Source organism: Algoriphagus boseongensis (genome assembly GCF_004362805.1).
Lineage (GTDB): Bacteria > Bacteroidota > Bacteroidia > Cytophagales > Cyclobacteriaceae > Algoriphagus > Algoriphagus boseongensis.
In genome coordinates this window covers 518,108-575,778 of record NZ_SNYF01000005.1, presented here as the reverse complement: position 1 = coordinate 575,778, position 57,671 = coordinate 518,108, and the positions used below count along the sequence as shown (strand labels likewise).

Below are 57,671 nucleotides of genomic sequence, written 5' to 3'. Positions count from 1 at the left end.
AGGTTTTGGTCGGAAGCAATACAGAAAAGGTCGTTCGTACCGCAAACTGTCCAGTAATCACGATTAAGGCTGAAACTGATATTACCAAAATGAAAAAGGTGGTATTCGCTTCAGATTTTAGAGATACAGATAATGAAGTAGCTTCCAGATTTAAGAGAATTCAAGAGCTTTTCAATGCTGAATTCTATTTTGTGATCGTTAATACTCCAGGGAACTTTGAAACCACCAGAGAAGCAATTGCGAGAATTAAAGCGTATGTTCAAAAGCACAAATTCCAAAATGTAAAGGCTGAGATCTACAATTCTCTTTCCGAAGAGTCAGGAATCTTGGAATTTGCAGATGACATAGATGCGGACCTTATTGCAATGACCACTCACGGGAGGACCGGGTTAATTCATTTGATCACGGGCAGTATTGCTGAGGATGTGGTCAATCATTCTAAAAGACCGGTATGGACTTTTAAGAGATAAAATTCTAAAATGAGTAAAAAAAATAACGACTGGAAAAAGCGCGACTGCGTGGTGTATTCTACTAGTAATGATTTTGAATACAATTACGACGCTGACGATACCCAAGAAACCCTCCCCCCTTCCCAGCAAAAGCTCAAAGTCATGCTGGACAAAAAGGCAAGAGCTGGAAAGCAAGTCACTTTGATCGAAGGTTTTGTTGGAAATGAAGAAGACTTAAAAGAGCTCGGCAAACTCCTAAAGACCAAATGTGGCGTTGGAGGATCTGCAAAGGACGGTGAAATCTTAATCCAAGGAGACCATCGGGACAAAGTTCTCCAAGTATTACTCCAAGCAGGGTACGGAGCCAAAAAATCTGGCGGATAAATTCAAGAAAAAAAGCAAGGCTAAATGACCTTGCTTTTTTTATATCCCTACTTTTCTCCTTCTATTTCGTGAACTAATTCTTCATACCAAGCTTCTCCGTATTTCCTTACCAAGGCATCTTTTAAAAATCGATATAAAGGAACCTGAAGACTTTTTCCTAACTGGCATGCAGGATCACAAATATGCCATCGGTCGTAATTCAAAGCATCAAATTGATCGTATTTAGTAACCCGGATTGGATAAAGGTGGCAGGATATCGGTTTTTTAAAATTGATTTTTCCATCCAGATACGCTTGCTCAATCCCACATTTCAAAATGCCTCTTTCATCATAAAGGGCATACGCACATTCTCGGTTCTCCCCTATAGTTGGGGTGCCCTTATCCCCATCTTTATCGATTACCCAGGTGCCAGATTGCTCAATTACCTTTCTTCCCTCCTCAGTAATGTAATCTTTTACAATGGGATAAATCTCTTCAAGGATTTTGGTTTCATTTTCTTCCAATGGCGCCCCAGCATCTCCTTCAACGCAACAAGCTCCTTTACAAGCTTCTAAATCACAAACGAAGAAATGGTCCTTGATATCTTCAGACAAAACCGCATTTCCTACCAAAATCATAACAGCTTCAATTTTGGGTAAAGGTAAAGAATTCTTTTCTTGACAGGTTTAAGGCTAGGTGGAATAGGGACAAAAAAGAACCGCCCCTTTCGGAGCGGCTCAACCCAGCACTATGAAGAAAGGCAATTTTTTTACCTTTTGAATAGAAAACAGGGAAGGAGAGAATATGTTTCTAAATGGTTGATTTTTTTTTGATTTTTTTTCAGAAAAGGGATTTAAGACTTTTTTAAAAAACTGAATTATGAAAATTACCGTACTTTGCATCGTGCAAGTCGGCTTGTCGCCTCAGTTCGATTTTATCGGATTGGGGAGGAAAGTCCGGGCAACAAAGAGCGCCATACTTCCTAACGGGAAGGGTATTTACCGGTGACGGAAAATATACAGACAGTGCCACAGAAAATAAACCACCGTAGGCTTGTCTTACGGAAAGGGTGAAAAGGTGGGGTAAGAGCCCACCGCCCCGACAGTGATGAAGGGGGCACGGCAAACCTTATGGGTTGAAAGATCAAATAGGCCCCGGGCAAAGAGCTGCTCGTTCGATTTTCGCTTCGGCGAAATTCCGGGGTGGGTAGATCGATAGAGTTCTGGTGTGAATCAGAATCGAGATAAATGGCAAGCCTTTCCTGAATTTCAGGAAAGACAGAACCCGGCTTATAGACTTGCACTTTTTTACTTATTTTACGCTATGCCAAAAATTCTGATAATTGACGACGAACGGTTTATCCGTGCCTCCTTGAAGGAGATTTTAGAATACGAAAAATTTGAAGTTTCCGAAGCTCAGGATGGAGAAGAGGGTCTTCAAAAAATCAAAGAGGAAGATTTTGATGTAGTCCTTTGCGATGTAAAAATGCCTAAAATGGACGGAATTGAGGTTTTGGATCAGGCTAAAGCCCTTGAAAAATCTCCTCAGTTCATTATGATTTCGGCACATGGAAGCATTGAGACTGCGGTTGAGGCAACCAAAAAAGGAGCGTTCGATTTTATCCCAAAACCTCCTGACTTGAATCGTCTTTTGTTGACTGTTCGAAATGCCTTGGAAAAGAAAAATCTGGTAACTGAGACCAAGGTTTTGAAAAAGAAGCTTTCCAAAAAATTGGATATGGTCGGAGAGTCGCCTGCCATAGCCAGAGTAAAGGATACGATCGAAAAAGTGGCACCTACCGATGCAAGAGTTCTGATTACTGGACCGAATGGAACTGGTAAAGAATTAGTAGCGCATTGGATTCATCAAAAAAGCAATAGATCCTCGGCTCCTTTTGTAGCTGTAAACTGTGCGGCCATCCCTTCCGAATTGATTGAATCGGAACTATTTGGTCATGAAAAGGGGGCATTTACTTCAGCGCATAAACAGCGCGCTGGTAAATTTGAACAAGCACAAGAAGGGACACTTTTCCTAGATGAGATTGGAGATATGTCTCTTTCTGCTCAATCAAAGGTTTTACGTGCACTTCAGGAAAACCTGATCAACCGAGTCGGAAGCGACAAAGACATCAAAGTGGATGTAAGAGTTCTAGCCGCCACTAATAAAGACTTAAAGAAAGAAATTGAGGCCGGAAGATTTAGAGAAGACCTTTATCACAGGCTTAGTGTCATTTTGATTCAGGTACCAGCCTTAAAAGAAAGAAAAGAGGATATACCGCTTTTAGTAGAAAAATTCCTGGAAGATATCGCTCAGGAAAATGGTGATGTGAAGAAAGGCATAACCAAAGATGCTCTTGAAAAATTGCAGGAATTCCCTTGGACAGGAAATATCAGAGAATTAAGAAACGTCGTAGAACGGCTCGTAATACTAGGCGAATCAAAAATCAGTTTGGAGGATGTAAAAAAATATGCTGACTATTGAGGTCAGCATATTTTTTAGCCATTGCTTTTTGCCGAAACAGGTGCTTTGGCGTATGCCGGGCAAGGCTTGCTAGAAGCACAAGCTCCTAATGCTAAAATTCCGATGACTAGTGCTATTGAGGCAATTCTTTTCATAAATTAAATTTTTAAGCTGATCAAATATGTCTAATAATTTTTAAGATAGCAATTACTGCACCAACAAGTTACAACCCCTGATCTCGGAATTATCAAATCTCCCAAGGACTTCCAAAAGTCCATTTTCATCAATCCTTCCCAAATCCTGTGTTTCTATAAACGAACAAGTTTGAAAATTAGCCAAGTCGATCACATTAATTCCACCATTTGATCGATTTGACCAACTCAAAGGATCATTCACATCTCGAAGGAATATTCTCATACTGGGAGGCAAAGTAAATTTACCATCTCCCCTTGAATAGGCTTGCGAGGTTAATTCAGTCATTCCATACTCAGAATGAATTTTTTCTACTTTAAAAAAGGCGGTCAAGATATCATGAACTTCCTCTCGGATCATTTCTTTTCTTCTCCCCTTCATTCCTCCTGTTTCCATGACAATTAAATTTTCCATTCGGGAGAATTCTTTTCCGGATTCTGCTAAATCCAGTAAGGCAAAAGTGACTCCTAATAAGATCACCTTTCTAGAATCACTTTTCAGCAGAGATAGGCATTCCAATAATTCATCTTGGTTGTACAGATAAAATCCGGAAAATGAGGAATCTGATTTTTCGATAAAAAACTTTGCCATCGAGACCAAACTACTTCCAGGCCTCTCCAAATATGCAGGTAAAAGAGCCAGAACGTGATAATCCTGAATATTCCCATAAACGCTTTGGAAAATTCTCAAAGCATGCTCCAGATACCATTGTTCTGACCAATAATAATGCTTGCTGGTTGTCATCCCTGTTGTTCCACTACTCGAAAAATATCCTTCAAAATCCTCTTGATTCCCACAGATTACCTCATGGTCTTTGAAAAAACGAATGGGTAAAAAAGGAATTTTTTCCAGACTTTTTACACTTGAAGGATCTATGCCTCTCGCAGAGATATAGCTTTTATAGACTGGATTAGATGCAGCTTGATAATGAAAAATATCCAAAGCCAGTTTTTCAAATTCCTCGGAATCGACGGTTTTGATTCTTTCTGAAAAACTTTTGGCATTTTGCATCGTTTTATATTTTGCGTTTTACCGAGGAAAAAACTTACCTTAATTTTCGGAAGTAAATTTACCTTTAGCTCATGCGATTAAAAAACTATTCGGGATTAATCTTGGTCATAGCAACTGCTTGGACTTCCTGTATTAGCCCACCGGAGAACTTCCCAAGTACTCCAGAAATCACTTTTTCAGAAATTGAGTATGTACCCACATCGGCTCAAGATTCTTTGATTATCAGCGTGAAATTTAAAGATGCGGAAGGAGATTTAGGTTTGTCTTCTACAGATATCAATCCTCCCTACAATCCACTTACTTACAAAAGAGATGTGATTGGAAATCTAATAACCTATTCCAAAAGACCGCCAGAGGCTCCAAATTACAATCCTATTGACTGGGTCATTGACCCGATCATTAATAATACAATCATTAAAGACACGGTTTGGGTGGAACAAAATGAGAATCAGTACAATATTTTCGTACGATTCTACATCAAAAGAAATGGAAGATTTACTGAGTTCAGATGGCAAAACCCTCCTTTCTATACCACTTTTAATGGCCGCTTCCCGAGAGTTTTAAATTCTGAAGAAGGACAACCTGTGGAAGGAACCATAAAATATAGAATGCTTTCCTCTGGTTGGGAGTCAATTTTTAGAAATGACACGATACGGGTCGATGTGGAAATTCAAGACAGGGCTTTGAATAGAAGTAATGAGGTAGCTAGTCCAGAGGTAACCTTGAGGCAGATCACCAGAAAATAAATTAAAAGAGGCAGTGAAATTTCACTGCCTCTTTTAATTTATAGAGAAGGATACTTACTTGGGTTTGCTTCGTGCATCATTTGGTAGGCCTTTTCCACCACATCCTCTACACTAGGCTTGGAGAAATAGTCTCCATCAGATGAATAGGCTGGTCTATGTGCTTGCGCAGCAAGAGTCTGTGGATCAGAATCCAAAAATCTGAATATTCCTTGGTTATCCATAGCCTGCTGAAGCATGTAGGCAGAAGCCCCTCCAGGGACATCCTCATCAGCGAATATCACTCGATTTGTTTTCTTAATGGACTCTCCAATGACTCCAAAAGAATCAAATGGAAGAAGTGTCTGAACATCAATTACCTCAGCAGAAATTCCTAATTCCTCAAGTTCATGCGCAGCTTCCATTACGATTCTACACATACTTCCATAAGTCACTAAAGTCAAATCACTTCCTTCTCTCAGGATTTCTGGTTTTCCAAGTGGAACAGTATACTCACCTATGTTATGAGGAAGTCTTTCTTTCAATCGGTAACCATTCAAGCACTCAATCACAATTGCAGGTTCATCAGATTCTAAAAGAGTCTTGTACATACCCGCAGCTTGAGTCATATCTCTCGGAACGCATACCATCATTCCTCTCAAACTGGAAAGTATCATTCCCATTGGAGAACCTGCATGCCAAACTCCTTCCAATCTGTGACCTCTAGTCCGTACAATCAAAGGCGCTTTTTGACCACCCTTTGTTCTGTAGTTCAGAGAAGCTAGATCATCAGAAAGCATTTGAAGTCCATACAATAGATAATCCAAATATTGAATCTCTGCTACAGGTCTAAGTCCTCTCAATGCAGTGCCTATCCCTTGGCCAATAATTGTACACTCACGAATTCCGGTATCTGTAACTCTCCATTCACCATGCTTAGCCTGAAGACCGGCAAAAGCCTGATTCACGTCGCCAATTTTTCCTACATCCTCGCCAAAGGCAAAGAATCTTGGATCATTACTCAGTGTGTAATCAAAAAATGACTGCAAAACTTCTCTTCCATCTACCAAAGGAGACTTGTCGTCCACTTTTGCTGAAACTTCTTTTACTTTCAGGGCAGACCAATCGGATTCACTATACAGTTGACTGCTATATCGATCATGGTTTTTATCCTTTTGGGATTCATACCATGCTTTCAACTCAGACTTTACTGCATCAGAATCATTTCTCAATAGCATCAAAGCCTTTCTTACTGAACTGATCACATCCTTTCGAATAGGATTGATACTCTTAGAAAGATCCTCAGCCAAAGGGAGCAAATGAGTTTTTTCGACACTTGCCTCAGCTGCAGCTTTGATTAAGCTAACTGCTTGTTGTAATTCAGATTTGATTTCTCCGGAAAATTCAGCCCAAGCAGCATCTTTCTGCTTTTTAACATCAATCTTCTCTTCGGCGTCAATTTTATCTAGCTCTTCAGCAGTGGCAATACCATTGGAAATAATGTATTCTCTAAACTTCTGAATACAATCCCAATCCTTTTCCCACTGAAGTCTTTCTGCTGATTTATATCGCTCATGAGATCCTGAAGTAGAATGACCTTGAGGCTGGGTCATTTCATCCACATGAATCAAAACGGGAACATGCTCATTTCTGGCAATTTTCCCAGCATAATTGAATGCATTTACCAAGGCCTCGTAATCCCAGCCTTTGACTTTGATTATTTCAAATCCCTTTTCAGCCTCTGTTCTCTGAAATCCCATCAAAACTTCAGAAATACTCCCTTTAGTCGTATGGAATTCCTGAGGGACGGAAATACCAAATCCATCATCCCAAACTGAAATTACCATAGGTACCTGGAGTACACCTGCAGCATTAATGGACTCGAAAAACATCCCCTCTGAAGTGGATGCATTACCAATAGTACCCCAAGCGACTTCATTTCCATGGTTTGAAAACTTAGACAATTCGCTTAGATCTGGATTTTCCCTAAAAAGCTTGGATGCATAGGCCAATCCAAGAAGCTTTGGCATCTGGGCAGCAGTCGGAGAAATATCCCCTGCTGAATTATACATTTTGGTAAGATCTTTCCAAGTACCATCCTCATTGATGGAACGGGTTGCAAAGTGACCATTCATGAGACGACCTGCACTTGCAGGTTCAGCTTCTACATTGGTATGAGCATACAGCTGAGCAAAATATTGCTGAACTGTCAGCTCGCCAATGGCCATCATGAATGTCTGATCACGATAATATCCTGATCTAAAATCACCAAGTTGGAAGGCTTTGGCCATAGCAATCTGGGCAAGCTCTTTTCCGTCTCCGAAGATTCCGAATTTGGCTTTTCCCATGAATACTTCTTTCCTTCCCATCAGAGAAGCATGTCGGCTTTTGACAGCAATTCTGAAATCTCTCAACACATCTTCTCTTTGGATAGAAGTAGTGGCACCTTCTTTTTCCTGTGATTTCAATGGCATAAAGGGTAATTTACTTTAAAGTTACTTTGGGTCGTAGTATGGGGTTTGTTCAAAAATAACCAAAAACCTTTGATGTACAAATTTCATTTTTGATTCATATCAGTCAATAATTCTGATGAATTTGATTTAATTCAGTTTTTAAAAAATTTAATTTCTATAAATTAGATTTTTACAAATATTTATACCGCAAATTGATTTAATCACCTTCGCAATTATTTTAATTTTTTCAGAAAAAATTTTTCAAAATTTTAAATTTTAAAACTTGAAATTTTAAAATTTTCTAGACGATTTAGATTTTAAAAAAAATAATATTTTGATTTTAAACTTTATACCAAATCAATACCAAATACTATTTTTATTTTTGATTAAAAACAATCATCTCCTTTTATCTTTGCGAAGAATATTAAAAAACCCAAACAAAAAGAGCCATGATAATAGGTGTTCCTAAGGAAATCAAGAACAATGAAAATCGGGTAGCCTTGACCCCTGCGGGTGCAAAAGAACTGGTCAAAAGAGGTCACTCCGTATATGTACAGAAATCTGCTGGAGAAGGAAGCGGATTCTCTGATGCTGAGTATGAAGCAGCTGGTGCCCAGATTCTACCGACCATTGAAGCAACTTACGAGATTGCAGAAATGATCATGAAGGTGAAAGAACCAATTGAGCCTGAATACAAGCTCATTAAAGAAAATCAGCTGTTGTTCACCTATTTCCATTTTGCTTCTTATGAGCCTTTAACCAAAGCTATGGTAGAAAGCAAGGCGGTTTGTTTGGCTTATGAAACCGTAGAAAAAGCAGATAGAAGCTTACCACTCCTAGTTCCAATGTCTGAAGTAGCTGGAAGAATGGCTATTCAAAAAGGTGCTAATTACCTAGAGAAGCCTTTGGGCGGAAGAGGAATTTTGCTAGGTGGAGTACCGGGTGTATTGCCTGCTAAGGTTTTGATCCTTGGTGGTGGTATCGTGGGAACACAAGCTGCTTGGATGGCTGCAGGTTTAGGAGCGGACGTGACTATCATGGACGTGTCTCTTGCCAGAATGAGATACTTAGCTGATGTAATGCCAGCAAACGTAAAGACCATGATGTCTAATGAATATAATATCCGTGAAATGATCAAGCATGCTGACCTTATCGTAGGTGCAGTATTGATTCCTGGAGCAAAAGCTCCTCACTTGATCACCAGAGATATGTTGAAGGACATGAAAAAAGGCACTGTGTTGGTAGACGTGGCTGTGGATCAGGGAGGTTGTATCGAAACATGTAAGCCAACTACTCACGAGAATCCTACATTTATCATTGATGATGTAGTTCACTACTGTGTGGCCAACATGCCAGGTGCTGTTCCTTATACTTCTACTCTTGCCCTGACCAATGCTACTTTACCATATGCCATTCAATTGGCTGACAAGGGTTGGAAAAAGGCAGCTCAGGAAAACCCTGACCTTGTTCCAGGCTTGAATGTGATAAACGGAGAAATTGTATACAAAGCTGTAGCAGACGCATTCAATATGCCTTATGCGATGGTAGAAAAATACCTTGCTTAAACACGAGGACTGAAAAATTAAAAATCCCGCCAGGACCTAAGTTTTGGCGGGATTTTTATTTAGTCGTTTTTCTGAATTTCTTCTCCAAATATCTCCTTTACAACCCATCCTTTACCCCACTCTTCCATTTCCTTTTCAGTCCAGAGTTCAGGAAAGAAGATCACTTTTTGGAAACGCGGGGGAAGATACTTTTGCCAGTTAGTACCACCAGTCGCAGCAATGTCTGTTGGATCCCGGTGCAGATATCGAACAGCCGATTTGTAATGGGCCAAAGGCCAAAAAACATTAGCCTTTAGGTCAAATTGCTTCATGAGATCAATCAATTCCCGAGACGGATTTTCGATATCTATAAATTTTTGCCAAAGGTTTTTTCTTCTGTACCCTTCAATTAATTCCTTGAGCTTTTTACCATACTTCTTTTCAAAAGTCTTTAAAGTCAGGGTTTTTTCCCCGCTTGCCAATTCGATTGCCCCTTGCTGCCAGTATAAGTTTTCAAACAAATCATCTGCTGGACTATGATAATCGAATTCGGACCTTCTGCTGAGCGTTACCAAATTGAATGCGTCGGTAGCCATCAGTTCAATTTCTCGAAACTGGGCACTTTGAAATCCTGAAGACGGCAAAAGCGACATCCTAAATTTCAAAAACTGCTCCTTCTCCATTCCTTTCCACATCATTGCAAAGGAACTGATCAGGTGGTCAAAATACATCAGGATTCTTTCCAGCCTTGTCTTAAAAAACTCCTCGCTCAAAGGATCTTCTTCTGAAATCTGTTCCATTTCAGAGATGATCAATTTGAAATAGAGTTCAGTAATCTGATGATAGATTATAAATATTTTTTCGTCTTTGAAGCTTGTTTTGGGCTGCTGCAAGGAAAGCAAAACATCCAAATTGATGTATTCCCAATAAGTCAAATAGTCTGCATATAGTAACCCTTCCAGATAAGAAAGCATGTCTTGGCCTGAAGCTTTGAATTTTTCTTGCAGTTGGTGGATCCTATCTAAAATCTTTGGATCAAATTGAGATTCGTGCATGGGGATTTTTTAGTCAAAAAGGTAGTTTTTTAAGAGGCTTTCTCCTTAATTTCGAGGCAAGGTCGATACTAGTTCGACAAAATTGAATATTCTGACTATAAAACCAAAATTAGCATGGAAGCTGTATCAATCCAGAAATCTCTAAAGCAGGACACTTTTGAAGGAGTGGATTTTCTGGAAATAGACGATCTGCTCACCGAAGAACAAAAACTCATCCGCAGTTCAATTCGGGATTTTGTCAAAAAAGAAATTTCTCCATACATCGAAGACTGGGCTCAGAAAGCCTACTTTCCTTACGATATCGTTAAAAAATTTGGCGATGTGGGAGCTTTTGGACCTCAAATCCCCGAGCAATACGGAGGAGGAGGACTTGACTACATTTCCTATGGTCTGATCATGCAAGAAATTGAGCGAGGAGACTCAGGGATGCGATCTACAGCTTCTGTGCAAGGCTCTTTGGTTATGTATCCGATCTATAAGTTTGGCTCTGAGGAACAAAGAAATAAATACCTTCCCAAACTTGCCAGCGGGGAAATGCTTGGCTGCTTCGGATTGACTGAACCAGACCATGGATCCAATCCAAGCGGGATGGTCACCAATTTTAAAGATATGGGAGACCACTATCTTTTAAATGGGGCTAAAATGTGGATATCCAATTCACCCAAAGCAGATATCGCAGTGGTCTGGGCCAAAAACGAGGAAGGCAGAATTCATGGATTAATTGTGGAAAGAGGAATGGAAGGATTTACCACTCCCGAGACTCACAATAAATGGTCGTTAAGGGCTTCCTGTACCGGTGAATTGGTTTTCGACAACGTAAAAGTTCCAAAGGAAAATCTTTTACCTGGAAAGTCTGGGTTAGGTGCTCCTTTGATGTGTTTGGACTCCGCTAGATTTGGAATTGCCTGGGGAGCTATTGGCGCTGCAATGGACTGCTATGAGTCTGCAAGAAAATATTCCTTGGAAAGAATTCAGTTTGGCAAACCTATTGGAGGCTTTCAATTAGTCCAGAAAAAATTAGCTGAAATGCTTACTGAAATCACGAAAGCTCAGCTTTTAGCATGGAAAGTAGGAAAGATGATGAATGAAGGAAAAGCCAAGACAGTTCATATTTCCATGGCTAAAAGAAACAACGTGGACATGGCACTGAACATCGCAAGAGAGGCTAGACAAATTCATGGGGGGATGGGAATCACAGGAGAATATCCGATCATGAGACATATGATGAATTTGGAATCTGTCATCACCTATGAAGGCACCCACGATATTCACCTACTCATTTTGGGTAATGAAATTACCGGAATCCAAGCCTTTAAATAAAAAAGTAAAGCCTCTGAAATTCAGAGGCTTTTTTCATGAAACACCTTTAATACTTTTTCGGATTTTCCATCATAGCTCGAACATCTTCCGGATCTGTTTTGTCTTTTCCAGTCAATAAATAAATGATCATACCAGCATCAGAAGGATCGAATTCACCCCCTTTTTGAGCAGCCTCCAATCTTGAATACAACCAATCCCAATCTCCTTTCTTGAATGGCTTTTTATCCTTTGAAGGGGAATTTTTGAGCCAATCGTACTTACTGACATTGGCCTTTAATCCATCATAGCCTTCTCCCCCATTTTGATCTGCAATATGGTCTAGCTGAAGTCCATGCTTTTCAAATTGCTCTTTTATTTTCTCCCAAGTCCAACCAGTGTGCTTTTCCCAATCATAGGGTTTGTCTGCATGCTCATCATTCCAGGTAGAATGAGAAATCAATCGGACATATTTCAACTTGGTAGAATCCGCTTCATTTAAGGCAGTTCCAACTATTTCCATTGGCCCGGCAGCAATGATGGTCAGCGGATCTTTTGCTGAGCTCGAATTGATTTGAGTGGTCAATTCAATAATCGCAAAATTTTGTGCAGTAACAGCTTCAATAAATTTTGTCTTTTTAAAGCCAAACAGTTTTGCACCAATAAATGCACTTTCCCGCATTTGGGCAGCGGCTCCGGGCTTCTCCTTATCTGAGCCCCAAATATGATCACTGAAGGTATAAACTACCAGTTTGTCCTGAAGCCCATTTGCAGCCAAAAGGGCCAAAGTCAAGGGGGTAGCCGCCCAGTCATCTTCATCGTGCTCATTTCCATCTGAACTGATCGCAATCCTTCCTGTATAGAAAGGAATGGACTGAGCAAAGGAAGTGTTTAAGGCAAAAAGGAAAAGGAAAATGAAAACGAATACTAAATAGGATTTCTTCTGAAGCATAATCATGATTTATAAAACAACTAGCTTTCCGACAAAGGAAGATTGATTTGAGCCGACAACCCAAATAATATAAGTCCCTTTAGGCAAGCTAGAAATTGACAATTGGGCTGTTTTTGAATCAGTTTGCAGAATTTGAATGGAGTTTTCAAGGCTTTTTCCATCCAAATCATAAACCTTAATTTCAAATTGTCCAGCCCCTAATTTATCAACAGGTAGTTCAACATAGGCAAATGCACTGGCTGGATTAGGATAAATCTTTAAATTTTCAGGATTTTTAACCCAATTACCTCCCAATCCAGCAATAGTCATGGTCACAGAAGGAAGTTTGGCTTTGCAGCCAGCAGGGCTAGTAAGTTCGACAGTATATTCACCCATCATGGTTAAGGCCAATGTCCTATTGGTAGCATTTTCAATTTTTTCCCCATTTCTGAACCATTGGTAAGTAAAATTGCCTTCTGGAGCGATTAGGACATTACCCTCTGTTTTGATTTCACCGGTAGGTATTGGATTTACTTTGACTTCAATTGAATTCGATTCGGAAAGGCATCCTCCCTGATATCGAATTACTGCATGATAAACTCCTGATTCGGACACCTCCAAAGTTTTACCGGTTTGACCTTGAATTTCCACACCATTTCTTCTCCATCTAACTACCTCAAAACTTGAGGAAGAGCTTAATTCAAGTATCGACTTATTCCCAGCACAAAACTCCTTGGTTCCTGTAATTTGGACTAAGGAAGGCTCCAATCGCTTGACCAAAATCTTAGAAACTGATTCAGTAACATTTCCTGATTGATCTTCTGCACGGATTCCAATGGAAATCTCCTTGCCGATATCCTCACAGGTAAGTTGGGTTTTGCTTAGCGTGACAGATTTAAGAGAACAGTTATCTCGGAGAACCTCTGTCACCATTTCAGGTGTGATGGTCAAATTCCCCTTAGTCACATCAAGATTCAATTCCAAGTTTTTAGGAGCCACAGTTGGCTTAATGGTATCCTTTACCAAAACGCTGACTTTTCTTTCCCAAGATTGACCTGTAGTATTTTTGATCAAAAGAGTAACTTCATTAATTCCCAAATCAGAACAGGTAAATTGGGACTTACTCAACTCAAAAGTTAAGCTTGTATTGGGCAGTGGCCAGTTCTCAAACAAGTCAGCTACCTCCAGAACAGCTTTGCCATCAGCGTTAAGTTCCTTAATTACTTCTTGTTTTACAGGTGGGAAAGGGAATTCGGAATAAACTAATTCCAAGGCCTTGGAAGTTACCATACACCCATTTTTCAACTGAAGAACTGCTGCATATCTACCCGGCTCAGTAACCAAAATTGAAGTTCCTTTTTCACCGGGTAAAAGAGCCATATCTTTTCTCCATTCCAACACATCAAAATCCAACTCTTCTCCTAATCTCAATTCAACAGAATTCCTTTCAAACAAAGGACCTTTAGCTGTCAGAGAGACCTTTTTGGACTCAACAATTTTCAATACAGCTGCGGTAGGATAAGTAGTAGTATTTCCAGATGCGTCTTTTAGGATCAAATTCAAATCAACATAATAGGTAAATCGCTCTGAATCGATATCAGCACAGGTCACACTAGTTTTACTAAGGCTGACCGAAACAACCCCTGATCCACAATTATCTTGAGGAACACTTGCTAAGAAATCTTGAGGATTGAAGACTAGTTCACCCTTAGAAAGGTCAAACTCATAACCGGCTTCCTTAATTTCAGCAGAAGGGGCTAGTTTGTCCTGCACTTTTATTTTCACCCAGAATTCAGCTGTTTGGGAATTTGAAGGATTGTATTGATTTAGAGGGCTTTTATAAGTCACTTTGACCGATTGGTCACCAAGTTCACTGCAAGAAAATTCTGTTTTACTCAAAGACCAATCAGCAGCATCCACAGGTACTAAGAAAATATCTTCTAAACCTAAATTTGCTTTGCCAGAAGCATTTAAATTGAGTTCCACTAACTCTTTATGGCTCGGGGCATTGAATTCAAAATTGAGAACACGGGAGTCGACTTCGCATCCGGTATCTAATCGAAGTTTGGCATAATAGGCTCCAGGGCTTGAAATTGGTAACTCTTTACCTTTCTGGTTTGGAATCAATTGTCCATTTCTATACCACCCTAGCACTTCATAGGTCAATTCATCTCCTAAGCGAAGTACGGAGCCTGAGGGATCCAAAGGCTTTTGGGAAGAAATCGAGACTTTTTTGGATTCGATTATATTACCGATCTCCACAAACACTTGCTTCACTCGCTTATTCCCTGATTGATCAGCAACAGTTATCGTGACCGGCCAGCGGGGATAAGAACCTTGATTTTCAGCTACAAGAGCACAATTGATCTCAGGACCATCAAGCGAAATATTGAAAAATGTTGAACAATTATCAGACAAATCCACAAGATCAAAATCTTGGATTCCGTAATTTATTTTTCCTATGGTTGGATCAAATATAAAGACCGCATTTACCGCATCAAACGTAGGAGCAATGGTGTCCAAAACCTGCAATGAAATTGTATCCTTAAACACTGTCGCACTTTGTACTCGAGTGGTCGTCACTACTAAATCCCTGATCCCCAACTGCTGACAATTCACTTCTGGACCGATGGAATAGGAATAGGTGAAGTCATTTGTGGGAGGATCCTTTGACACTGCTTCAGCAGTTATTATCCCTTTTCCTGATCCGTCCAGATAAATTTTCACAGTATCCTTCAGAGCCGGCGGATTAATTGGACTTGAAAATTTAATTTGAAAAGTACCCAAGGTAGATTCGGTATGTACTGGAGCATAAGGCATATTCCCTTTAGGAGCTAATGACTTAGTTCGGTTCATCGGAAAACCGATCGAACCACTTTGGTAGGTACCTTTAACTTTGGATTCTTCTTCAAATGGGTTCTGAATATCGATTAATTCATAAGTAGAACCTGGTGAGATCGAGTAGGATGAAAAATCGACAGCCACATTATCCAAACCTCCGGAATTTAGGATCGTGACGTAAAATTTCTTCGAATCGTAATTGTTTTTTCTTACCCAAATTTTGGATGAAGAAGGTGCCAAAGTAGCCAATGTACTTCCAGCATCAAATCCTGAATTTGTCTTCCAATCCGTGAAATTCAAGCCAGTAAATCCCAAATTATCCGAATTTAGCAGATAATACAAGTTGGAATTCCAAGTAGTATTAGGCAAGGATTGAGGTAGTGTAAGGAATTGAAAAAACTTTCCATGCACATTATAAAAGGTGTTTTCTGTAAATCTGAAGGTCTCCAATGGTTGGATTTCAACCTGATTTCCACCCCCATAAAGTGTATTATTATAAAACTGAAAATCTTGATTTGGTTGATAGTTTCTTCCCAGTGTTACATTGCTCACTTGATCTTTGGTAAGTCGGCCATTCTGGAGATCAGAATAGAAAACATTATCATAGGCCCTGATGGAAAAACTCAAATTATTCTCAGACCCCACGGTAAAATTATGAGGAGGCCTGAAGAGCAAACCATTAAAATCAGCAATCGCACCAGTATTAAAAGATGTATTTTCAAAAACCAAAACTCCACCATTAGGAGGATTAGTGGTAAAAATATTTATCCCCTGAGAAGCATTTTGAAAAACGAAATTATTTCGAATAATTTTTGGAAAATCAGGCTCATCATGTTGAATATACATTCCATGTCCAGTTCCTCTAGTAGAACTTTGGCTGCCATTATTAAATATAACACAACCATAGACCTCCAAATTTAGAGCAGGTCTCCAAAGTTCTAGGCCACCACCTGGAATATCATAAATCCAGCAATTGATCAGTTTTACATTGGGACCAAAAACCACAATTCCTGATTCATAAGGAACGGACTGTCCTAAGTCTTCTCTTTTATTTAAAGAGGAAGAAGTAACATGAATCCCTATAATCCAAACATTAGAGGCGTTGACTATTATACCGGTTCCAGAAGTCCTATTTTTACCGGCATCAATAATCGCTTTACCTTCGCTCTTTGGCAATATGTAAATTGGCTTTGCTGCGGTCCCACTTTTATCCAAAACAAAATTCCCTTCATAAACTCCGTCCAATAAATAAAGAGTATCCCCAGGGACTAAGGGAGAGGATGATGAGAAGGCTTTACTCAAACTTAAAGGAGTGGATTCAGAAAGTCCGTTTGCAGAATCTGAACCATTTGGAGCGGCATATTTTTTACCTGCCAAGGCATTACTGAATGTCAGGCAAATGACCAAAAAAGACAAAATTGGCAACCAAAGTTTAGTTTTATAAGACCAATTCATTTTTAGAATTTCAAATAGTTAAGAAAAATACAGTGTCTATTCTATCCTACTCTTCAGCACAATCAACTGAACAGGATTAACGGGATCATTACTAAAGATATAAATATTTCTTTGGTCAATTCCTTTTCTACCTACAGGATCAAAGGTTAACATTAGTTCTATGCTCTCTCCAGGTGCCAAACTTTGCTTAGGGGCTTCAATTTTCAGGCATTCACAGTTCCCCTGAATCTTACGTATTTCCAAGGTAGACCGACCTGGATTTGATAAAGTCACTTTTCGATGAACAAGAGAATTGGGACTGATTTCTTTCAGGTCAACTTCCTTTTGACTAATTAACAATTGAGGCAATTGATTGAGTTCAGATTTTTGAACTGGAGGAAAATATTCAAAAAGGTCCGCAATAATTTCCAAGTTAATCTCACTTCCAGAAACACTCTCCCATTTTAAAGGAAGAGCATCTTCATAGAAACCCAAATCGCCTTTTCTAGCATTGCTTTCGTACTGGATTTTGAGCAAACCTCTTTCCTGAGGTCGAATCATTTGTTGGACCTGCTCAATCTGGATATAAGAAGGAGTTTCTGCTTGGAAATCATTTTTTTCCAGGACCTCTGTTCCAAAATTGAAAAATTCAACAAACTTGATTTTAGGCTCATTGTCAAAAACTTCCCCCATGTTGATTTTTCTCAACCGAAACCCAAGGCTACCCATCCGTGCTGGATATGCTCGCTCAGGATTTGAAGGATAGGGAATTGATACACCGTCTAAATACAGGGAATCCTGAACTCCCTGAAGGTTTCCTTTAACGACAATGAGTTTGGTGAAAAAACCCGAGGAGGACGTTGGATCAAATGAGACTTTGATTTTTCCACTTTGACCTGCGACCATGGTATCCTTGGGATACTCCACGGTAGTGCACCCGCATTCTGTCCAAATATCCTCTATAAAGAATAGGGAATCCTGGGTATAGGTAAATTCAAATTCAACTTCAGGTGATCCTTGTTCTTCAAGCAAAGTTCCCAAGTCAATTCTATTTACTTTCCAAATCAGCTTAGGTACAGGTTTATTCTGCCCATTTGAAATCAATGGAAACAACAAGCCAATCCAAATCAAAAAAAGAAATCTAGTGCTAGGGTTCATACTTACAAATAACAACTATTTTTCCCCTTAATTATAGCTTCAAATCCTTAATTTGCGCCAAAATTAAAGAAATGGCAAGAGTACTTACAGGAATTCAAAGCTCAGGGAGACCGCATTTGGGAAATATTTTGGGAGCTATTGTACCTGCTATCCAACTCATTAAGCAGAATAATCAGGACGAATCTTTCATATTCATTGCTGACTTCCACTCCCTTACCTCTACTAAAGATGGAGAGTTAAGAAAGCAAAACACTTTGGCTGTTGCTGCAGCTTGGTTGGCTTTTGGATTAGATATCGAAAAGACCATCTTCTATCGACAGTCCAGAATCCCTGAAGTAACGGAGTTGAATTGGTACCTCAACTGCTTTGCCCCTTATCCTATGCTCGCCAATGCCCATAGTTTTAAGGATAAATCGTCAAGGCTATCAGAAGTCAATGCCGGGATTTTTATTTATCCAGTACTTATGGCATCTGATATTTTGTTGTATTCTGCCGATTTGGTACCGGTTGGTAAGGATCAATTACAACACCTCGAAATTACCCGTGATATTGCAAGCGCCTTCAATAGAATAATGGAAGAGGACATCCTTACCATGCCTGAAGCAAGGATAAGTGAGGAAGTCATGATTATTCCAGGAATTGATGGACAAAAGATGAGCAAGTCTTATCAGAATATCATCGATATTTTCCTGCCCGAAAAAGAACTCAAAAAAAATGTAAATGCAATCATTACAGATAGCACTCCTCTCGAGGAACCAAAAGACCCAGATACCTGTATCGTCTTTAAAATTTACAGCCTGCTAGCAAGTGAGGATCAAACAGCCTCCATGAGAGAAAAGTATTTAGCTGGTAATTATGGATATGGGCATGCTAAAAAAGAGCTTCTAGAGCTAATCCTCACTAAATATTCTAAGGAAAGAGAAACGTTCACTTATTTCATGAACAATCCAGAAGAAATAGAAAAACGCCTTGAGGCAGGGGAAGAAAAGGCAAGATTAATTGCATTCAAGTTACTGAATCAAGTGAGGGAAAAACTAGGATTCAGGTAAAACAAAAGCCCGACTAATCGGGCTTTTTGTATTCTAGTTTAGTTAAAATCCTTTTCGGATCGTATCCGCAATTTCCGCCAGTTCCTCAGAACTCAATTTTAGTTTAGGTCTTGTAAAGTTGATATCATCCATGGTCTTTAGCGGCACCAAATGGATATGAACATGCGGCACTTCTAATCCAATCACGGCCACTCCAATTCGAGTACATTTGATGGTCTGATCCATTGCCTTGGCCACTTTTTGGGCAAAAAGATGAAGGTCAGCCAAATCTTTGGAATCCATGTCGAAAATGTAATTCACTTCTTTCTTAGGAACGACCAAGACATGTCCTTTTACTAAAGGCATTATGTCCAAAAAAGCGATGTTCTTTTCATCCTCTGCTATAATTTGAGCAGGAATTTCTCTGTTGATGATTTTGGTGAAAATACTTGCCATGATTTAGAAATTAAAAAATCCCGAGGATAAGTCGGGATTCGATGATTTTTAATAAGTGATTTCCAAGATTTCAAATTGAAGTTTACCTGCTGGAGCATTGATTTCAGCAATTTCTCCGACTGTCTTTCCAACAAGTCCTTTTCCGAAAGGTGATCCCAAAGATATCTTTCCAGCCTTCAAATCAGCCTCTTCTTCAGAAACCAAGGTGTAGCTGACGGTCATTCCGTTTTTGATATTTTTGATCTTCACGGTACTCAAAATACCGGCTTTGGAAGTATCCATTTTGGAATTGTCCAAGACACGGGCATTACCTACCACTTCCTCCAATTTGGCAATTTTCAATTCCAAAAGTCCTTGAGCATCTTTCGCTGCATCGTATTCTGCATTTTCGCTCAAATCACCTTTATCCCTCGCCTCAGCAATCTGACGGGCAATATCAGTTCGTCCTTTTGTTTTAAGTTCCTGAAGTTCATCCTTCAGTCTCTTCAGTCCTTCTTCGGTATAGTATTGTACTTTTGACATAGTATTACAGCTTTTCAAAAGGCTCAAAAAACAAAGTAACGGTCACTTGTTTGAGACCGTTACTTTGGTTTTGCCTTTATGTATGGGACAAAGATAGGAAAGCTTTTCTACAAAGCAAACCCGGTAAATCGCAGGCTAAGCCCCCATTTTCAGGTTTTTTAGGAAAATTCCTTCTTGATTTTTCCTACCAAAACCTCATTGATTTTGACATAAGACTCGAAAGTCCAGCCAGCTACATGAGGTGAAAAAATCACATTTTCTCTTTTGGCCAACTTTTCAAATTCTTCCTTTTGAGCCACAGTAAATTTTTGGAATTTTTCGTTTTCCAAGACATCCAAAACTGCTCCTCGAAGAATTCCCTGATCAAAGGCTTGATTTAATGCTGCAAAAGAGATCACCTCTCCCCTAGCGGTATTAATTAGCCAAAATGGTTTGGCGAAGCTTTTCAATTCCTCAAAAGTGAAAAAGTCACGGGTCTCAGGAGTCAAAGGAACATGAATACTTAAAATATCAGCTTCCTCTTTAAGCTTTTTCCAGCTTACTTCTTGGACTGATTCATTTCCAAAACCTGTCTTATACTTATCAAAGGCTAAAATTTTAACCCCAAAGCCAGCAAGTCTTTTGGCAAAGGATTTCCCCATATTCCCATAACCCATGATCCCCACAGTCTTTCCCATCAATTCATGGCCACGGTTTCCTTCCCTGTCCCAAATCCCTTTTCTGACTTCCTGGTCGGCTTTAATCACATGATTAAATAAAGCCAGAAGGCCGCCCAAAGCATGTTCAGCCACGGCATCCCGGTTTCCCTTTGCCGCATGAAAAAGTTTTACTCCTCTTTTCTCCAAATAATTAAGATCGATTTGGTCTAGACCTGCTCCTGCCCTGCCAATGAATTTTAGGTTTTCCGCCTTTTCCAAAAGCTCCCGGTCCATTGGGGTTTTAGATCGAATAATCAGTCCTTCAAACTCGGAAACTTGCTGGAGGATTTCTTCTCGTGTGATTTTTGGAGAGTAGGTTACTTCATGCCCCTCTTTTTCCAGCATGGAAATAATACTGAGGTGCATTTCATCAATAATCAGAATTTTCATCTTAAAGCTTCAGTAGTAGCATCGCAATGCCGAAATAAACGGCTAAGCCCAAAAGATCGTTCGTGGTAGTAATAAAAGGTCCTGATGCGATGGCGGGATTGATTCCAAATCTATTCAAGACCAATGGTGTCACAGTTCCCATAAATGAAGCCAAAAGCACCACGCAGAACAAAGCAAATCCGATTGTAACCCCAAAAATAGGTTCGAAGCCATATACAAATACCACTACCAAAAACACAAAGGCAGCTAAAACCAGCCCATTTAGGACAGCGACAAAAAGTCCTTTTACAAATCTCTGAAATGGTGTGTCGTCGAATGCAGATTTGGAAGCCAGAGACTGAACAATCAATGAAGAGGCCTGAATACCGACATTCCCTCCAGTCGCAGCAACAAGAGGTATAAAAGAGGCCAAAGCCAAATATTTGCTCAGCCCATCTTCAAAAAGACCGATGATTTTTGCGCCCATCAAGCCACCCAAAACTCCTATTAAAAGCCAAGGCAAGCGGGCTTTGGAAATGGTGAAGACCGAATCCGATTCCTCGATATCCGCAGAAACCCCCGTCATCGCCTGGATATCCTCATCGGCTTCTTCTTGCACTACGTCCAAGATATCATCCACCGTTATTCGCCCTACTAATTTATTTTTTGCGTTTACGACTGGAACAGATTCCAAGTCATACTTTCTCATTACAGCCGCTACTTCCTCCTGGTCCATGTGTACAGGAACAGAGATTACTTCCTCATCAAAAATATCTTCTATTCTAGTATCAGAGGACGCCAAAATGATCTTTTTCAAAGAGACTCTCCCCAACAATTGCTGTTTGTTATTCACCACATAGATGGAGAAGATTTTTTCTACATTTTCTGCTTGGCGACGAATTTCGTTGATGGTCTGGATCACATTCCAGTTTTTATTAGCCCGGATAAATTCCTTGGCCATGATACCACCCGCTGTATCCTCTTCATAGCGAAGAAGTTCTAGAATCTGCTCAAGTTTGACCCTGTCCTGGATTTCGGAGATGATTTCCTCTCGCTCTTTTTCCTGGAAAAAACTCAGAATATCAGCTCCATCATCCGAATCCATCAATTCGATCCAGGAGGCTATTTCAGGCGTTTCAAGTTCTTTAAGAACTTTCCCAAGGCTGACCTCATCTAATTCAATTAAGATATCGGCGGAAAGCTGTTTATCAAGAAGGCGAAGCACATAGATGGACTCCTGCATGCTGAGCTCATCCAAAATTGCAGCAATATCAGCCACATTGACTCCATCCAAGGACTCCTGGATAAAGTCAATTTTTTCCTCTTCAATCCCCAAACGGAGACTTTCCAAGTACTCTTTCGATAGCTCAAACTGCTTAATGGGCTCCACGTCCTTTTTCTATTTCTTGGGTCAAAAAAACAAAATCTGCTACATCCAATTGCTCGGCGCGCTTGTCCAAGATCGGATTAGTTTTGAATTCCTCTGAAAGATTAAATGATTTCAGAGAATTTCTGAGAGTTTTTCGTCGGTTGCCAAAACCTCCTTTGACTACTTGGAAAAACAATTTTTCGTTGCAATCTAACTTTTCGGTTTGATTTCTGGTCAACCGAATCACTCCCGAATGAACTTTCGGAGGTGGATTAAATACTCCTGGAGGCACTGTAAACAGATATTCTATATCATAATACGCCTGCAAAAAGACAGACAAGATTCCATAATCCTTATTGCCTTTTGGAGAAGCTATTCGCTTCGCCACTTCTTTTTGAAGCATGCAAACAACTTCGGTCACTCGATGCTTTTCTTCCAAAACTTTGAAGAAAATTTGGGAAGAAATATTGTAGGGGAAATTTCCCGCAATGGCATATTTATCAGGAAAGATTGCTTTCAAATCATATTTCAAATAATCCCCCTCAATGATTTTTTCTTTTAGCTGAGGATATTTTTGATTTAAGTAGACAATACTCTCATGATCAATTTCGATCAAGTACAGGTCCAGAGGATTATTTAACAGGAAATCAGTCAAAACACCCATTCCCGGACCGATTTCCAAAACCTTGGAGACTCCCCCATGACCTTTTACCGCCTGAGCGATTCGCTCCGCGATACTTAGATCAGTTAAAAAATGCTGACCTAAATGCTTTTTGGGTTTGACTTTTTCCATCCTCAGGCTCTGATAAATTTTTATAAATTGCAGGCCTAAAAATAAGGGAATATTCCAAAACGCCCTGTGAAAATATCACAGTTGGCCCAAAGGCAGCAGCAACGCATGAGCACAAAAAAACAAAAACCAATCCTGGGGATAAGCATAGGAGATATAAATGGAATCGGAGTAGAAGTGACCATGAAAGCCTTGGCAGATGCTAGAGTGTATAAATCCTTTACTCCGCTGATCTACGGTCACGGTAAAGCAGTTTCTGTTTATCGCAAACTGATGAATATGGAAGAATTTAATTTCACTCAAATCAGAAGTTTGGATGAAATTCAGCATCGGAAAATTAATGTGATCAATGTAGTGGAGGAATGCCCGGAAATTATTCCAGGAGTGGAGACTCAGGAAGCTGGCAAGCTTGCATTGGATGCATTGAAAGCTGCTGTTGAGGATTTAAAAGCAGGAAAAATTCAAGGTTTAGTAACTGCCCCTGTTAACAAAAATAATATCAATTCCGAAGAGCTTCCATTCGTAGGACATACGGAGTTCATCACTCAATCAGTAGGTGCTTCAGATAGCCTGATGATGATGGTAAGTGAAAACTTCCGAGTAGGATTGATTACCGGTCACTTGCCTATTTCAGATGTTTCAAAAACCATAACAAAAGAAAGAATCCTTCAAAAGGCCAATATTTTTTTAAAAAGCCTAATGGAGGACTTTGGAATTGCCAAGCCTAAATTGGCCATTTTAGGACTAAACCCTCATGCAGGAGAAGACGGATTGCTAGGAAAGGAAGAAGAAGAAATTATAAAGCCTGCAATTCGTGAATTGAAAGATCAAAACAAGTTGGTATTTGGGCCTTATCCGGCTGATGGATTTTTCGGAATGATGCATCAAAACAAATTTGATGGAGTTTTGGCCATGTACCACGATCAAGGCTTAATTCCATTCAAGTCAATTGCTTTCAGTTCAGGGGTGAATTTTACAGCTGGGTTGCCGGTAATTAGGACTTCGCCAGATCATGGAACAGCCTACAATATTGCTGGAAAAAACCTCGCTGACGAGGGGTCTATGAGGGCTGCCTTGCTCCTCGCTTCCGATATAATAAATCAACATCAGGAAGAAGAAGTAGAGGCATAATTGCAAAAACATTAAAAACTAGGGCAAGAACCAAATTTTATTTCACGTTCTGTTTTAGCTATTTTAAATAATTACCTACATTTGCGGTCTTAAATCAGGAGGAGGAATCGTGAAATTCTGGAAAACCTTTGATATTGAAGTCATTAAGTTCAGAGAAGGACAACATGAAATTGACTTCGAAATTGGGGATTCATTTTTCCAGCATTTCGAAGACAACGAGATCCTGGAAAAGGGAAATTTGACCACAAGGGTCATTATGGATAAAGGAGTCAACGTCATCGAATTGACTTTTCATATTCAAGGTACTGTACAACTCACCTGCGATAGAAGCTTGGAAGTTTTTGATCATCCGCTCGATATCACCGAAAAGATGATTTATAAATATGGATCCGAAGAGCAGGAAATCGACGAGAACGTCTACATGATCACGAGGGATACCCCTTCTATTAATGTAGCTCAGTTGATTTACGAGTACATCTTGCTGGCCCTTCCGGCAAAAAAAATCCATCCGGATTACAGAAATGAATTGGATGATGAGGATTTTGATGGGGAAGGCGGCTTTGTCTATTTTGATGAAGATCAGGAAGAATTTGAAGAAGAAGAAGACGTCAAAGAAGAAGAGGAAACTCCAAAACCTATTGATCCCAGATGGGAACAGTTATTAAAATTAAAAAACAAGGAACAATCATAAACCACTCATAAAATGGCACATCCTAAACGCAAAATTTCGAAAACCAGAAGAGATAAGAGAAGAACTCATTATAAACTGGAAGCTCCAGGATTGGCGAAATGCCCAACTACTGGTGAAATGCATTTGCCTCACAGAGCTTTCTGGCTTGATGGCAAATTGTACTACAAAGGACAAGTAATCATCGAAAAAGAAATCACAGCTTAATATATTTTAAGCTTAGAACAGAAAGATCCACTCCCAAAAAGAGTGGATTTTTTTATGGCTAAAAACTCAAGTTCACTGAATTCCAATCAATTACCTTTATCCCATGAGTTTAGCTTTGGTGGTCAGGGGGCATTATGCTATTTTTGAAATTCTTTAGAAAAATCTAAAGTCCCATCAACCCCCTACATCAGTGACTCAGTCACTAGGATGAATAAAACCAAGCTATGGAGCAAATCAGAGCCATGATTACCGGTATTGAAGGGTATGTACCCGAATATCGGCTAACCAACAAAGAACTTGAGACCCTTGTCGACACCAATGACGAATGGATCACCTCAAGAACCGGAATCAAAGAAAGAAGAATCCTCAAAGGTGAAAATCAGGGAACTTCAGTAATGGCTGCAGAGGCAGTTAAAGGATTATTGAAAAAAACCGGAACTGACCCTCTGGATATCGAGGTAATCATTTGTGCCACTGTTACTCCAGACATGCCTTTTCCTGCTACTGCTAATATTGTTGCAGATTTGGTTGGGGCAAAAAAGTCTTTCTCTTTCGATATCGGAGCTGCATGTTCAGGTTTTTTATATGCCTTGCATCTAGGAGCTCAGTTTATCCAAGCTGGCACCTACAAGAAAGTAGTTGTGATTGGAGCTGATAAAATGTCCTCCATCGTCGATTACCAAGATCGTACCACCTGTATCTTATTTGGAGATGCAGCAGGAGCTGTTTTACTCGAGCCAACTACTGAGAAAATAGGAATCATGGATGCCATTCTTAAGTCGGATGGTGCAGGTGCACCTTATTTGCATATGAAAGCGGGAGGTAGCCGAAAACCTGCTTCTGTTGAAACTGTACAGGCTAGAGAGCATTTTGCTTATCAGGAAGGATCTACTGTTTTCAAGTTTGCGGTAACCAACATGGCCGATGTTAGCGCTGAAGTCATGGAAAGAAACGGACTTAAAGGAGACGACATTGCTTGGTTAGTTCCTCACCAAGCAAATAAGAGAATCATCGACGCCACTGCCAATAGAATGGGAGTTGGTCCGGAAAAGGTAATGATGAACATAGAGCGGTATGGGAATACCACGGCGGCAACTATTCCTCTTTGCCTTTGGGAATATGAAAATCAACTTCAAAAAGGAGACAATCTTGTTTTGGCTGCTTTTGGAGGTGGATTTACTTGGGGAGCCATTTATTTGAAATGGGCCTATAATCCGAAATAATTAAACCGAAAATAAATTATGGCAAGTACTGCAGATTTTAAAAATGGATTGTGTCTTGAAATGAACAATGACATATTTTCCATTGTCGAATTTCAGCACGTAAAACCAGGAAAAGGTGCAGCCTTTGTGAGAACCAAACTCAAGAGTTTGAAGTCTGGCAAAACTTTGGACAAAACATTTTCCGCAGGAGAAAAAGTCACTACCGCGAGAGTAGAGAAAAGACCTCATCAATTCCTTTACAAGGACGATTTAGGGCATCATTTCATGGATACCGAGACTTTTGAACAAATCTCTCTTGAAGAGCATTTGATCGAAAGGCCAAATCTTCTGAAAGATGGTCAGATGGTTGATATTCTTGTTCATGCAGAAACTGAAACTCCTCTTTCTGTTGAGCTTCCTCCATTCGTGGAATTAATGATCACCTATACCGAGCCTGGAATTAAAGGAGATACAGCAACCAATGCATTGAAGCCTGCTATTGTAGAAACGGGAGCAACCGTTATGGTGCCTCTTTTTGTAGATCAAGACATCATGATCAAGGTGGATACCCGAGATGGGTCGTACTCCGAACGCGTAAAATAAATTGTAATTGGCTGTGTGATTTCTGTAAATTACACAGCTTTATTGTTTTTAACCCAACACTCATGTCCAAAGACATCGAACCAAAAAAGAACCCTATGAAAGCTAAAGAGATTCAGGAATTGATCGACTACATTTCCAACTCCGGCCTTGCAGAGGTAAAAATCAAGACCGAGGAATTCGAACTTTCCATAAAAAAATATGCAGATTCAGCTCCTGTAGCTCAGGCTCCAGTAGTAGTCTCTGCTCCTGCTCCGGCACCTGCTCCTACTCCAGTTGCAGCTCCTGCTCCTGCTCCAGTAGCAGCTCCTGCAGCTACTCCATCCAACTTAGTAGAGATCAAATCTCCAATGATCGGAACATTCTATTTGACTCCTAATCCGGATTCCGCTCCATTCGTGTCTGAGGGGTCTTCGATTAAAGCTGGTCAAACAGTATGCATTATTGAGGCGATGAAATTATTCAACGAAATCGAATCTGAGATTTCAGGTAAGATCGTTAAGATACTAGTCTCCAATGCAACTCCAGTTGAATATGATCAGCCTTTGTTCTTGGTTGATCCAGCAGGTTGATTTTTTCACTAAAGCGACAAAAAGGTGTTTAAAAAGATATTAATAGCCAACCGCGGAGAAATAGCACTTCGGGTGATCCGAACCTGTAAGGAAATGGGGATCAAAACCGTTGCAGTCTATTCCACGGCAGACAAAGACAGCTTGCATGTCCGTTTTGCGGACGAGGCAGTTTGTATCGGTCCTGCGCCAAGTAGAGAATCTTATCTAAATATCCCTAGAATCATCGCAGCAGCTGAGATCACAAACGCTGATGCCATTCATCCGGGCTATGGATTCCTTTCCGAAAATGCCGAATTCTCAAGAATATGTGAGGAATACGGGATCAAATTTATCGGAGCTTCTCCTGACATGATTGCCAAAATGGGTGACAAAGCAACCGCTAAGGCAACCATGAAAGCAGCTGGAGTACCGACAATTCCAGGATCTGAAGGTCTTCTTGACTCCATTGAGCAAGGACTTAAGCTTGCAAACCAGATGGGCTACCCGGTCATTCTCAAAGCTACTGCCGGTGGTGGTGGCCGAGGAATGAGAATCGTCAAGGAAGATAAGGATTTCAAAAAAGCATGGGATGATGCAAAAATGGAATCTGGAGCTGCTTTCGGCAATGATGGGCTTTATTTGGAAAAATTCGTTGAGGAACCGAGACACATCGAAATTCAAATTGTAGGCGACAAAACTGGAAAAGCTTGTCATCTTTCTGAACGTGATTGTTCCATTCAAAGAAGACATCAGAAGCTTGTGGAAGAAACTCCTTCTCCATTCATTACAGAAGAATTAAGAGAAGCAATGGGTAAGGCGGCGATCAAAGGTGCTGAAGCCATTGGATACGAAGGAGCCGGAACCATCGAGTTTTTGGTGGATAAGAACCGTAATTTCTACTTCATGGAAATGAATACCCGAATTCAGGTAGAGCATCCCATCACTGAAGAAGTAACTGACTTCGATTTGATCAAAGAACAGATCAAAGTAGCTGCCGGGGAAACCATTTCAGGAAGAAATTACTATCCAAAGCTTTATGCGATGGAGTGTAGAATCAATGCAGAAGATCCAGCAAACGGCTTCCGTCCAAGTCCAGGAAAAATTCACAACCTACATATCCCGGGTGGAAGAGGCGTTCGTGTGGATTCCCATGTTTACGCGGGTTATGTAATTCCACCTAACTATGACTCTATGATTGCTAAGCTGATTGTCAGCGGTCAATCCAGAGAGGAAGTCATCGTGAGAATGAAAAGAGCCTTGGAGGAATTTGTAATAGATGGCATCAAGACAACTATTCCATTCCACATTGCTTTGTTGGAAAACGAGCAATTTAAGGCTGGTGATTTCACAACCAAGTTTCTAGAAACCTTTGATTTCTCAGTAATTAAGGGATAATCAAAATAGTTTTATAAACTACCCAAAAGCCACTCAAATGAGTGGCTTTTTCTTTTTTATGTCTATCTAGAAATTCTTGATCAATATTCAGAAAAAAATGAACCCTCCATTTTTTAAAAATTTTCCATAAATTTTAAGAACATATCTCCAACTCATGTGACCATTTCCAAGAATTCCTTTCTGACTTTTTCTTCATTTCTACTTCTGCTTTTGGGAGCTTGTAGAAATGAGTCTTCCGCTCCAATCGGATTGGCAGATGGAGATCAGATAAGCTACAACTTTCATATCCGCCCCATCCTATCAGACAAATGCTTCGCCTGCCATGGTCCGGATGCAAATAAACGGGAGGCTGACTTAAGGCTAGATACTGAAGAGGGTGCTTTTGCTGCGTTAAAAGAGAGTCCCGGAAAGTTTGCTTTGGTTTCTGGAAGACCAAATGAGTCTGAAGTTTATCACAGAATCACTTCAGAAGATCCGGGGGAACTTATGCCTCCTCCAGAATCAAACCTATCCCTTACCGCCCAGGAAATTGAATTAATCAAACGCTGGATTGAGCAGGGAGCAAAATATGAACCGCATTGGGCTTTTATGAAAATTGAAAAGCCTTCTCTTCCTGAAACTGATTGGGGAACCAACGAAATCGACCGATTCATATTTTCAAAAATGAGTCAAAAAGGCTTGGAACCAAATAAGGAAGCAGACTCCTATTCCCTGATAAAAAGAGCATGTCTGGATTTGACAGGTCTTCCTCCAAGTCCCGAAATATTAGAAGCCTATGCAGGTTTTCCGGAAGGCCATTCCTATGAGGATCTCATCGATGAACTTCTCAACCAACCGGCTTATGGTGAAAAAATGGCTATTCTTTGGTTGGATATTTCCAGATATTCAGATAGCTACGGCTATCAGGACGACAATATCCGAACCCAATGGCCCTATCGGGATTGGCTGATTCATGCATTCAACAAAAACATGCCCTATGATCAGTTTCTAACTTGGCAATTGGCGGGAGACCTATTACCCAATCCCACCAAAGAGCAGATTTTGGCTACAGCTTTTAACAGAAATCACAAATACACAGAAGAGGGAGGAGTTATTCCTGAGGAATATCGAATTGAATATGTCTTAGACAAAACCAATACATTCAGCAAAGGGATTTTGGGAATTACCATGGAATGTGCCCAATGCCATGACCACAAATACGACCCCATCTCACAAAAGGAGTATTATGAGCTTTTTGCCTTTTTCAATAATTCAAAAGAAAAAGGATTTGAGGGTGACGTGAGTCAATCCAAACCTGCAAAATCTCCAATCCTCTGGGTGGAAAGAGAAGATTTGGATGGAATTTTAAGTTTTATCAATCATCAGGATACTTCCCGTTTGAGCATTTCTGTGATGGGAGAATTGGAAGGCGAGGAAAAGCGAACCACCTTTATCCTCGACCGGGGAGTCTATGATGCCCCAACAATTCCAGTGGAAGTTTCTACACCAAAGTCTATTTTAGAATTCCCTGAAAATTTTGAAAAAAACCGTTTGGGATTAGCAAAATGGGCTACCGAAAAGGAAAACCCTTTGACCTCAAGAGTTTTTGTGAATTTGGTTTGGCAGGAAATCTTCGGAAGAGGAATTGTCAAATCTGCCGGCGATTTTGGGATGCAGGGAGATCTTCCTACGCATCCCGAATTATTGAATTGGTTGGCAGCTGATTTCATGGAGAACGGATGGGACATCAAGCGCCTTCATAAGCAAATAATGCTCTCTTCAACCTATAGACAATCTGCAAGTCTGAGTAAAAAACACTTGGAAATTGATCCAGACAATTATTACCTGGCCAGAGCCCCGAGGCTTAGACTTCCAGCTGAGAATATTCAAGATTTGGTTTTGGCAAGTAGCGGACTTCTGGTTCGGGAGATTGGTGGGCCAAGCATCAAACCATACCAGCCCTCTGGCTTATGGGAAGCTGCAACTTCCGGAAGAGGTGTGCTGGCAACCTACGTTCAAGACAAGGGAGAAAAACTCTACAGACGAGGAATCTATAATTTCATCAAACTCACAGTCCCTCCTCCAAAAGCCATCATTTTCGACTCCAGTAATCGGGATCGATGCGAGATCACCCGTAACCGTACAAATACTCCACTTCAGGCTTTGGTGATGCTAAATGACCCCATGGTATTGGAAGCTTCTAGAGTTTTGTCCACTAAACTTTCGGAGAAATACAAAGACCATGAATCTGCAATTGAAGAGGCCTTCAAGCGGATCGTTTGTAGAGAAATGAAATCTTCTGAGAGAAGTCTCATTTTGGATTATTATGAAAGTGAATTGGAGGAATTCCAAGCCAACCCGGAAAAATCAAAGCAGATTTTGGATGTGGGTGAATACCCCATGAACCCAGAAGCCATAACCCCGGAAAATGCGGCTTTGATGCAAGTGATTGTGAGCTTGTATAATCTGGAAGAAACTATTACCAAAAGCTAACCATGGAAAAAGAAATTTTAGAAAATGGTCTAAATCATAATCGTAGAAAATTCCTTTCCCGATTGAGCTTGGGTATTGGCAGTGCTGCTTTGGGATCACTTTTGATTCCTGATTTATTTACCGGTAAAAAGGAAGCGGAGGATTCACTCATGCGGGCTCTCCCCCATTTTGCACCGAAGGCCAAAAGAATTATTTACCTATTTCAAAATGGAGCTCCTTCCCAGCTGGAGACATTTGATTACAAGCCTCTTTTACAAAAAAACTTTGGAGAAGAACTTCCCGAATCTATCCGAATGGGCCAACGCCTAACCGGCATGACAGCAGGACAAAAATCCTTCCCTCTAGTAGGCTCCTATTTTGAATTTAACCAATACGGACAAAGCAGAGCCTGGATTTCCTCCCTTTTTCCTCATTTGGCATCAGTGGTGGATGATTTATGTATTGTCAAATCCATGCATACCGAGGCAATCAATCACGATCCCGCTTTAACCTTCTTTCAAACAGGGGCTCAGGTTGGGAATCGTCCAAGTATGGGGTCTTGGCTAAGCTATGGTTTGGGAAGTGAAAACGAAAACTTGCCAGCTTTCTGTGTTTTGCTCAGTAGAGGAAAAGGAAATGGGCAAGGAGTTTATTCCAAACTTTGGTCCAATGGCTTTTTAGATGCCAAGCATCAGGGAGTACAGTTTTCAAATTCCGAAGATCCGGTGCTTTATCTATCCGATCCTCATGGAATGTCCAGAGATCAAAGAAGAAAAATGCTGGACCAAATCGCAGCCATGAATGATTTGAGCTATCAGGAATTCAATGATCCTCAAATAACCGCAAAAGTCCAGCAATACGAGATGGCTTTTCGGATGCAGACGGCTGTCCCAGAAATCACCGATGTGACCAAAGAATCGGATAGCATTATCAAACTATACGGGCCAGATTGTCTGGTTCCCGGGACATATGCTGCGAATTGTCTTTTGGCAAGAAAACTATCTGAAAACGGAGTTCGATTTGTCCAACTGTATCACCAAGGCTGGGATGCGCATGACAATCTCCCAAATCAGATGATTGGTCAGGCTAAGGACGTAGATCAAGCCTCAGCAGCATTGATTACAGACTTGAAGCAAAGAGGATTGTTGGATGAGACATTGGTGATTTGGGGAGGAGAATTTGGCAGAACCAATTATTGCCAGGGAAAAATAGCTCCTGAAAATTACGGGCGAGACCATCACCCAAGAGCCTTCTCCATTTTTATGGCTGGAGGCGGAGTGAAGTCTGGAATAGTATATGGGGAAACAGACGATTTCGGATACAACATCGTGGAGAATCCAGTCCATGTCCATGATTTTCAAGCAACAGTGCTTCATCTAATGGGAATCGACCATGAAAAGCTCACCTATAAACATTTGGGCCGTCGCTATCGACTAACCGATGTTCACGGCAATGTAGTCAAAGACCTTATCGCTTGATTGCATGGATTCCAAATCAAGAATTTTCTTCTGGCTTGAAAACTTGCTTTTCTTTTGGATTGGACTAATTGTCATCCTACTCATTGGTGGAAAAAGCCTTTCTATTCCTACCTGGATTCAAGTGATAGGAAGAACACATCCATTGATTTTACATTTCCCAATTGTTTTACTTTTACTAGCTATTGCTATTGTTTGGATACCAAATTCTGACTGGGGAAAAACAGGAAAACCAATTTTGGTTTTAGGGGCAAATTTGGCTGGTTTTACGGTTGTTGCCGGCCTGATATTAGCCACAGAAGATTATGAGGGAACTTCCTTTTCCTGGCACAAATGGCTGGGAATAGCCACTTTTTTCCTTTCAACTGGAATTTACTTTTTACTAAAAAAACAGACACAATCCCTAAAAATCGGCTCGACAGTTCTTGCTGTAGTTTTAGTATTAACTGGCCATTTTGGAGCTAATCTAACCCATGGAGACAACTTTTTATTCGAACCTGTTCTATCTAAAGAAGCTCAGTTAGTCGCTTTCGGGGATGCTGAGGTCTTCCGAGATTTGGTTCAGCCAATCATGGAAGCGAAGTGTATTTCTTGCCATAAAGAAGGGAAAATGAAGGGGGAATTACGCTTGGATAAAATTGAAGGCATCAAAAAAGGAGGAGAAACAGGTCCATTCTTTTTGGCTGGTGACACCGAAAATTCTCTTTTTCTTCAAAAAATCCATTTACCGCTAGAGGATGAAGACCACATGCCTCCAAAGAACAAAGCCCAGTTGACGGATGAGGAAATAGAAATTCTTCGGCTTTGGGTAGCTTCAGGTGGTTCTTTTGACCAAAAAGTAGCCGATCTGAATCAGGATGAGCCTTTATTTCAATTGGCTTCCAATCGGTTTACTTCAGAAAAAACCTATTCTTTTTCTCCTGCCAGCGAGGATGACATCGAGGAACTGAATAACTTTTTTAGAAAAGTAAAACCGATTTACCCGGGATCTCCGGCTTTGGAGGCAGCCTATTTTGGGGCTTCTACTTTTGATCCCAATTCCTTGTCAGAATTGAAGTCAGTAAAGAAACAAATTGTTAGATTGAATCTTAACCGAATGCCTTTGCAGGAAGTAGATCTGGGTTTTCTTCAAGACTTTACACATCTGGAAGAGCTTCAGTTAAATTTCACAGGCATATCATCTTCGCAGCTTAAAAGCATTGAAAACATAAACTCCTTGCAATCTTTGGCGATTTCTGGAAATAGCCTTGGAAGTGAGAGTTTGGAAAGCTTAAAGAAACTCAGCTCGCTCAGAAAACTTTTCTTTTGGGAATCCAACCTTACCGAAGATGAACAAAAATCCTTGCAGGATGCGCTTCCCAACACCAAAATCGATTTTGGTTTTGATGGAAAAGGAATCATTCTACAGCTCAATCCTCCAAAAATCGAGACTGAGAAAATCATGTTTGATGATTCAGTGGAAGTTATCCTCTCCCATCCCATTCAATCCGTTCAAATTCGCTACTCTCTGGATGAATCAGAGCCAGACAGTATCTCGAGTTTGATTTATTCCAAACCCGTTTTTATTAAAGGAACTTCGACTATCCGAGCTAAGGCTTTTGCCAATGATTGGATAAGAAGCGAGGAAACAAAAACCACTGTTTTCAGAAAGGGAATTCAGCCAAAATCATTTATGCTAGCCATTGAGCCTAATCCAAAATATAAAGGAATTGGCGCAGAAACCTTATTCGACGGGGTAAAAGGAAAAGCCAACCACACCTCAGGGGAATGGTTGGGTTTCACTGATTCAGCTTTAGAAGTTGAGATTTCTTTGAAAGAAGGTCAGCATCCAAAATCAATTCAGGCCAGTTTGCTGCTCAATGAAGGTGCCTACATTTTCCCTCCTGAATCGGCTGAATTATGGGTAGCGGAAAATTCTAAATGGAAAAAAATCGAGGTCCCCAAACCCAAAGAATCCTTAAAAGCAGAAGGGGCTAGATATGGTTTTTTGAATTTCCTTTTACCAGAAGAAGATTTTGATCAGATCAAAATCAAACTCAAGCCTATATCTAAACTTCCCAAGTGGCATCCCGGTGCCGGAGCAAAAGGCTGGGTATTTGTGGACGAATTATTTATCTATTAAATCCTTTTTCCATGAATTTGGAGCCCTATAAACTCTACCAAGAATCTATTTTCACTAAGCTGAAACAAGCTTTTGAACAGGAAAACCAGATTCAACTTGCGGCAAAATGGATTGCTGAAAGCCTTAAAAATGAGGGATGGATTTATACCAGTGGCACGGGACATTCCCATATGCTGGCGGAAGAAATTTTTTACAGAGCGGGAGGTTTTGCCAAAGTGATTCCGATTTTGGATCCTCCATTGATGCTTCATGAAAGCGCTTCCTTAAGCACAGAGATTGAAAGAAAAGAAGGATATGGGGAGGATTTGATCAAGAATTTCCCCCTGTCCTCAAAGGATATATTTATTATTTCTTCAAATTCTGGAAGAAACGCAGTCCCCATAGAAATGGCAAATTTTGCTAAGTCAAAAGGCGCAAAAGTTATTGTCATCACCAATTTAGCACACAGCCATTCTGTGGAATCAAGGCATTCCTCAGGCCTAAAGCTCTACCAATTGGGAGATGTAGTCTTGGATAATTTTGGTGAAATCGGAGATGCTTCGGTCAGTATTTCAGGGAAAAAAGTCGGAGCTACTTCCACCGTGATCGGGGTAGCACTACTCCAAGCCATCCTAGTTCAAGCAGCCGGATTATTGATTAAGGAAGGAATTGATGCGGAAATTTTCCATAGTTCCAATGGCAATGAAGGCGAGGAAATTAACGAAAGGCTAATTTCTAAATACAAGAATCAAATCAAAGGACTTTAGTCAGCTAGCTTCCATTCTTTAGGTTGTCGGTATTTCACACCTCCAAATTGGAAATCAAGCCTTGGTAATTCCCTTTTTAGTAAAAGATTCACAAACACGTTCCATTCCTGATTTCTTGCCTGCTCCATTTCAGAGATCGAATTAAGATTGGACCATTCTGGATCACCATTCCAGGCTCTTTCCACATAGCCAAACATTTTAGGAAAAAGGTAATACTCCATCATTTCCGGGCCTTTTACCGTCTCTGTCCAGAGTTGTCCCGATACTCCAATGATATTCTTTTTGCCTTTTTCAGTCAGTTCTGTAAAGTTGGCCTTGGCTTTTTCCCAATCCCAAGCTGCTCCATCGAGGGTTTGGTCATGAGAAAGATAGAGCTTCATCGGAACAGCCTTCCAAGTTTGGTAGGTATCAGCTACGCCGCTCCAAGTGTGCCCTCTTTCCTCGGGATCCCAAGAATAGGCAAGGTCAAAATAAAAATTGGAGCTAGGACTGATAACTACAGGATACCCGGCATTGGCGAGTCGATAGGCCATATCTTCCCCTCCCCAGCCAGCCACGGCATTCCAAGCATGAAGTCTCCAGTTCCTATCCGAAAATTTGGGATTTGGCAGCACTTGATTTCCTTGATGAGATTGGCCTATTTCTTCCCATCCAGCCATTTCCAAACCTTTTTTAGCGAGTATACCATCAATTCTTTCTCTGAAATAATCCACTAATTCCCCCTGCTTGATTTGAGGATTTTTAGCAAGAAACTCCTGACAAATAGGCGATCCAGTCCAAACTCCTCGTGGAACTTCATCCCCTCCTGAGTGGATGGTTTTCAATTCAACCCCAGCTGACTGATACATTTTTTGGATTTCTGAAACCACCTTTTCATAAAAGGCATAGGTAGACTCCTGACAAACACAAATGGTGTTTCCTCTGAAATTCTGCGCGGAAAGGTAAATCGAAGTATCCTCCGGATCCGCCAATCGATACTCCAAAGCATCTTTAGAATTACCCGAGGCCATGAATTTCTGGTAGCGCTTTTCCATTGCTAAAATCGCTGCACGGGAATGGGCAGGAACTCCGATCTCTGGAATCACCTCAATATTCAGAGACTTAGCATAGCTTATGATTTCCTTGAAATCCTCCATGGTATAAAACCCCGAACCAGTTGAGCTTTGGTCAGGATTAGCTCCTGAAGCATAATATGGCCATAAAAACTCAGCTTCATCAGGGGAAAACCCTCTTCTGGAACCGAATTCGGTAAGTTCAGGAAGTCCTGGAATCTCAATTCTCCAGCCTTCATCATTGGCAAGATTGAAATGGAAGACATTAAGTTTGTAAAAAGCCATCAAATCCAAAATCTTGAGAATTTCTTTCTTGGATTGAAAATTTCTGGCGACATCCAGAAAAAACCCACGGTAAGCAAAAGTCGGTTTATCTGAAATCTCAACTTGCGGTAAATTCAATTCTTGACTTTCTCCTTGCCAAAAATCCGGAGTCATCATGGCTAGAAAAGACTGAACTCCATAAAATGCTCCAACTGGATCAGAAGCAAGGATTTCTACTACCCTTCCTGAAAGTTTCATTTGGTATTCCTCCTTGGAAAAACCATCGCGCTTTTGAATGCGGATAGTAACGGGAGTCTCTTCTCTATTCACTTTGGGTTTATATCCCTTTTTGATAGAATTCAGCAAAAAGGTAGAAGCCTCCACAAATTCAGGAGATCCCACTACACCCAACCCAGCATTTTTTACCCGAACGACTTCTCCGGTATACTTCCACTTTTTGGGGATTGGCAAAAAGGGTGGGATTTGAGAATCGGGGATATTTAAAATTGGGTTTTCATTCTCCTCGGCAAGAAAATTCAATTGAGTCTCTTTAGCCATTTCTCCCAATTCCTCTACTGTTAGCTTCTGCCTTTGGTAATCAGAAATCTCGATGACCTGCCCATCTTGTAGTTCAAGAATTAATCCTTCGGGAGCGTAAGAGTTTTTCAGAAATGGCCCTGAACTCCGATAGGTCAAAACAATACTTTCTCCCGGTAAAATGGGAGAAGATTTTTCCTTGCCTTTAATCCTGAAAAAGTCGCCCTGAAGATGCTCCAGAACCATTTCCTCGGAATTTAGGCGGGTATTTACTGAGATGAAAATGGTATTGAAATACAATTTCCAGCCAGATTCAATGACCGAATTAGATGAATTGGAAAGAATAATTTGAGCTTTGTGAAATCCATTTTCGCCGAATTTATTTTCAAGCAATTCCCATTGAGCCTTGATTTGTGAAAAAGAAAAAACAGGCCAAAAGGCCATTATTAGCAAAGAAATTACCCTTTTCATTTTATGATTTTTCTTAGTGGTCATTCACCGAAATTTAAGGCTATTATACAACCCAAATAAGGGAAGTCCCATTTTTTGCCACGGAATAGTACTTTTAATACCCTAAAATTTCCTAGCTTAATACATCCTAGGTAAAACTCACCTTTGGTTAATTTTGAGAGGTATGAATCAGGAGCTTCTTCGCAAGCAAGCAGTTGTATTTTTTTCAGACATCGTTGGTTACACCCGACTAATGGGTAAAGACGAAGATTCTGCCTTTCAATTGATGAAAGAAAACCTAAATGTTCACCAAGAAGTATTTGCCAAATACAAGGGACAGGTAGTCAAAGAACTTGGGGATGGAATTTTAGGCGTGTTTGAAAATGCAGAATCCGCCCTTTCCGCTTCACTAGAAATTCAAAAATCCTGCATAGGACATGGCAAGTTTCAATTGCGAATCGGTCTTCATTGTGGTGATATAATCTTTGATCATGGAGATGTTTTTGGAGATGCGGTGAATCAAAGTTCCAGAATTCAAAGTGTGGGTATACCTGGTTGCATTTTGATTTCAGACTCACTTCATCAACAAATCCAAACCAATCCAAAATACTCCACAGTAAAATTGGGAGGATTTGAATTGAAAAACGTGGAGCATAAAGTTGAGCTTCATGCATTGACCAATCCTCCACTTAGTATCCCCAAGCGGGCAGAAATTCTTCAAAACATCAAGTATCAGGAAAGAAATCCTTGGATGAGATGGGCTGTTGGTGCTCTTTTTCTGATTCTTATAGCAGCCTTGATTTGGAGCAATTTTTATCAAGGACCGACTTGGGGGAAGGAAAAATCCGTGGCTGTTCTGCCTTTCGAAAACCTGAGTAATCTTTCTGAAAATGATTATTTCAGCGAAGGACTAACCGGCGATATTATCTTCCAGCTTTCGGAAATTGACTCCATAAAAGTTATCCCATTTGAGCAAGTGGATGACTTAAAAGATGAAAACCTACCCTTAGATTCGCTAGGAAAACTATTCGGTGTCACCACAATCCTGAAGGGAAGCGTTGATTTTATTGGATCAAAAATCCAAATCAACGTCAGGCTCCTAGACATTTCCACCTCTCAAAATATTTGGTCGGAAACCTTTACCAGAGAGAGCAGCGGAATTGTGGCTTTGCAAAACAACATTGCCAAAGAAATTGCGAGAGCATTAAATGCCAACCTGAGTGCCCAGGAGCAATTCCAAATCGAAAAAACCCAAACCACCAGCGCAGAAGCCTATGATCTGTATCTACAAGGCAAAAATTATTACTTCAAATATAGCCTAGATGATAATCAAAAAGCGATTAAACTTTTCAAAAAAGCAATTTCAATTGACCCAAATTATGCCTTGGCTTATACAGGTTTAGCCGACTGTTATTCCCAAATGCCTGTTTATGGCTATAGTATGACATGGCTTGATTCCAGCATGGAAGCTAGTGATAATGCCTTAGCCATAGAGCCTACACTTGCTGAAGCCTATACGTCTAAAGGCATCAATTACTACTACAAAGGGAAGAATGAATACGCCCAGATTTCCTTTGAAAAGGCCCTGGCTTATAAGCCGAATCTCAGCCGTGCGATAGGTAATCTAGCGACCATCTATTTTTCCAAAGGAGACTTGGTCAATTCACTTCGCCTACAAATCAAATCCTCTTCCCTAAATCCTAGAGCCTTTATTCCCTACCAAATCTCTGGTTGGATCTGTAGAATTTTGGGAAGAAATGAAGATTCAGAGTACTATATCAATCAAGCATTAGAGCATCAGGTCAACGCAATTAATTACGAACAACTCGGCTATACATTTATCTCAGAAGGAAAGACCTCTGAAGCCGCACAATTGATTCCATTGATATTAAATGATGGAGACTCCAATGCCTTTGGAATCGCAGGTTTGCTTTCTCTTTACTTACAGGATTTAGATTCTGCGAAAGCTTACTTTGAAAAATCCATTGAATTGACTGAGGACTATGCCAATGATCCCTATTACGTGATTCCCATCAATCTTGCCTATATCTTGAATTTGAAAGGAGAAAGAGAATGGTCAAATCAATTATTGGATCAGAGTATAGAGCTCCGAATGGATTACCTAATTGAGGGAGATGAGGACTTTAATCTTGCTCTTGATCTGGCTATTGCAAAAGCAATTCGAGGAGAATTCAAGGAAGTAAACAAATTCTTGAATTTGGCCTTTGAAAGGGGTTGGAGAGAACTTTTTATAGTTTCTCAGCATCCTGCTTTCGCAGAATTTAGACAAACCAAAGAGTATGCTACAATCGTTTCCAAAATCGAAAAGGAAATAGCCAACCTAAATCAGCAATTGGGCTCTACCTCTTTGCAAAGAGAACGATAAACCCTTTAAAATGCTCTGATTGATTTTTGAGAAATTCAGAGGAAACTCTGGATCAAGCTTTAATCTAGAATTAGAATTTTGCAATGGGGTATTTCACTCCCTCGCCTCCTCTTAAAACAGAATCAATTCCAGTAGGCACCCTTCCCAAAGAATAAATAATTCCAGACATCATTGCTGCGGAATAAGAAGTCCCAGATGCCAGTCCATAGGCACCTTTGTCAGTTCCACTTCCAATTAAATTGGTTGGGAAGGTGGAGAAAATTTGCTCTCCTGGTGCAACCCAAATAGGTTTTGACAGCCCAGCAATTTGGATAGTTCCATAATTAGAGAAGCTAGAGTAAACTACGGTAGCACCATTACAAAACATAGTTATGGAACCCACACTAATCATAAAATCTCCATCTGCGAGGCAGGATGGGAAATTACTGGAATTCAAATCAGTTTCATTTCCTGCAGAAAAAACAACAAATACGCCTTTTGCTGCTAAATCCTTTATTTTCTTTCCTATTTGTCCCCAATTACAAGTATTCCTCGCCATTCCTAAACTGATATTAACCACATCATTAGGCTGAGCTTTTCCTAGGATATAATCTAGACCTTGAGTGAATTGATGCAAATTGGAATTTCCGTCTTTGTCCAAAATCTGAACTGAAACCATTCTCGCTCCAGGGACAATTCCATTGATTCCTATGTCTTCAGGATCTCCACCAGGTAGTTGATTATAAGCTTTTGCACCAATAATCCCCGCAATCATTGTTCCGTGCCCATTAAGGTCTACTCCTGAATTACCCCCGGTAAAACTTTTACCTTCATTGCTGAGGACCATTCCCTTTAGGTCCTGATGCGTGGAATCAATTCCCGTATCCAAAATCCAGACAGTTCTATCAGCAGGAGGAGTTCCTTGAATTCCTCCCCCTATCCATAGAACAAAGTCACTGGCATAGCTACTTGAATCATACCGCCAATCCGCCTGCATCATGGGTTTTCTGCCTTGAAGAATTGGATCTCCTTGCATCATGGGTTTACGCCCTTGAAGTTCCATGGGAAGATTAGGATAGTTTTCAAGAACTCCACTGTTAGGCTTCCCTGTCTCTTTCTTGATTTTATCTAATTGCTTTTTGTTTACCTTTTGGGCGAAAAACCAAGGGACTTTATCCAGGTAAATATTACTCTCATCTATGTCTAGATCATCTAAATTTTTCTTTGCAAAGTCCTTAATTCTTTCCTTTTCCTTTTTGATTTTATCAGAATCAGCTAATGGTTCCCTAATGGAAAATTGAGTGGAATCTAAAAAGACTAAAACCCCAGATTCAAAGTCTTTGTCTTCCGGAGATAAGAATTGTTCTTCTTTACAGGAAATGAAGCAGGTTCCAAATAGGAAGGCAAATAGAATAATAAAATACTTTTTCATAAAAATTAGAGAGTTTATTAAAGAATAAAGAAATAATACGCTCATTAAATTATCATATAATTATTTAGTAATGAAATATTTATAAAACTTTCTGTTTATGAAATAGGCAAATCCATTTAAATAAATCTCCTTTAAATTCTGATTATGAAAATTCAAATTAGCATAGTAGAATTATAGAAGTTTAAAGAATCATCAACCACCCACCCAATTAACCCATGTCAATAGACCACCAATCAAAGATCCTAAACAATAGGTATCTCGCACTGGACGTTCTCCGGGGAATGACCATTGCCTTTATGATCATTGTAAATACTCCTGGAAGCTGGAGCAATTTGTATGGCCCACTGGCCCATGCGGATTGGCATGGCTTCACCCCTACCGATTTGGTCTTCCCAACTTTCCTCTTTGTAGTGGGGAATGCCATGAGCTTTGCTTTGAAAAAAATGCAAGAAATGAAGGCCTCTGAATTTTATAAAAAGGTCTTCAAAAGAGCATTTCTTATCTTTTTGATCGGATGGTTGTTAAATGCCTTTCCATTTTTTGATTACAACGAAGCTGGTGAAATAGTCTTCATTGATTTGAGTGAAGTTAGATTTTTTGGGGTTTTGCAAAGGATCGCTTTATCCTATCTATTAGCTGCTTTGATTTTATTCTGGGGAGGAGAAAGATTAGGTTGGATATATAGCGGAGCGGCGCTTCTTGGTTACTGGGTCATTGCCTATATTTTCGGAGATTCCGGGGATCCTTACAGCTTGACTGGAAATGCTCAAATCAAGTTGGATATCGCCTTGATCGGTGAAAAGAGAATGTATATGGGAGAAGGAATTCCATTTGATCCGGAAGGACTTCTGAGCACCCTGACTTCCACAGTCAATGTAATTGCAGGGTATTTTGTCGGAAAACTAATTCAGAAAAAAGGAAACACTATTAACACTGTCAAAACCTTATTGATTGCAGGCGTGGTATTGATTGCCTTAAGTTATGCTTGGGATATAGTCTTCCCTATCAATAAGAAAATCTGGACAAGCTCTTATGTTCTTCTGACTGTGGGATGGGGAGTCATTTTGATTTCAGCTTTGATCTACCTGGTTGAAATTCAGAAATTGACCAAATGGACCTATTTTTTCCAGGCTTTTGGCCGCAATCCTTTAATCCTCTATGTACTCTCAGGAGTGGTTATTTCTATTTTCTCGATGATCCCAGTTGGGGAAACATCACTTCAGGGATTCATTTATCAAAATTTCTATACCAGTTGGCTGGGACCAAAAAATGCTTCCTTTCTATTCGCCATTAGCTACATGCTACTGATTTGGGTCATTGGATATTGGATGGATAAAAAGAAAATTTACATCAAGGTTTAAGAAATACAGCTCAGATTATGAGGCTTTTAAAGTAAAATGGTAAATTAAATTACTGTTTTACTTTAAAAGCTTTTTTTATGATTTTAAAAATTGGAGTATACAATGTGGAATGGATGCGAGATCTTTTCGAATCCGATGGAAGTCCAAAACTGACCGGCAAAGAAGCTACCAAAAGCCGACAACTTGCTCGAGTAATTCAAGCTATGAATCCTGACTTTTTGGGGATTGTTGAAGGGCCAGACACCTTGGTAAATGGATCAAAAACAACTTCCAAGCAATTGATCGACTGGTCCAATGAATATCTTCCCGGCCATACCTTTTCTGCAATCCATGGATTCCCTTCAGCCGGTCAACAAGAACTTGGGGCTTTATTTAATACCTCAAAGCTCAATGTGCTTTTCACGCCTGAAACCAAAGCGAGTACTCGATTTGACCAGCCTTTCTTGATGGATACCACCAATCGGATGATCAAAGAGCAATACGAGCATTACCGCCCACCTTTGGAGTTGAGTATTTTAGGCTTGGATGACACCTTGATTTCCAGGGTAATTATAGCACATACCAAGTCAAAAGGGATTTTTGACAAAGTGGACTACGCCAGATTTGAGATGATTTCTCAGCGGGATCGACTCAAGCTTTTTGGAGAATGCATGCATATCCGGGAGAGGTGCGACCATTACCTTTCAAAAGGTCAAGAAGTCATCGTAATGGGAGATATCAATGATGGGTTTGATCTGGATTTTTACGAAAACAAGTTTTCAAAAAGCGCGGTGGAAATTCTCTTGGGTGATCTCTGGAAACCTGAATGGGTGCTCAAGTCTGCCCTTCCCAGACCAAAACTGACAGCAAATGGTTGGTCTCCATATTCGGGAAGGTTCAAAGACCGAATAACAGGAGATCAGTTTACCGTCTTGATTGACCATATTTTGGTTAGCCAAGGACTAAAAGTGAAGAAGGGCCAAGTTTGGAATCCTTATTTGGAAAAATCCGACCCACTTATCCAAAGCATCAAAGATGATTTGATCCAAGCTTCAGATCACTTTCCAATTGTCACAGAAATAGAAATTTAAACCCAAAAACATGGACCCAGCCGCACAAACCATGATTGACAATCTTGAAAAAAACACCGGGAAAAGTCTCGGTGAATGGATTGAGATTGTCCAAAAAGAGCAATTTCAAAAGCATGGAGAAATCCTGAAGTTCCTGAAAGAAAACCATGGATTCACTCATGGCTTTGCCAATTTGGTGGCACATAAGTCCCTAAAATCGGATGCGGGTTCGGCTGAGGATGTGAACGAACTCGTGAAAAACCAATACAAAGGCAAGGAGCATTTCTGGCCAATCTATCTACAAATAGAAAAAGAACTCAAATCTTTTGGATCAGATGTGGAGTTCGCTCCCAAAAATGCCTACGTGAGCGTAAAACGAAAAAAGCAATTTGCCATGTTGATTCCCGCAACCAAGACCCGCTATGAAATCGGAATAAACCTAAAAGGACAAGCTTCCGAAGGTATTCTTGAGGCAGAGACAAAATCCAATGCCATGTGTAGTCACAAGGTAGTCATCAATCATGAAGAGCAATTAAGTCCCGAAGTTTTTGACTGGTTGAAAAAAGCCTATTTGGCTGCAGGATAAATTCAATTCCCTTTAAAAAACGAATAGGGCTATTTCATCAAAAATGAAATCAGCCCTTTTTCTTTTTCATTAAATTGAATTTCGCCTAAGAAATTTTCATTCATGAAGCCTATTCAAAAAATACTAGTACTGACATTCTTCCTTCTTTCTTTTCACGCCAAGTCTCAAGTCACTGAAGAAACTTATCATCGTGCTGAGTACTTTTTAACTTCCAATCTAGAAAAAGAAGTCTATCACTTGGAAGTGATTCCCAATTGGTTCGAAGGAGGAAAGACTTTTAGCCATTCGGCCTTTACAGCTGAAGGAAAGCGCTTCTTTATTACCAATACGGAGACTTTTCAGACCCAAGAAGCGTTCGACCATCCCAAACTTGCTGCTCTTTTATCTGAAAAAACTGGAGAAAAACTGGATGAAAAAAACCTACCAATTCAGTTCACAGGAGTGAGAAACAGCCATATCATCACCTTCCGCTGGAGAGGAAAAGATTGGACGTGGAACACTCAAGACAATTCGCTCAATTCTATTCCCAGCTCTTCACGAAATGAATTTGAATCCTTTTCTCCAGATCGGAAGTGGAAAGCCTACATCAAAAATTACAATCTCTACGTCCAAAACCTGGAAACCAATGAAGAAATCCAGCTAAGCAAACTGGGGAAAAAGGAATTTGAATATGCTTCTTATTACGGCTGGAGTGATCTTATGGAAGGGGAAAATGGGGAAAGACCAGATAGATTTACTGTCACTTGGTCTCCTGATTCCAAAAAGATATTTACCCAAATCGTCGACCTTCGAATCGCAGAAAAAATGTACCTGCTGGATTGGAGCAAGGAAGAGAAATTCCGACCTGATCTTCTTTCCTATTATCGTGGGTCTCCTGGAGATAGCACAGTGGTTAAATACATTCCGGTAATCTTCGATTTGGAAAAAAGATCGGAAAAAACCATCCCAGAACTCACCTCTCCTCATTTCATAGGCCTCAACCTAAGATGGGCTCCAGATAGCAAAAGTCTCAGTGGATTCTTTATTCCAAGAGGTTTCAAAGAATATCATCTGATCGAATTGGACGCAGAGAACACCTCCATCCGAAAAGTTTATTCTGAAAGCTCACCCACCCACGTCAATCGGGATTTTCAGTTTAGAAGATTGGCAAATGGGCAGTTTATCCTCAATTCGGAAAAGTCTGGCTGGAATCAACTGTATCTTTTTGACTGGAAAACCGGAAAAGAAATCCAGCCTATTACCCAAGGTGAATACGTGGTCAATGAGATCTCATTTCTGGACGAGGAAAAAGGAATTCTGTACTTCGAAGCTTCCGGAAAAGAGCCAGGAAGAAATCCCTATTTCAATCATCTTTATAAGGTAAATCTTGACGGATCAGGACTCCAACTTCTGACTCCGGAAAATGCCTACCATGAAATCTACATTTCACCTGATGGAAAATTTGCGGTAGATAATTACTCCACAGTCAATCAAGCTACCCAATCCATACTCATCGATTTAGCAACTGGTAAAAACCTCCATAAAATCTCTGAAGCAGACATTTCAAATCTGAAAAAACGAGGCTACAAATCTCCAGTTCCTTTTTCAGCACTAGCAAAGGATGGAAAAACGGAGATTTTTGGAGTCTATTTTCTCCCCACCACTTTCAATTCGAAGAAGAAATACCCCATTATCGATTATACCTATACCGGCCCGCATACTTCCACAGCCCCAAAAACTTTTAAAGCAGGACTATTCGGACACCAGCAGCCGATGGCAGAATTGGGATTTGTTGTCGCCACGGTGGACGGTCTTGGAGGTTTTGGGAGATCAAAGTCCTTTGCGGATGTTTCCTATACTAATTTAGGAGACGGGACCACAGATCATGTGCTGGCGATTACCCAATTGGCAGAAAAGGAGAAATTCTTGGATATCACCCGTGTAGGAATTTTTGGTCATTCTGCTGGAGGATATGATGCAGGTCGGGCTATACTTTTGCATCCTGATTTCTACAAAGTTGGCGTTTCTTCTGCTGGAGATCATGATTTCCGAATGGAAAAAGCCTGGTGGCCCGAAATGTACATGGGTTATCCTGTGGGCGACTTTTACCACAAGCAGTCCAATATTACCAATGCTAAAAATCTAAAAGGACATCTGCTCTTGGCACATGGAGGGATTGATGAAAATGTCAACCCATCTGCCACCTTCAAACTGGCCGAGGAACTTATCAAAGCAGGAAAAGACTTTGACCTATTCATCTGGCCTAGCCGAAATCACAGTTTTGGAAGACCTCCGGGAGATTATTTCACCAAAAAACGTTGGGATTACTTCCTTGAGCATCTTTTGGGAGAAAAACCCATTCGCCATTACCAAATCCAAGTCGGGAATTAATCCCGACTTTTTCTTTTACTTATTCAATTTCCGGTTTGCTTCTTTACGATCCCTGTCTATATTTGCCCACGTAAATGGAAAACATCAGTAGAAATATTGAATTTTTAGCAAATGCACAGCATGCACACATGCTGCATCATTTCCATCATTCCTCTTGAGAGGAATATAATTACACACCCATCCGGTGACGCTGATGACAGGGATTCGGCCTTTCACCAAAATTTTCCAAATCATTCACTTTACAAGCGTAACTTGTCCTCATGGAACAGATTATCCGCATTGCCGTTCAGAAAAGCGGCCGACTTTCCGATGATTCACTCAGTTTGATCAAAGAGTGTGGCATCAAATTTTACAATGGAACTGGCAAACTCAAGTCCACTTCCACCAATTTCCCAGTTGAGTTTTTATTTCTCAGAGATGACGATATCCCCGGCTATGTGGCCGATGGAGTTGCAGACTTGGGAATTGTGGGAGAAAACGAACTCGTAGAAAAAGACAAAGAAGTAGTAACCCTAAAGAAGTTAGGCTTCTCCAAATGCAGACTTTCTTTGGCTATACCAAAAGGTCAGGAGTATACTGGTTTAGACTATTTCAACGGTAAAAACATAGCCACTTCTTATCCTAAAATACTGGGAGACTTTTTGAAGAAAAAAGGAATCCAAGCAGAAATCCATGAGATCAGCGGTTCGGTTGAAATTGCCCCAAGCATTGGCTTGGCTGAAGGTATTTTTGATATCGTCAGTTCAGGATCTACCCTGATGATGAATGGCCTCAAGGAAGTAGAAGAAGTCTTCAAATCTGAGGCAGTACTTATCGGCAACACCAATTTGGCTGATTGGAAAAAGGCGATTTTGGACAAATTGCTTTTCAGAATCAATGCTGTCCAAAAGGGAAAAAGCAACAAGTACGTGCTGATGAATGTTCCTAATACCTCCATCCCCAGAATCATTGATCTGATTCCAGGAATGAGAAGTCCGACAATTCTGCCATTGGCTCAAGAAGGCTGGTCTTCAGTTCACTCGGTATTGAGCGAGGATCAATTTTGGGAAAATATTGAAGAATTGAGGGCTGCTGGAGCAGAAGGCATTTTGGTAGTTCCGATCGAAAAAATGGTCATTTAATCCGATTAAGGGGTATTAATAAATATAGCTATGAAACTTCTGGTCAATCCTTCTCCTGAAAAATGGAAAAAACAACTTGCCCGACCGGTTCAAAAAACCAAGGAAATCAATAAAATCATCAAGCCTATTTTTGAAAAAGTAGAGCGAAGTGGTGACAAAGCCCTTAAGAAATTTGCTCACGAGTACGATCATGTCAATTTGGAAAACCTGATCGTTTCCGAAGAAGAAATTAAAGCTTCCAAAAACCAGATTAGCAAGGAACTTCGTGAGGCCATCAAAGTCGCCAAAACCAATATTGAAAAATTCCATGCGGCTCAGGCTTCGGAGGAATTGATCGAAGAAGTCATGCCGGGGGTGATCTGTAGAAGAAAAAGCGTCCCAATCCAAAAAGTAGGTTTATATATTCCTGGAGGAACAGCTCCCCTTTTCAGTACCGTATTGATGTTGGGTGTTCCAGCTAAATTGGCTGGATGCAAGGAAATCGTGCTTTGCTCCCCACCAAATCGAGAAGGCAAAATTCACCCAGCAATTTTATACACCGCAGATTTGATTGGAATTTCAAAAATCATCAAGGTAGGTGGAGCTCAAGCTGTTGCAGCAATGACTCTAGGTACTGAGAGTGTTCCCAAAGTGGATAAAATCTTTGGTCCAGGAAATCAATACGTCACGGCTGCCAAGCAGCTTTCTACCAAATACGGAGTTGCAATTGATATGCCTGCCGGACCATCTGAGGTTTTGGTTTATGCAGATGAGACTGCCATTCCCTCTTTTGTCGCTTCAGACTTGCTTTCTCAAGCAGAGCATGGGGTAGACTCGCAAGTGGTTTTGGTGACGAATTCTGAAAAATTTGCGAAGAAGGTTTTGAAAGAAATCAATACGCAATTGGAGGATCTGCCAAGAAAAGACATCGCCTTCAAAGCCTTGCAAAACTCCACTTCTGTGGTCATGGAAAATCAGGAAGAAGCCTTATTTCTAATCAATGAGTATGCGCCGGAGCACCTTATTGTAGCGGTGCAAAACGAGGAAGAAATCTTGGATGGGATTTACAATGCAGGTTCAGTTTTCATCGGAAATTTCACTCCTGAGTCTGCCGGGGATTATGCGTCAGGAACCAACCATACCCTACCCACTTATGGGTACGCAAAAAATTACAGCGGAGTGTCTTTGGATAGTTTTGTAAAGAAAATCACTTACCAAAAAATCACCCCTGAAGGACTAAAATCCTTAGGCCCAGTGGTTGAAATCATGGCAGCTAATGAACAATTGGACGCTCACAAAAATGCTGTAACTGTTCGTCTTAATTACTTGAAAAACAACGAACAATGAGCATTGATCTGAATTCATTATTGCGCCCACACATTGCAAAACTTCAGCCCTATACCTCTGCTCGAGATGAGTATTCTGGTAAGGAAGGAGTATTTCTGGATGCCAATGAAAATCCCTTTGGCTCGATTACCGAACAGGATTTCAATCGCTATCCAGATCCGTATCAGCAAGCACTAAAGGAAGAAATTGCTAGAATCAAAGGAGTAAGACCAACTCAGATTTTCTTGGGAAATGGATCTGACGAAGCCATTGATTTGCTTTATCGTGCCTTTTGTAATCCTGGAAAGGACAATGTAATTCTTCTCCCTCCCACCTATGGAATGTATGAGGTGAGTGCCAATATCAATGATGTAGAAATTAGAAAAGTCCCGCTTACCGCGGACTTTCAACTTCAGCCTGAAAAGATTCTCGCAGCTGCAGATCCGCACTCCAAAATCCTTTTTATCTGTTCTCCTAATAATCCTTCCGCAAATAAGGTGAAGCGTGAGGATGTACTTCGATTAGTTAGAGAATTTAAGGGATTAGTCGTAGTGGATGAAGCGTACATTGACTTTAGCGATGAGCTAAGTTTCACGACAGAATTGGATAATTATCCAAACCTGCTGGTCATGCAGACATTTTCAAAGGCATGGGGATTAGCAGCGCTCCGTCTGGGGATGGCTTTCGCAAGCGAGGAAATCATTCGGATCTTGAATAAAATCAAAGCTCCTTACAATATCTCTGGGCTTACTCAGGAAACCGTATTAACCGCAATCCGAAACAAGGACAAAGTGGATCAGATGATCCGGGATATTTTGGACGAACGTGAATTCCTGAAAGCTGAATTGGAAAAACTTCCTTTTGTTCAGAAAATTCATCCTTCACACGCTAACTTCTTGTTAGTCAAAATTCCACATGCCAATCAGGTATATGATGATTTGATCGGTGAAAAAGTCATCGTTAGGAACCGGGCAAAAGTCTTGCTTTGCGAGGATTGTCTTCGAATCACAGTCGGGACAAGAGAGGAAAATGAAAGGCTATTGAATGCACTGAGGAAGGTTTGCGCCTGAATTGGAAAATTGAAAGATTAACAGATTGGAAAATTAAATTCCAACCTATTTTGAAAAATATAAATCGAGCAAAAAAGGCCAAAATCTATACCTCTGCTCGTAAATCGTAATTCATAAATCGTAAATGAAAAAAGTACTCTTCATAGATCGCGACGGCACAATTATCAAAGAACCGCCGACAGATTTTCAGGTAGACAGTCTTGAAAAGCTGGAATTTCTCCCCAAAGCTATTTCAAACTTGAGAAAAATAGCCGAGGAAACAGACTATGAGCTCGTTATGGTCACCAACCAAGATGGCTTGGGAACAGATTCTTTTCCTGAAAAAGACTTTTGGCCAGCTCAGTTTAAAATGCTCAAAACTCTGGAGCAGGAGAATGTCTTTTTCAAAGCAATTCATGTTGACAAGACATTTGAACATGAAAATGCTCCTACTAGAAAACCAAGGACGGGACTTTTAACCCAATATTTCTCTGAGGAATATGACTTGGCTAATTCCTATGTGATTGGTGACCGATTCACAGACGTCCAATTGGCAAATAACCTTGGGGCGAAAGCCATCTTCATTGGGGATCAAAATGAAGATGCAGCTCTTTCTACCAAGGATTGGGACGAGATTTATTCCTTTTTAAAAATGCCTTCCAGAAGTGCTGAGGTACGCCGAACCACTTCTGAAACGGATATTTTCATCAAGGTAAATCTGGATGGAAGTGGGAATTGCAACATTTCCACAGGGCTGCATTTCTTCGATCACATGCTCGAGCAACTAGGAAAGCATGGAAGTACAGATTTGGAAATTCAAGTAAAAGGAGACCTTCATATCGATGAGCACCATACCATTGAGGACACTGCTTTGGCCTTAGGAGAAGCTTATTTGAAGGCCTTAGGAGATAAAAAAGGAATTTATCGCTATGGCTTTTTACTCCCAATGGATGATGCTTTGGCTCAGGTAGCAATTGATTTTGGAGGAAGGCCTTGGCTAGTTTGGGAGGCTGAATTCAAAAGAGAAAAAATCGGAGACATGCCGACTGAGATGTTTTACCATTTCTTCAAGTCCTTTTCAGATACAGCCAAATGCAATCTGAATATCAAGGTAGAAGGTGAAAATGAGCACCATAAAATTGAAGCAACTTTCAAAGGTCTGGCAAGAGCCATAAAAATGGCTGTTATGAGAGATCCGAGAAATATCAATCAATTGCCCAGTACGAAGGGAGTTCTATGAGATTCTTGCACTGAATAAGCTAGCCATCCAATAGGGTGGCTTTTTTTTATGTTAAATTTTCTTGAATGAAATGATTTGCTTTTTGGTTTGAATTTATTTTTGTTTCTTTCGTTATGAAACGACTTTGTCATATACTTACGATTATTTCATCAATAGGTATTTTTTCCTGCTCACCCGATCCGGCAGAAATTGAAGCATTATATCAGGCTAAAAATTATGAAGAAACCATCTCAGCAGTCAGCAGAAGGCTATTTCTTCACGTGACAGACATTAAATCCCTCCATATTCGAGCAAGATCCTATGAGGAATTAGGAATGATGGATGAGGCGATGGAAGACTACGAGCGAATCATTGACATCGATCCAGACTATGCTCAGGCTCATGCAGGAATAGGAAAAATTCTGTTTGACAAAGAGTATTACAAAAGTGCTGAACTACACATTTTAAAGGCTTCCAGTTTGGATCCTGAGGATTTTGAAATCACCTATTTGGCTGGAAGATCTCAATTGATGGTGAAAAATTGGGAACGTGCAGAAACCTTCCTGAAGCAAGCCCAGCAGATGGATCCTGAGTTTGCCCCGATTTATTATTACATGGGAATGGCAAGAGCCAGTCGAGGAGATATTTTTGGGGCGGCAGCTTCTTTCAATACTTATTTGAAAAAAGAGCCTGACAACCTAACCGCACGATATAATCGAGGATTTGCCATGCTCAAGATCGGCTACCTTCCTTGGGCTTTGGAAGACTTTGATTTTGTCCTAAAAAACAATCCTGATCATGTCGAAGCCCTAGCCAGAAAGGGTGTTTGTCTGGCAAAAATGGGAAATCCAGAAGGTTGCCAATTAATCCAGGAAGCAGCAACAAAAGGCAGCGATTACGCTTTGAGCAAATTTGAAGAATCCTGCCTATAAAGCTTATTTACCAAGTAATCTTTCAGCCAAGGCTTTTTTATAATTCGGCAAAGCCTTTTCAGACAATCCCAAGAACAGATAAGGTTCGATCAATTCCAATTCCATCAAGTGGAAAACTCCATCGATCACTACCCCATCTACCCTGCCGTATAAAGTATTTGCCCCGAATTCATTGATCAATTTTTGGGCAGAATCAAGTAGGAATTGAGCTGGTTCTATTTCCTGAATTGTCCCTCCAAAATAATGCTGAACCCTGAAATCTGATTTTGCCGGAGTCTTCAACACGGCATGGGAAAACTTGGCATTGAAAAATATCAAGGAGTACTCCCCTACCTCTGCAACTTCCGGAACAAAAGGCTGAGCCAGAAAATCCTCATCTTTTACTAATTCAATTACTTTCGCCTTATACTTTTCCCATTCCGCAACGGGAATTTTCAAAGTGTTTTTAGCCCCGCCACTAACCAAAGGTTTGATCACCAAAACTTCTGAATTAACCTTTTTCAAAATTTCCCCAAGTTCTGGTTTGAAGCCTTTTGGAAGAATCATTCCCGCTATTACCGGAAATCCTTTCTCCTCAATTTCCAAAAGGTATTTTTTAGAAGAATTCCACTGGATAGTAGCTAAATCATTCAAAACCGGAATTCCCAAATCCTTGATTTTCTCAATCCAATCCAAAAACTCAGGATAATAATCAAAGTAATCCCAAGTTGATTTGATCAATAAAAAGTCGTAGCCACCCCAATTCACAGATGGATCTGACCAAGCCTGGATTTCATTAGAAACACCAAGACTAGTTAAGGTATCAGACAAGAGTTTATTCTCATCAATGGTATTCGCATCGTAAGCACCGGTGGAGAAATAACTGACAATCGCAACGTGGAGGGACATAGGTTAAATTTTGTGCAAAAGTAATCTTTCAGGCATTTTCACCGAATCCACTCTTCAAAAATCCAAGCAAAGCTTTACTTTTGAGCTTTGGAGCACTATGAATCACAGAAAACTCGTCATCATTCCGACCTATAATGAGCTGGAAAACATCAGCGACATGGTCCATACGGTGATGAATCTGTCAGGAGAATTTGAATTATTAGTCATTGACGACGGGTCTCCGGACGGAACGGGCGGGGTGGTAAAATCACTTCAGCCTATTTTTTCAAACAGACTTCACTTGCTGGAAAGGAAAGGAAAGCTAGGTTTGGGCACCGCATACATTGCGGGATTTAAGTGGGCTTTGGAACAGGATTACGATTTCATTTTTGAGATGGATTGTGACTTTTCACATGATCCCAAAGACCTCATCCGACTCTATGATGCTGTCAAAGAAAGAAATTTTGACCTCGCCATTGGATCCAGATACATTACCGGAGTGAATGTGGTTAACTGGCCAATTGGTCGTGTCTTGATGTCTTATTTCGCTTCTGTCTATGTGAAATTCATCACGGGACTACCAATCAAAGACGCCACAGCTGGATTTAAATGCTACCATAAAAGTGTCCTTCAGGGAATCCGTTTGGATGAAATCCGATTTATCGGCTACGCCTTCCAGATTGAGATGAAGTTTACAGCATGGAAATTAGGATTTAAGCTGATTGAGGTTCCGATAATTTTCACAGACCGAACCAAAGGGACTTCCAAAATGAGCCCGAAAATTTTCCGTGAAGCGGTTTTAGGAGTGATTTGGATGAAAATCAAAAGTATTTTTTCTCCCTACAAACTCAATCAAAGCGGATCGATTTGATCGGGTCTATCCTGGAAATCACAATCACCGGAATCCAAAGTACCAAAGAAGTCAAGATCGCTATCCCGATATTCAAGGCCATGAATACCGGCCAGTTCCAATCAATCGGAACGTAACTCATGTAATAATTGGAAGGATCGAGAGGGATAAGATGGAATTGATCCTGCAAAAGCCCTATTCCCAATCCAATTAGATTCCCTAGGATCAAGCCCCTACCCAAAATTTTCATTCCATTCCAGAAAAAGATCTGGCGAATCTGAGCATTTCTAGCCCCCAAGGCCTTGAGCAAGCCGATCATCTGGGTTCGTTCCATGATCAAAATGAACAAAATAGCCCCCATGTTGAAAATGGCCACAAATCCAATCAGGGAAATGAATACAATCACATTGGTATCCAGGAGAGTCAACCAATCAAAAATCTCCAAAAATTTATCCCTGCTATCGATAAGCCTTAGGTCAAAATCCAAGGCTGCATCCAATTCGGGGATGAGCTGGTCCGACTTGGAAGGATCATCGATATAAAGTTCTAATCCTCCAATTTGATCCTTGGTCCATCCATTTAGATTACGGATAGTCTGGAGCTCTCCAATGACTATTTTTTCATCAAAATTCTCCAAATAAGTTTCAAAGATCCCGACTACCACAACCCTTCTAAACCTTGGAGGATCCTGCACAAAGTACATGGTCACTTTATCTCCAACTTCCAGCAATAGCTTATTTGCCACTAATCGGCTAAGCATGATTTCATTACTTGTCCCTGAATCTGGAAGATGAAGCATTCTACCACTTACCAGATATTGAGAAAAAGCCAGCGTATCAAAATCTGCCCCCACCCCTTTCATCAGGATTCCTTCTACTTCTTCATCCCCTTTCAGTAAAGCGGCTTTGTGCGCAAATGATTGGCTTTTAGTTAGAAAAGGAAGAGTTTTTGATTTCATGTAAAACTCTGAATTCAGGGACATCGGAGCTTCCTCAAAGGCATTGCTCATCTGAAAGCGCTGAACCTGAAAATGTCCCGTAAATCCGTAAACCCGATTGGAAACGGTTTTTTGAAAACCGCCCAAAACCATGAAAGAGAGAATTGCAACCCCAAGCCCGATTGCCAAGCTGCCCACCGCTATCCGGTGAATGGTACTGGAAAATCCTCCGGCATCCTTAAAGCTGATTCTTTTGGCAATGAAATAGGAAAGGTTCAAGGGAGTGGGTTAAATTTGTTCACAACTCAGCGCAAAATAGCATGAAGCAAACGAAAAATTCATTTCTGACTTACTTTTTGGTATTCCTTTTCTCCCTTTTGCTTTCCCAATCCACTTTTTCTCAGCAAGTATTGACCGGAGCGGAAAGACCCGATTTGTATCTCCCTTTGTTGAAGGGAAAGAAAGTTGGCTTAGTGGGAAATCAAACCAGCATTTTGCCCAATTCAGTCAATAAGCATGTGGTCGATTTTCTTCTGGAAAATGGAGTGGAAATCAAAAAAGTCTTTGTGCCAGAACATGGATTTAGAGGAACTGCCGACGCTGGCGAAAAAGTAGATAATTCAGTGGACCAAAAGACAGGTTTACCAATTGTTTCACTCTATGGAAACAATAAAAAACCTACCGCGGCTCAGCTTGCGGACCTGGACGTGGTGATTTTTGACCTACAGGATGTGGGAGTTCGGTTTTTTACCTACATCAGCACCATGCATTATATTATGGAAGCTTGTGCTGAAAACAGAAAAAAAGTAATCGTTTTTGACCGCCCTAATCCCAACGGAAATTACATCGAAGGACCAATCCTAAAACCCGGCTTTGAGTCTTTTGTGGGAATGCACCCAATTCCCATTGTCCACGGATTGACTGTGGGAGAATTGGCGAAAATGATCAAAGGAGAAAAATGGCTTAAAGGAGGCACATCAGTAGATTTGGAAGTGATCCCTGTTGCAAACTGGAACCATCAAACGCCCTACAATCTTCCGATCAAACCCTCACCAAATTTACCTTCTGATTTGGCAATCAAACTTTATCCAAGTACCTGTCTTTTTGAAGGAACGGTAGTTTCCCTAGGACGAGGAACATATTTTCCTTTTCAGGTTTATGGCTATCCTGATCCAAAGTTTGGTGAGTTTACTTTTACCCCTGTGAGTATTGAAGGAATGTCTAAAACCCCACCACATCAGGACAAACTTTGCTATGGAAGAGACTTGAGAGGAGAATCCATGGACCACCACTTTACATTAAGCTATCTTTTGGAGGCCTACCAGAAATCCGGAATGAAGGAGAAGTTTTTCAATAACTACTTCAATACATTGGTCGGTACAGATGAGTTGAAAAAGCAGATTTTGGCAGGGAAAAGCGAAAATGAGATCAAAGCCACTTGGCAAAAAGGATTAGAAGATTACAAAGTATTGAGGGAGAAATACCTGATTTACAATTAAAATTCCATCGAAAGTGAATACTAAAAATCTTAGGATTGTATACATGGGTACTCCAGAATTTGCAGTACCCTCTTTAGAGAAATTGGTTGAAAATGGCTGGAATGTGGTGGGAGTAATCACCGCTCCGGACAAACCTCAAGGACGTGGACAAAAGTTGGTCGGTTCTCCTGTTAAAGAAGCCGCCGAAAAATTGGGATTAAAAATCCTTCAGCCTACCAACCTTAAAAGTCCAGAATTTCAAGAAGAACTGAGAAGCTTAAAGGCTGATTTGCAAATCGTGGTAGCTTTTAGAATGCTCCCAGAGTCGGTTTGGAATATGCCGCCTATCGGTACATTTAACTTGCATGCCTCTCTCCTGCCAGATTATCGTGGAGCAGCTCCGATCAACTGGGCAATTATCAATGGAGAAAAGGAAACTGGGGTAACCACCTTTTTTCTAAAGCATGAAATTGACACCGGGAGCATAATTTTTCAGGAAAAAGTAGCCATTCTCCCTGAGGATGACTTGGGCTCGGTCTATGAAAAATTGATGACCATAGGCTCGGATCTGGTGGTGAAAACGGTAGAAGCAATCGCCAAAAACGAGGTTTACCCTTTACCACAAGACGAAAGCAAGGCCAAGCATCACGCTCCAAAAATCTTCAAGGAAACCTGTAAAATTGATTGGACCCAATCAGCAGAATCCATCCATAACCTAGTTCGGGGACTTTCCCCCTA

At 40.5% G+C, this 57,671-nt stretch carries 48 protein-coding genes and 1 other RNA gene (2 of these 49 running past the window's edge); 32 read left to right on the top strand and 17 right to left on the bottom strand.

Annotation, left to right across the window (positions count from 1 at the left end; translation table 11 throughout):
• Positions 1-470 carry the 3' portion of a universal stress protein gene (locus DFQ04_RS02520; protein WP_133552358.1) on the top strand. 382 nt of this gene lie to the left of the window's left edge, so 470 of the gene's 852 nt are visible here — the last part of the coding sequence; the start codon falls outside the window, past its left edge; the stop codon is at positions 468-470.
• 9 nt (positions 471-479) lie between these two features.
• Entirely contained in the window at positions 480-833 is a 354-nt protein-coding gene (locus DFQ04_RS02515; RefSeq protein ID WP_133552356.1) for a translation initiation factor, read from the top strand.
• A gap of 47 nt (positions 834-880) precedes the next feature.
• Here DFQ04_RS02515 and DFQ04_RS02510 read toward each other — a convergent pair whose 3' ends face one another.
• Positions 881-1,450, bottom strand: coding sequence for a DUF3109 family protein (locus tag DFQ04_RS02510; protein WP_133552354.1), 570 nt, complete (start codon positions 1,448-1,450; stop codon positions 881-883).
• 264 nt (positions 1,451-1,714) lie between these two features.
• Between DFQ04_RS02510 and rnpB the strand changes: the two genes are divergently transcribed.
• Both rnpB and DFQ04_RS02500 read left to right on the top strand, forming a co-directional pair.
• Positions 1,715-2,120, top strand: an RNA gene (rnpB, locus tag DFQ04_RS02505) — RNase P RNA component class A.
• Between the two features lie 15 nt (positions 2,121-2,135).
• A complete protein-coding gene (locus tag DFQ04_RS02500; protein ID WP_133552352.1) occupies positions 2,136-3,293 on the top strand; it encodes a sigma-54-dependent transcriptional regulator in 1,158 nt (385 codons plus the stop codon).
• Between the two features lie 186 nt (positions 3,294-3,479).
• Here DFQ04_RS02500 and DFQ04_RS02495 read toward each other — a convergent pair whose 3' ends face one another.
• Entirely contained in the window at positions 3,480-4,475 is a 996-nt protein-coding gene (locus DFQ04_RS02495) for an acyl-CoA synthetase family protein (RefSeq protein ID WP_133552350.1), read from the bottom strand.
• 71 nt (positions 4,476-4,546) lie between these two features.
• Here DFQ04_RS02495 and DFQ04_RS02490 point away from each other — a divergent pair, with 71 nt between their 5' ends.
• Entirely contained in the window at positions 4,547-5,221 is a 675-nt protein-coding gene (locus DFQ04_RS02490; RefSeq protein WP_133552348.1) for a hypothetical protein, read from the top strand.
• Between the two features lie 38 nt (positions 5,222-5,259).
• Here the strand turns inward: DFQ04_RS02490 and DFQ04_RS02485 are convergent, their stop codons facing one another.
• Entirely contained in the window at positions 5,260-7,671 is a 2,412-nt protein-coding gene (locus DFQ04_RS02485) for an alpha-ketoacid dehydrogenase subunit alpha/beta (RefSeq protein ID WP_133552346.1), read from the bottom strand.
• Positions 7,672-8,099: 428 nt separating this feature from the next.
• Between DFQ04_RS02485 and ald the strand changes: the two genes are divergently transcribed.
• On the top strand, positions 8,100-9,215 hold the full coding sequence (gene ald, locus DFQ04_RS02480) for an alanine dehydrogenase (RefSeq protein WP_133552344.1): 1,116 nt from the start codon (positions 8,100-8,102) through the stop codon (positions 9,213-9,215).
• A gap of 59 nt (positions 9,216-9,274) precedes the next feature.
• Here ald and DFQ04_RS02475 read toward each other — a convergent pair whose 3' ends face one another.
• A complete protein-coding gene (locus DFQ04_RS02475) occupies positions 9,275-10,249 on the bottom strand; it encodes a tryptophan 2,3-dioxygenase family protein (RefSeq protein WP_133552343.1) in 975 nt (324 codons plus the stop codon).
• Positions 10,250-10,363: 114 nt separating this feature from the next.
• On the opposite strand from DFQ04_RS02475, the gene DFQ04_RS02470 reads away from it, so the two are divergent.
• Entirely contained in the window at positions 10,364-11,569 is a 1,206-nt protein-coding gene (locus tag DFQ04_RS02470) for an acyl-CoA dehydrogenase family protein (protein ID WP_133552341.1), read from the top strand.
• A 46-nt stretch (positions 11,570-11,615) separates the two neighbouring features.
• Here the strand turns inward: DFQ04_RS02470 and DFQ04_RS02465 are convergent, their stop codons facing one another.
• From DFQ04_RS02465 to DFQ04_RS02455, 3 genes are read right to left on the bottom strand one after another with little or no spacing between them, the layout of a single operon-like run.
• Positions 11,616-12,497, bottom strand: a complete 882-nt coding sequence (locus DFQ04_RS02465) for a hypothetical protein (protein WP_133552339.1) — start codon at positions 12,495-12,497, stop codon at positions 11,616-11,618.
• A 9-nt stretch (positions 12,498-12,506) separates the two neighbouring features.
• Positions 12,507-16,772 carry a T9SS type A sorting domain-containing protein gene (locus DFQ04_RS02460; protein ID WP_133552337.1) on the bottom strand — a complete coding sequence of 1,422 codons (4,266 nt, stop codon included), beginning with the start codon at positions 16,770-16,772 and terminating at the stop codon, positions 12,507-12,509.
• A gap of 36 nt (positions 16,773-16,808) precedes the next feature.
• On the bottom strand, positions 16,809-17,909 hold the full coding sequence (locus DFQ04_RS02455) for a DUF1573 domain-containing protein (protein WP_133552335.1): 1,101 nt from the start codon (positions 17,907-17,909) through the stop codon (positions 16,809-16,811).
• A gap of 71 nt (positions 17,910-17,980) precedes the next feature.
• On the opposite strand from DFQ04_RS02455, the gene trpS reads away from it, so the two are divergent.
• The gene (gene trpS, locus DFQ04_RS02450; RefSeq protein ID WP_133552333.1) at positions 17,981-18,958 is read left to right on the top strand and encodes a tryptophan--tRNA ligase; all 978 of its coding nucleotides are present in this window, start codon (positions 17,981-17,983) and stop codon (positions 18,956-18,958) included.
• A gap of 42 nt (positions 18,959-19,000) precedes the next feature.
• On the opposite strand, the gene DFQ04_RS02445 is transcribed toward trpS, so the two are convergent.
• The 5 genes from DFQ04_RS02445 to rsmA form a co-directional block, all read right to left on the bottom strand.
• A complete protein-coding gene (locus DFQ04_RS02445) occupies positions 19,001-19,393 on the bottom strand; it encodes an HIT family protein (RefSeq protein ID WP_133552331.1) in 393 nt (130 codons plus the stop codon).
• Between the two features lie 48 nt (positions 19,394-19,441).
• Positions 19,442-19,915: a transcription elongation factor GreA gene (gene greA / locus DFQ04_RS02440; RefSeq protein WP_133552329.1), complete on the bottom strand. Its 474-nt coding sequence runs from the start codon at positions 19,913-19,915 to the stop codon at positions 19,442-19,444.
• A 158-nt stretch (positions 19,916-20,073) separates the two neighbouring features.
• Positions 20,074-21,003 (bottom strand): 2-hydroxyacid dehydrogenase, encoded by a 930-nt coding sequence (locus DFQ04_RS02435; RefSeq protein WP_133552327.1) that lies wholly within the window; start codon positions 21,001-21,003, stop codon positions 20,074-20,076.
• Position 21,004: 1 nt separating this feature from the next.
• A complete protein-coding gene (mgtE, locus tag DFQ04_RS02430) occupies positions 21,005-22,372 on the bottom strand; it encodes a magnesium transporter (protein WP_133552325.1) in 1,368 nt (455 codons plus the stop codon).
• Positions 22,359-23,144, bottom strand: coding sequence for a 16S rRNA (adenine(1518)-N(6)/adenine(1519)-N(6))-dimethyltransferase RsmA (rsmA, locus tag DFQ04_RS02425; RefSeq protein ID WP_133552323.1), 786 nt, complete (start codon positions 23,142-23,144; stop codon positions 22,359-22,361). Before rsmA ends, mgtE begins: the two co-directional genes overlap by 14 nt.
• Before the next feature lie 105 nt (positions 23,145-23,249).
• Between rsmA and pdxA the strand changes: the two genes are divergently transcribed.
• From pdxA to DFQ04_RS02370, 11 genes are all read left to right on the top strand, one after another.
• Positions 23,250-24,272 carry a 4-hydroxythreonine-4-phosphate dehydrogenase PdxA gene (gene pdxA / locus DFQ04_RS02420; RefSeq protein ID WP_133552321.1) on the top strand — a complete coding sequence of 341 codons (1,023 nt, stop codon included), beginning with the start codon at positions 23,250-23,252 and terminating at the stop codon, positions 24,270-24,272.
• A 109-nt stretch (positions 24,273-24,381) separates the two neighbouring features.
• Entirely contained in the window at positions 24,382-24,963 is a 582-nt protein-coding gene (locus DFQ04_RS02415; RefSeq protein WP_133552319.1) for a YceD family protein, read from the top strand.
• A 12-nt stretch (positions 24,964-24,975) separates the two neighbouring features.
• Positions 24,976-25,167 carry a 50S ribosomal protein L32 gene (gene rpmF, locus DFQ04_RS02410; protein WP_133552317.1) on the top strand — a complete coding sequence of 64 codons (192 nt, stop codon included), beginning with the start codon at positions 24,976-24,978 and terminating at the stop codon, positions 25,165-25,167.
• Positions 25,168-25,391: 224 nt separating this feature from the next.
• Positions 25,392-26,390, top strand: coding sequence for a beta-ketoacyl-ACP synthase III (locus DFQ04_RS02405; RefSeq protein WP_133552315.1), 999 nt, complete (start codon positions 25,392-25,394; stop codon positions 26,388-26,390).
• Between the two features lie 18 nt (positions 26,391-26,408).
• A complete protein-coding gene (gene efp / locus DFQ04_RS02400) occupies positions 26,409-26,972 on the top strand; it encodes an elongation factor P (protein WP_133552313.1) in 564 nt (187 codons plus the stop codon).
• Between the two features lie 95 nt (positions 26,973-27,067).
• Positions 27,068-27,541 (top strand): acetyl-CoA carboxylase biotin carboxyl carrier protein, encoded by a 474-nt coding sequence (gene accB / locus DFQ04_RS02395; RefSeq protein ID WP_133554328.1) that lies wholly within the window; start codon positions 27,068-27,070, stop codon positions 27,539-27,541.
• 24 nt (positions 27,542-27,565) lie between these two features.
• Positions 27,566-28,915 (top strand): acetyl-CoA carboxylase biotin carboxylase subunit, encoded by a 1,350-nt coding sequence (accC, locus tag DFQ04_RS02390; protein ID WP_133552311.1) that lies wholly within the window; start codon positions 27,566-27,568, stop codon positions 28,913-28,915.
• 156 nt (positions 28,916-29,071) lie between these two features.
• Positions 29,072-31,387 (top strand): PSD1 and planctomycete cytochrome C domain-containing protein, encoded by a 2,316-nt coding sequence (locus DFQ04_RS02385; RefSeq protein ID WP_394345577.1) that lies wholly within the window; start codon positions 29,072-29,074, stop codon positions 31,385-31,387.
• Positions 31,388-31,389: 2 nt separating this feature from the next.
• Positions 31,390-32,844, top strand: a complete 1,455-nt coding sequence (locus DFQ04_RS02380) for a DUF1501 domain-containing protein (protein ID WP_133552309.1) — start codon at positions 31,390-31,392, stop codon at positions 32,842-32,844.
• A gap of 4 nt (positions 32,845-32,848) precedes the next feature.
• On the top strand, positions 32,849-34,963 hold the full coding sequence (locus DFQ04_RS02375; protein WP_133552307.1) for a c-type cytochrome domain-containing protein: 2,115 nt from the start codon (positions 32,849-32,851) through the stop codon (positions 34,961-34,963).
• A gap of 11 nt (positions 34,964-34,974) precedes the next feature.
• Positions 34,975-35,709, top strand: coding sequence for a sugar isomerase domain-containing protein (locus DFQ04_RS02370; protein WP_243739621.1), 735 nt, complete (start codon positions 34,975-34,977; stop codon positions 35,707-35,709).
• Here DFQ04_RS02370 and DFQ04_RS02365 read toward each other — a convergent pair.
• Positions 35,706-38,033: a family 20 glycosylhydrolase gene (locus tag DFQ04_RS02365; RefSeq protein WP_208110498.1), complete on the bottom strand. Its 2,328-nt coding sequence runs from the start codon at positions 38,031-38,033 to the stop codon at positions 35,706-35,708. The genes DFQ04_RS02370 and DFQ04_RS02365 overlap by 4 nt on opposite strands.
• A 163-nt stretch (positions 38,034-38,196) precedes the next feature.
• Between DFQ04_RS02365 and DFQ04_RS02360 the strand changes: the two genes are divergently transcribed.
• Positions 38,197-40,398, top strand: coding sequence for an adenylate/guanylate cyclase domain-containing protein (locus DFQ04_RS02360; protein ID WP_133552303.1), 2,202 nt, complete (start codon positions 38,197-38,199; stop codon positions 40,396-40,398).
• 70 nt (positions 40,399-40,468) lie between these two features.
• On the opposite strand, the gene DFQ04_RS02355 is transcribed toward DFQ04_RS02360, so the two are convergent.
• The gene (locus tag DFQ04_RS02355) at positions 40,469-41,809 is read right to left on the bottom strand and encodes a S8 family peptidase (RefSeq protein WP_166637237.1); all 1,341 of its coding nucleotides are present in this window, start codon (positions 41,807-41,809) and stop codon (positions 40,469-40,471) included.
• Between the two features lie 215 nt (positions 41,810-42,024).
• On the opposite strand from DFQ04_RS02355, the gene DFQ04_RS02350 reads away from it, so the two are divergent.
• The 4 genes from DFQ04_RS02350 (at position 42,025) to DFQ04_RS02335 (ending at position 47,175) form a co-directional block, all read left to right on the top strand.
• Positions 42,025-43,170: an acyltransferase family protein gene (locus tag DFQ04_RS02350; RefSeq protein WP_133552299.1), complete on the top strand. Its 1,146-nt coding sequence runs from the start codon at positions 42,025-42,027 to the stop codon at positions 43,168-43,170.
• Between the two features lie 77 nt (positions 43,171-43,247).
• On the top strand, positions 43,248-44,240 hold the full coding sequence (locus tag DFQ04_RS02345; protein ID WP_133552297.1) for an endonuclease/exonuclease/phosphatase family protein: 993 nt from the start codon (positions 43,248-43,250) through the stop codon (positions 44,238-44,240).
• Positions 44,241-44,250: 10 nt separating this feature from the next.
• A complete protein-coding gene (locus DFQ04_RS02340) occupies positions 44,251-44,805 on the top strand; it encodes a DUF4287 domain-containing protein (protein ID WP_133552295.1) in 555 nt (184 codons plus the stop codon).
• A gap of 102 nt (positions 44,806-44,907) precedes the next feature.
• Positions 44,908-47,175: a S9 family peptidase gene (locus tag DFQ04_RS02335; protein ID WP_133552293.1), complete on the top strand. Its 2,268-nt coding sequence runs from the start codon at positions 44,908-44,910 to the stop codon at positions 47,173-47,175.
• Positions 47,176-47,259: 84 nt separating this feature from the next.
• Here DFQ04_RS02335 and DFQ04_RS18275 read toward each other — a convergent pair whose 3' ends face one another.
• Entirely contained in the window at positions 47,260-47,409 is a 150-nt protein-coding gene (locus DFQ04_RS18275) for a hypothetical protein (RefSeq protein WP_166637236.1), read from the bottom strand.
• A gap of 26 nt (positions 47,410-47,435) precedes the next feature.
• Here DFQ04_RS18275 and hisG point away from each other — a divergent pair, with 26 nt between their 5' ends.
• From hisG to DFQ04_RS02310, 5 genes are all read left to right on the top strand, one after another.
• The gene (hisG, locus tag DFQ04_RS02330; RefSeq protein ID WP_133552291.1) at positions 47,436-48,296 is read left to right on the top strand and encodes an ATP phosphoribosyltransferase; all 861 of its coding nucleotides are present in this window, start codon (positions 47,436-47,438) and stop codon (positions 48,294-48,296) included.
• A gap of 30 nt (positions 48,297-48,326) precedes the next feature.
• The gene (hisD, locus tag DFQ04_RS02325) at positions 48,327-49,622 is read left to right on the top strand and encodes a histidinol dehydrogenase (RefSeq protein ID WP_133552289.1); all 1,296 of its coding nucleotides are present in this window, start codon (positions 48,327-48,329) and stop codon (positions 49,620-49,622) included.
• On the top strand, positions 49,619-50,671 hold the full coding sequence (gene hisC, locus DFQ04_RS02320) for a histidinol-phosphate transaminase (RefSeq protein ID WP_133552287.1): 1,053 nt from the start codon (positions 49,619-49,621) through the stop codon (positions 50,669-50,671). The genes hisD and hisC overlap by 4 nt, the downstream gene beginning before the upstream one ends.
• Positions 50,672-50,795: 124 nt before the next feature.
• Positions 50,796-51,890, top strand: coding sequence for a bifunctional histidinol-phosphatase/imidazoleglycerol-phosphate dehydratase HisB (gene hisB, locus DFQ04_RS02315; RefSeq protein ID WP_133552285.1), 1,095 nt, complete (start codon positions 50,796-50,798; stop codon positions 51,888-51,890).
• 113 nt (positions 51,891-52,003) lie between these two features.
• Complete coding sequence (locus DFQ04_RS02310; protein WP_133552283.1) at positions 52,004-52,801, top strand: tetratricopeptide repeat protein; 798 nt, start codon at positions 52,004-52,006, stop codon at positions 52,799-52,801.
• 3 nt (positions 52,802-52,804) lie between these two features.
• Here the strand turns inward: DFQ04_RS02310 and DFQ04_RS02305 are convergent, their stop codons facing one another.
• A complete protein-coding gene (locus tag DFQ04_RS02305) occupies positions 52,805-53,689 on the bottom strand; it encodes an ATP-grasp domain-containing protein (protein WP_133552281.1) in 885 nt (294 codons plus the stop codon).
• A 97-nt stretch (positions 53,690-53,786) separates the two neighbouring features.
• Here DFQ04_RS02305 and DFQ04_RS02300 point away from each other — a divergent pair, with 97 nt between their 5' ends.
• Complete coding sequence (locus DFQ04_RS02300) at positions 53,787-54,539, top strand: polyprenol monophosphomannose synthase (protein ID WP_133554322.1); 753 nt, start codon at positions 53,787-53,789, stop codon at positions 54,537-54,539.
• Here the strand turns inward: DFQ04_RS02300 and DFQ04_RS02295 are convergent.
• Entirely contained in the window at positions 54,517-55,734 is a 1,218-nt protein-coding gene (locus DFQ04_RS02295; RefSeq protein ID WP_133552279.1) for an ABC transporter permease, read from the bottom strand. The two genes, DFQ04_RS02300 and DFQ04_RS02295, sit on opposite strands and share 23 nt — an antisense overlap.
• A 41-nt stretch (positions 55,735-55,775) precedes the next feature.
• On the opposite strand from DFQ04_RS02295, the gene DFQ04_RS02290 reads away from it, so the two are divergent.
• Together DFQ04_RS02290 and fmt are read left to right on the top strand one after the other, a co-directional pair.
• On the top strand, positions 55,776-56,954 hold the full coding sequence (locus DFQ04_RS02290) for an exo-beta-N-acetylmuramidase NamZ family protein (RefSeq protein ID WP_133552277.1): 1,179 nt from the start codon (positions 55,776-55,778) through the stop codon (positions 56,952-56,954).
• A gap of 13 nt (positions 56,955-56,967) precedes the next feature.
• Positions 56,968-57,671: the 5' portion of a methionyl-tRNA formyltransferase gene (gene fmt / locus DFQ04_RS02285; RefSeq protein WP_262709419.1), read on the top strand. 223 nt of this gene lie beyond the right edge of the window; 704 of the gene's 927 nt are visible here — the first part of the coding sequence; its start codon is at positions 56,968-56,970; its stop codon lies beyond the right edge, outside the window.

Excerpts from the sequence above, each read along its gene's own strand:
- DFQ04_RS02515 (WP_133552356.1), top strand. The coding sequence starts at position 480 with ATGAGTAAAAAAAATAACGACTGGAAAAAGCGCGACTGCGTGGTGTAT.
- DFQ04_RS02510 (WP_133552354.1), bottom strand. The coding sequence starts at position 1,450 with ATGATTTTGGTAGGAAATGCGGTTTTGTCTGAAGATATCAAGGACCAT.
- DFQ04_RS02500 (WP_133552352.1), top strand. The coding sequence starts at position 2,136 with ATGCCAAAAATTCTGATAATTGACGACGAACGGTTTATCCGTGCCTCC.
- DFQ04_RS02495 (WP_133552350.1), bottom strand. The coding sequence starts at position 4,475 with ATGCAAAATGCCAAAAGTTTTTCAGAAAGAATCAAAACCGTCGATTCC.
- DFQ04_RS02490 (WP_133552348.1), top strand. The coding sequence starts at position 4,547 with ATGCGATTAAAAAACTATTCGGGATTAATCTTGGTCATAGCAACTGCT.
- DFQ04_RS02485 (WP_133552346.1), bottom strand. The coding sequence starts at position 7,671 with ATGCCATTGAAATCACAGGAAAAAGAAGGTGCCACTACTTCTATCCAA.
- ald (WP_133552344.1), top strand. The coding sequence starts at position 8,100 with ATGATAATAGGTGTTCCTAAGGAAATCAAGAACAATGAAAATCGGGTA.
- DFQ04_RS02475 (WP_133552343.1), bottom strand. The coding sequence starts at position 10,249 with ATGCACGAATCTCAATTTGATCCAAAGATTTTAGATAGGATCCACCAA.
- DFQ04_RS02470 (WP_133552341.1), top strand. The coding sequence starts at position 10,364 with ATGGAAGCTGTATCAATCCAGAAATCTCTAAAGCAGGACACTTTTGAA.
- DFQ04_RS02465 (WP_133552339.1), bottom strand. The coding sequence starts at position 12,497 with ATGCTTCAGAAGAAATCCTATTTAGTATTCGTTTTCATTTTCCTTTTC.
- DFQ04_RS02460 (WP_133552337.1), bottom strand. The coding sequence starts at position 16,772 with ATGAATTGGTCTTATAAAACTAAACTTTGGTTGCCAATTTTGTCTTTT.
- DFQ04_RS02455 (WP_133552335.1), bottom strand. The coding sequence starts at position 17,909 with ATGAACCCTAGCACTAGATTTCTTTTTTTGATTTGGATTGGCTTGTTG.
- trpS (WP_133552333.1), top strand. The coding sequence starts at position 17,981 with ATGGCAAGAGTACTTACAGGAATTCAAAGCTCAGGGAGACCGCATTTG.
- DFQ04_RS02445 (WP_133552331.1), bottom strand. The coding sequence starts at position 19,393 with ATGGCAAGTATTTTCACCAAAATCATCAACAGAGAAATTCCTGCTCAA.
- greA (WP_133552329.1), bottom strand. The coding sequence starts at position 19,915 with ATGTCAAAAGTACAATACTATACCGAAGAAGGACTGAAGAGACTGAAG.
- DFQ04_RS02435 (WP_133552327.1), bottom strand. The coding sequence starts at position 21,003 with ATGAAAATTCTGATTATTGATGAAATGCACCTCAGTATTATTTCCATG.
- rsmA (WP_133552323.1), bottom strand. The coding sequence starts at position 23,144 with ATGGAAAAAGTCAAACCCAAAAAGCATTTAGGTCAGCATTTTTTAACT.
- pdxA (WP_133552321.1), top strand. The coding sequence starts at position 23,250 with ATGAGCACAAAAAAACAAAAACCAATCCTGGGGATAAGCATAGGAGAT.
- rpmF (WP_133552317.1), top strand. The coding sequence starts at position 24,976 with ATGGCACATCCTAAACGCAAAATTTCGAAAACCAGAAGAGATAAGAGA.
- DFQ04_RS02405 (WP_133552315.1), top strand. The coding sequence starts at position 25,392 with ATGGAGCAAATCAGAGCCATGATTACCGGTATTGAAGGGTATGTACCC.
- efp (WP_133552313.1), top strand. The coding sequence starts at position 26,409 with ATGGCAAGTACTGCAGATTTTAAAAATGGATTGTGTCTTGAAATGAAC.
- accB (WP_133554328.1), top strand. The coding sequence starts at position 27,068 with ATGAAAGCTAAAGAGATTCAGGAATTGATCGACTACATTTCCAACTCC.
- DFQ04_RS02380 (WP_133552309.1), top strand. The coding sequence starts at position 31,390 with ATGGAAAAAGAAATTTTAGAAAATGGTCTAAATCATAATCGTAGAAAA.
- DFQ04_RS02375 (WP_133552307.1), top strand. The coding sequence starts at position 32,849 with ATGGATTCCAAATCAAGAATTTTCTTCTGGCTTGAAAACTTGCTTTTC.
- DFQ04_RS02370 (WP_243739621.1), top strand. The coding sequence starts at position 34,975 with ATGAATTTGGAGCCCTATAAACTCTACCAAGAATCTATTTTCACTAAG.
- DFQ04_RS02365 (WP_208110498.1), bottom strand. The coding sequence starts at position 38,033 with ATGAAAAGGGTAATTTCTTTGCTAATAATGGCCTTTTGGCCTGTTTTT.
- DFQ04_RS02360 (WP_133552303.1), top strand. The coding sequence starts at position 38,197 with ATGAATCAGGAGCTTCTTCGCAAGCAAGCAGTTGTATTTTTTTCAGAC.
- DFQ04_RS02355 (WP_166637237.1), bottom strand. The coding sequence starts at position 41,809 with ATGAAAAAGTATTTTATTATTCTATTTGCCTTCCTATTTGGAACCTGC.
- DFQ04_RS02350 (WP_133552299.1), top strand. The coding sequence starts at position 42,025 with ATGTCAATAGACCACCAATCAAAGATCCTAAACAATAGGTATCTCGCA.
- DFQ04_RS02345 (WP_133552297.1), top strand. The coding sequence starts at position 43,248 with ATGATTTTAAAAATTGGAGTATACAATGTGGAATGGATGCGAGATCTT.
- DFQ04_RS02340 (WP_133552295.1), top strand. The coding sequence starts at position 44,251 with ATGGACCCAGCCGCACAAACCATGATTGACAATCTTGAAAAAAACACC.
- DFQ04_RS02335 (WP_133552293.1), top strand. The coding sequence starts at position 44,908 with ATGAAGCCTATTCAAAAAATACTAGTACTGACATTCTTCCTTCTTTCT.
- DFQ04_RS18275 (WP_166637236.1), bottom strand. The coding sequence starts at position 47,409 with ATGATTTGGAAAATTTTGGTGAAAGGCCGAATCCCTGTCATCAGCGTC.
- hisG (WP_133552291.1), top strand. The coding sequence starts at position 47,436 with ATGGAACAGATTATCCGCATTGCCGTTCAGAAAAGCGGCCGACTTTCC.
- hisD (WP_133552289.1), top strand. The coding sequence starts at position 48,327 with ATGAAACTTCTGGTCAATCCTTCTCCTGAAAAATGGAAAAAACAACTT.
- hisC (WP_133552287.1), top strand. The coding sequence starts at position 49,619 with ATGAGCATTGATCTGAATTCATTATTGCGCCCACACATTGCAAAACTT.
- hisB (WP_133552285.1), top strand. The coding sequence starts at position 50,796 with ATGAAAAAAGTACTCTTCATAGATCGCGACGGCACAATTATCAAAGAA.
- DFQ04_RS02310 (WP_133552283.1), top strand. The coding sequence starts at position 52,004 with ATGAAACGACTTTGTCATATACTTACGATTATTTCATCAATAGGTATT.
- DFQ04_RS02305 (WP_133552281.1), bottom strand. The coding sequence starts at position 53,689 with ATGTCCCTCCACGTTGCGATTGTCAGTTATTTCTCCACCGGTGCTTAC.
- DFQ04_RS02300 (WP_133554322.1), top strand. The coding sequence starts at position 53,787 with ATGAATCACAGAAAACTCGTCATCATTCCGACCTATAATGAGCTGGAA.
- DFQ04_RS02290 (WP_133552277.1), top strand. The coding sequence starts at position 55,776 with ATGAAGCAAACGAAAAATTCATTTCTGACTTACTTTTTGGTATTCCTT.